The organism is Candidatus Methylobacter favarea (assembly GCF_902806695.1).
Classification (GTDB): domain Bacteria; phylum Pseudomonadota; class Gammaproteobacteria; order Methylococcales; family Methylomonadaceae; genus Methylobacter_B; species Methylobacter_B favarea.
The window spans coordinates 1-43766 of sequence record NZ_CADCXN010000059.1 but is presented as its reverse complement, the minus strand read 5'-3'; the positions used below and the strand labels follow the sequence as shown (position 1 = coordinate 43766).

Genomic DNA, 43766 nt, shown 5'->3' with positions numbered 1-43766 from the left:
ACCATATGATTGCCAAAGGCTATGGCGAATCGCAGCCAATAGCCGATAACAGCACCGAAGCAGGCCGCGCCCAAAACCGCCGGGTGGTCCTGGTCTGGCTGGATTAACTGGCAGGGCTTGACCTGCAAGCTACCATAAAATAATAAAAAACCCGCCGTTAAAGCGGGTTTTTTATGGACAGAGAGTCTATTTTTACTCAGCGTCTCAATCTATACCTCAAAAGCATCAAAACCCTGTTCATTTTAATATCCCAGGTTAATGAGTTTAAAGAGGAACCGGGATTATGAGTCAAAAACACAGGCTAATTAATGCCAGCCTTAAGTTAGCGGTTATCCAACTGATCAGGAATCAAGGCCTGAGTATCAGCAGGTTTGCCAGGATAGCCATACAAGCGCAATCGGTATTGAAGTCGTATAATAAGTCGGCGTCATTATTTGCCATATTATCAAAAACTCCCAGTCCCATCATACTTACACTCCGGTAAAAATATCCTTACCAGTGTTTAAATAATAATCGATTAATAGGAAAAAGCACCCTCCCGGTAGCTAATCGTTATGAAATAATTTTTTATCTTAATAATATTTCATCGAATTTCTTTATATTGAAAAGAAGGACTTGATAGCCTGGAGGTAAAGGATTTTTATGATAGGGCTGGCTTGTATTATTATAAAGTACAAGGGCGTCAAGAAAGTGGCTGACCTGCTTTTTTAAGCAGTAAAGTCTTTAGGATTTTCAGGCTGCTTTAATGTTTTAAAAAGAATCTGACGTTTTTTACTTAAGAAAAAGTTCTCGATAGGAGACTTAAATGGCTCTTTATTTGAAATTTTAATTAATCCAGTTCTATTATTTACCTAGTAAGAAAATATAAGAAAATCAATGTATAACTTTTGTTATTAAACCCCTGATGTCGACTAGTAAAGCAATAATGGCTTAAAGCCCAAAAGTCTCTCAAGCAACGATATATGTACAACTTTATTCTGGTCAGAAAAGAGCATGACAGGCTAATATTTTATCGTATGGCTTTTTTCAGGCTATCGTTAAAGTCATACTATGTGAATGGTCCTGACGACGACTACTAAAAAAATAATCGATAAACAGTTTTACTTTTTAACTGTTCTATGACGCTGCCTCTCATAAGCAGAGGCACTACGCCAAAGGTATAAAAATCAGTAAATAACTCCAAAATGGATTATAGTTGACTCAATTTTCGCTAAAATAGCCTGAGACTTGATTACCACAAAAATAAATGGAAAACTCCTTAAAAGTCTGATTGAGCTTAATTTTTAATTTCACAATGAAAATCATCGTCATTCTTGCTGCCTATAACGAACAAAGATTCATTCGTGCTTGCCTGGACCATTATCTCAACCAGGGTGTAGAAGTATATTTAATTGATAACGAATCGACGGATGCTACCGTCGAAATCGCTCGGGAGTATCTCAACAAAAACCTTCTTGGCATTGAAACTATTTCTCGTAACAGAATGTTTGAGTTAAGCAAGCAATTGAGATGAAAAGAAAAGTTAGCTGATGAGCTTGAAGCTGACTGGTTTATGCATGCAGACCTAGATGAAATTCGCCTGCCTCCTTCATCAAACCAAACCTTGGCCGAAGCCATCGCTCAGGTAGACAACGAAGGCTACAACGCCATCAATTTTATGGAATACACTTTTTTACCGGTGCGCGAATCGCCTAACCACGAGCACCCAGATTTTCAAAAAACCATGCACTGGTACTATCCTTTTGGCCCACGCCATCCGCACCGGCTCAATGCTTGGAAAAAACAGCCGCGCAGATGGATGGGAATGAAAGCTTTTGCCCGAGAACTTATAAAAAATCACCGCTTTGGTCCTCCTTCAATCAATCTTCATGCCAGCGGTGGACATCTAGTCGATTTTCCAGGCATTCGTCCCTATCCTATCGATTTCAAGCTTAAACATTACATCGTTTTGAGTTTGGATCACGCTATTCAGAAATACGTTAAAAAAAGTTTCGATCCCAAAGAAATTTCTGGCATGCATGGCTGGCGCGCTACAGCCACGGAATATGATTTTCTTTTGCCGTCACAATCCCAGATGCAGTTATTTACATCCGACGACGAACTTGACGCTAACAATCCTTTTTCTGAACACCTGATTGTTCAACAATCCTAAACACTCTACGCTATTTTGTGAGTATCAACCCATTGCTTACCCAAACCCAATCGATAGGCTCCAAAGTCATCCGCGGAACATTCTGGACCGTTGGCATGCGCTGGTTATCCCGGTTTATGGGGCTTGCCTCAATGGTAGTTATTGCCCGTCTGTTAACACCGGAAGATTTTGGTATTATGGCCGTAGCAACCGCGCTTGTCGGGCTATTGGATGCGTTTACCGACCTGGGAGTCGATAATGCATTAATACGCCACCCCGATCCTCAGCGTAAGCATTACGATACAGCCTGGACATTCTCAATACTCATTCATATTTTCATTGCAGCGTTGATTGCTGTAGCAGGTTTTTTCTCAGCAAAATTTTATAATGATCCTCGCTTTGAACCGGTATTGTACGCCATGAGCATAAGCATGCTTATTGATGGCTTCACTAATATCGGATTCACCCAATTTCGGCGCAATCTCGCCTTTCACAAAGACTTTCAGATTAACGTGTCCATCCAGCTAATAGGAGTTATTGCGACGATGGGCTTCGGGTTGTGGCTGCACTCTTACTGGGCTCTTGTTTTAGGAGGGGTAGCGCGCTCGGTCACCAGATTGATGTTGACTTATTTAATGCATCCCTACCGCCCCCGTCTGTCATTATCTGCCAGACGAGAAATGTTCGGATTTTCGTTTTGGATGATGGTGCGCTCAATTGCTATATTTCTTACCAATAAAGCCGACCGTTTAGTATTGGCTGCCTATTTTAGTCCCACAATAGTGGGGTTATATGCCATAGCCGGGGAACTGGCTGAGATGGCGGTATTTGAGATATTGTACCCATTGGGACGAGTTTTATTACCTGCTCTGGCGACTAAACAACACGATCAGGCATGGCTTGAAGAAAGTATAAAAAAAATATTCAACATAACTGCCACCATAGCCATGGCGGCGGGAATGGGTCTGGCTTCAATTGCAGAACCGGTATTACACCTCATTTATGGCGCGCAATACATCCAAGCCGCCTCTATGTTGAAGTTATTGGCTGTCATAAGCCTTATTGGCGGATTTAACCAACCTATCGGGGAAATTCTGTTGTTAATGAATAAAACCCGGGATTTTGCTCTCATTTTCATTGTGGAGGGTATTATTACATTGCTCGTGGTTTATACGCTTTCTGTAAATAATTTCGATTTTCAAACCATTTTATATGGCCGACTCAGTGTCACGTCTTTGACAATCTTCAGGCTTTTTTATCTTTTAAGAACATTGAAATCAATAACTCTTTTAGCGATTTTATCTGCTTGGATACGTCCTGTCATTGCTGGCATGGTTATGTACTTTGTTTTACATGCGAGCCAGCAAATGTTCCCTGGGCTTGCACCGGAATTCACGATACTTTTATCATTGCTTGTAGGAGCGTTAACGTATAGCGTTGCACTTTTAAGTCTATGGTATCTGATGAGAAAACCAATGGGCTTTGAATACGAACTTATCTCGCGTATAAAAAAATAAAAACACTTTTGCAAACTATTCAAAGGCATTTATGAATAATCAGGCAATCATTATTTTAGGCATACACCGTAGCGGTACTTCCGCTACAACTGGAATGCTTCATTGTTTAGGCGTGACGCTAGGTAAAAAACTTTATGCCGGACATGCCAATATTAATGCTAAAGGTTATTTTGAACACAGCGACCTTGCCGATACCAATGAAGAGGCTTTATTGGCCTTATATTCGGCATGGGATGATATTCTACCCAAACATACTGATTGGTGGAAATGTAAAGAACTGGACCATTACGCCCAAAAAATCAAAGGTTATTTACGAAAAGACTTTTCTCAGGCAGCTGTTTGGGCTGTTAAAGATCCGCGAGTTTGCCGTTTATTACCCTGGTGGATAAATATTATGGACGCTGAAGGCATTGAGGCTAAATATCTAATAGTTATTCGTCCCCCAAGAAGTCTATCTGTCCTTAAAAAAACGCGATGGTTTTTCCCTGGAAAAATCATATTTATTATGGGTTTTGCATTACCTCGATGCCGAATACTGGACTCGCAGCTTGATGCGTACATTCATCACATTTGATAATCTGGTGAATAATCCTGTTGAGGCATTTATGAATATTGAGAAAACCCTCGATTTACGTTTTCCTGTACCGTTAAATCAAGCCTCAGACGGTTTGTCTCAGTTCATTTCTAAAGATTTGATTCATCATCACCAACCCTTATCAGATGGGTGTGAACAGTCTGAGTTCATTGAACTAGGCATGACTCTGCATAGCCAATTAATTGCAGCGGCGAATAGCGAACTTCAAGTCAATTTTGAAAGACTCGATAACATCCGATTACAAATTAACAATATTCAGCATTCTTTTTCCTCTTTACTGGTTAATCAATTGATGGATACTTATAAAATACGCGGAGATCTGCAATTGACCATGAATAAAATTTTTCGCTCCTGGTCATGGGCGCTGGGCAAGCCAATGCGTTTTTTAGAACGTGGGTTAGGCAAGGACGTTTAGCATGCATCCTTTGGTCTCTATCATTATTCCATCCTATAACTGTGAAGCCTATATTGCTGAAACAATTGATAGTGTTTTAGCCCAAGATTATTCCTGTATTGAACTGCTAATTATTGATGATGGCTCCACTGATAAAACCCAAGAAATTATTCAGACATATGACCATCCAGTCAGATTAATTAGTCAACGGAACGCCGGTGTATGCGCGGCACGCAATAAGGGTATACAAGAAGCTAAAGGCCAATATATCTGTTTAATGGATCACGACGATTATTGGTACCCTAATAAAATTTCCAGGCAAATAAAGGCCTTTGCAGAATGTCCTGAAACAGGCGTTGTTTATAGCACTTTTACTTTGTGGCATCCTGATTCTTCAGGCATTTTTCCTAGACCTGATAGCTTTGGCAAAATAGCCGATGATGACGATATTGACCAAGAATTTTCTGGCTGGATATATCATCTTTTACTCTTGGATTGTTGGGTATTAACCAGTACCGCAATGTTTCGATCGGAGGTTTTCCAAACCTGCGGGGTTTTCGATGAAACTTTGCCATACAGCGAAGATTGGGAATTATGGTTACGTATATCCAGGCAATACCCCTTTCTAAAAATTCGACAAACTACTACTCTCTATCGCCAACATATGCACCAAGGCAATAGAAAAGTACGTCCCATAGATTACAGAACAGTTTTGTTATTAAATTCAGTAAAAAGGTGGGGCTTGTGCAGTCCGGACGGGCGATGTCTATCCAAACTGCAATTTTATCGGCAAATGGCAGAATATCATGCCTCCTTCGGATTACTTCATTTGATAGCTGGAAATAAAAAAATCGCACTCATATCCTTATTTAAAGCGTGGACTAATTTTCCTCTTAAATTAAAGTATACTGCTTATCTTCTCGCCGGCTTATTAGGATGGAAACCGGCCTGGTAACTGTCCAGCCTTTTAGCTCCGTCTTTGCTATCTTATCAGCTAATCAAGATTAGATTTTAAAGCCGAATTAACTAAAATGATTTTGGATGATTTTTAGCGAATACTTTCGTGAAGCGGAATATTAATTCTGAGGTGTTTTCTAGTGAGGTGAATGCTCTAGCAGTGTCATGGCGTATCCCAGCGCTTGAGGTTCACTCTTTCTACGATGCGCTCAGTTGTTAATGACCGGTTAGCCACCGCCAGCGGGGAGATAATAATCACTATACTAATTAAATGCCAAGGAAGATCAAAATACGATAAACTTAAAAATATCCCTCCGGTAAAATAAGCGATAAATGCGACTTGTAACATTTTTGCCAAATTATGAATTTGCTTTAACTCCTCATTTTTTGAGGTTTTTTTAATGATGTTCGTTAACTTACGCCAAGTCATAAAGTAAATTAGCAAATACAGAAATAAACCAATCCATCCATGATCACCTAGAACAGAAAAGTAAATACTATGCGCAGCATGCACATTCTTCGGGTTTGGTGCATACAGCGCAAATGTTTCTTTGGACCACGATTCAAATCCCATGCCTAACAAATTATCATTGGCTGCATTATAGGCATATATCCATGCGTTAATGCGCCCCATCGCCGAGCTATCTTGTTCATAATTATTAATAGTATCCATTCTTTGATACCAGGAGTCAGGCATAAAAGCCAACAGACTCATGGCCAATATCGCCATAACAATACCGGAGACCATTTTGCTCTGGCTTTTAATCCAATAAAAAGCGCCTACCGCAATAATTGCTATTAATGCACCTCTCGATTGACTTCCCAGTACATTAAATAAACTAAAAATAATCGCAGCTAATAAACCCCGTTTTATCCACTTCTTATCATTAATTTGATAAAGATAAATCATGAGGGGTATGACCATTAAGACAGCAACTGCCAGACTATTATTCTCTTCTATATAACTACCTGCTGGACCCCAGACACGAAATGCCCCGCCTGATAACAAGGTGAACAATCCTCCTTTCACACTGTAGTAACCTATCGATAAAACAATAATCCAGATTAATTTGTTCAGTTTATCTATATCGTTTATCAACATGAGGGTTAAAAAGACAACCAATTGAATTTTAATGACTCGATTGTAGTGTAAGGCCGCTATATCTGGAAAATAAGCGAAAAACGTCGTAATTCCCATAAAAAGAACAAATATAATCCAGAAAAAAGTAATTGGGTTAAAGGGAAATTTTTTTGGTTCACCGGATAATAACATTGAACCCAGTAACACAATGGCAGTAATCTGGGCGAAAGGCGCATTATAGGCAAAGCCGAAGCATAGGCGGTGCGGATTCATGTAGCTCAGCCACGACCAAAGCAAAATGCCGATATAAGGTCTTTTAAGAGTATAAATACAACCTACTAGAACAATAAGGGTAACCAAAATATCGCGCATTATGATTTCTTTATCGCTAACATGGATAGTCCGGGACTCGCTACATGTCCGAGCCACCGTAAAACCTGATTATTTCTTATAAACTTTATTATAATTTTTTGATAAGAAGGCTTGTTATTATAGTCGATGATATCGAAGCGATCGAAAGAGGCCATTCCCATGTCTAAAAATTCTTTTCGAAGTTGATAATAACTAAACCAATTAACAGCAGGGTATTTAGCATACCCTGCAATATCCGGACGTGTTGTCCTGGCAAGATTTTCGCAATAACGCTTCACTACTGCGGGGTACCAGCTATAAAAAGGCAAATTGAATTCCTGCTGTTTAGGGCATAATTTGTTAGATGTGCTAATAAAAAGTACGCCATTCGGTTTCAAGATTCTTGCAAACTCTGTAAGACAATTTTTCCATTCATCCACATGCTCTAAAAGTTCGGGCGCAATGCAGACATCCATAGTTTCGTTTGCCCAAGGTAATTTCGTCGCCGACCCCAGGCAGAATTCTATATCAAAACCGGCTTCATGTGCTCGCTGCCCTGCTATCGCTAACAGCGCTTCATTTACATCTAATCCGTGGACGTCATGGCCTTGTTTAGCCCACATCATGCTCATTACTCCGGCACCGCAGCCGATATCTGCAATGCTCAGTTTTTGATTAATTCTGCGCTTTTCAAGATTTCTATTGATACAATTAAAAATTCCTTGCATCCGGTTGATAGTTGAATCGCTTAAGCTTTCTTTGGCGTAATACTCTACAAATTGTTTGTGAGTACTATGATCAAAGGTATTTTGTTGATTATTGCTATTACTCTTCATAGTCAAACCTGATCGTGTTTTTGATGGAATGGTAGCGCTAAATTAAACGCAACTTAGCGTTGTTATATCTACCCTATGTGTGGTGTAGCATGTTTTACAGTATTTTAGTTATAGGTAATCTTTAAAACCATGATAATACTAACACCCTGACTCCTGAGTCACCCTCCAGCCTTTGAAATAATAGCTAAATAAATGCCGGAACTGTTGTCAGTTCGATTATGGCTATGCGGAGAAATCCGAGGTGCAATTTTTGGCTCAGTTTTAAATCATACCAATCCGGGAGGCAAGAGTCATAAAATTATTTATAAAAATCCTGACAGTATTCCTTCAGCCACCAATGTCACACTGACTTTAAGAAAGCACAATTCCCGCTTTTGCCGGGTTGAAACGATTTTAAACCTGCTGAACTGCTTCATAACTGAATAATTCAACATAGCCCAGTCGACCGTTTTGCCCATCACCCGCCGCAATACAGGCCTCTTGCCTTCTGTTGCCGGGGATGACCCATTTTCCCCAGACGATAAAAACCCATGCTTTACCTTAAAGCCTCATGCTTTACCTTAAAGCAAAGCTGTATCTATCTTGTTTTATATTGGTTGACCACGACAATTGTTAGAGAGAATACTCAAAAGCAGCAAAATGATTTCCATCATATAGTTATCCGTTCAATAGCTGTTTTAACGGTTTGCTCTCTTATTTGATGGCGATTTCCGGAAAATTTCATTTTTTCTACTTTATAATTTCCGTTTTCCCATGCCCAAGCCATGAATACTGTTCCGACCGGTTTCTCCGGGGTTCCACCTTCAGGACCCGCTATCCCTGTCACGGCAATTGCTATATCTGCTTCGCTATGAGCTAATGCTCCCGCTGCCATCTCAGCGGCAGTCTCTGCGCTAACTGCACCGTATTTTTCCAGCGTCTCCTGACTGACACCCAGCATCTGCACTTTTGCCGAATTACTGTAAGTGACAAATCCCCGGTCAAACCAGGCGGAACTGCCCGGAACTTCGGTAATAATTTGAGCGATTCCTCCGCCCGTACAGGATTCGGCCGCGGCTATTTTTTCCCCCCTTGCTTTTAATATTCGACCCAGTTTTTTGGCAAGCTCCAGTAATTCATTATCCATAAATCAGCCTCATGCGGGTTGACATTAAAAGTAGGATGAATTACAGCAAATCCGATTTTATATCACAAGTGTATATTTCCATTTATACAAATATATAAAAACGCTCCAGCTTTTTTGAAGAGTTTTCTTATGAGACTTTAGTAACTGATTCGAATACCTATTTCTGCCCCGCGCCCTGGTTCGGGAGCAAAATTGCGTAAATAAGAGGTCGAGTTGCGGATGTTTTGGTCAAGCAGATTGCTGCCTTTGGCAAACAGCATCAGCCTGGATTTCTGATAGGCCTTGAGCTGGTATTGGACACCGGCATTCAGTAGAAAGTAGCCTGCAGTCGAGGTTTCAAAGTCGCCGGCATGCGCTTGTGCGTCGGCGCGGGTAAAACGCAGATAACTGGAGAAATCATCCCTGGCATAATCCAGTTGCAGGCCGTAACGCAGCGGCGGCATCCGCGGCACATCTCTGCCGTCTTTAAATTCGCCCCGGGTATAGTCGCTGAACAGGGTTAAATCCAGCAATCCGTAATGGTTTTCCATCACCGGGAAAGTCAGTTTGGCTTCGAAGCCTTTGAATATCGCATTGCGTTGATTGCTGATCAATACCGGCACGCAGTCGGCTATGCATGGGTTGCCGTCTTCGTCGACAAATTCACCGCTGCGCTGCTGGGAAATATAATCGCTAGCCCAGTTGTGGAACAAATCAAACTCGGCGCGCAGCCAGTCGGATTTGAAACGATAGCCCAGATCCAGGTTATAGGCCGTTTCTTCTTTCAAATCTATACTGCCGCGCTCAAAGCTGCGGGTGGCGTCATGGAAACCGTTGACCAGCAGTTCCTGTACCTGCGGGGCTCGCGAAGAGCGGGTAACTGCCAGATTCAGGCTGTTGCGGTTGTCGAGTTTCCACAGTGCCGAAGCCGAGGCGCTAACCGGCGTGTAGCTGAGGTTGTTCATGCCTTCCGGTTTGATATCGGAATGCTCTACCCGTATCCCGAATTGGTAGGTCACCACGCCGAGTTCGAATGATTCCACCGCAAACACGCCGTAGCTGTTGATTTGTGAATGGGGCACAATGGCGTCGCGAGTCAGTTTCTCGATGGCGTTAAAGTCGCTGGCAATCGCCTGAAAGCCGACCATGCCGCGTAGCGGTCCGATATCCTGATGAGTCAGTTCAAGACGGCCTTCATAGGACCGATTGGTAAAAAAGGCGCCGGGTTCGCCGTTGGCGATTTCAGTGTGCTGGTAATCGGTGTAGCCGAGGCGGGTGCGCAGGCTTTTGGTAAAGCGAAACGGCTTGTTTAACTCGCTTTTAAAATCGTATTTATCCTGCCTAAGGGCGATGCGCACCCTTTCCTCGCCGGTGCCGTCGGGAGCGATACCGTAATTGTTTTCCAGGTGGTTAATAGAAGCGCCGGCGAAACCGCGCTGGCCGATCCAGGAAGCGCCGGCCGAGCCGTTGATTGCCTCGGCGCCGGTGTTGTTCAGAAAGCCGCTGGGATTGTCGACGATGTCCAGCGTCGGATCGGTGATTGAGACAGCGGCTGTATCGATGCCGCTGCCGCCGATGTCGAGATTGTTACGGTGCCGGTAGAAGCCGTCCAGGTGATAAGCAATATTACCCTGGCCGCCTTCCAGTTTCATTGTCGTGCTGGTTTCGTCGGAGGTGGAATCGAAGCGTTGTTCCAGAGCGCCGCCGAGCAGTTTGTCGGGCACTGTGCCAAGAATGCGATTGTCGATGATATTGACCACGCCGCCCATCGCGCCGCTGGCGTAGAGCAAGGTTGCAGGGCCGTGCAGCACTTCAATGCGTTCTGCCAGCAGCGGTTCGATACTGGTAGCGTGATCCGGGCTGATTGTCGAAGCGTCATTGCTGCCTATGCCGTTATTCAGCACCCGCACCCTTGGACCAGCTTGTCCGCGGATTACCGGAGTTCCGACGCCGGGGCCGAATGACTGGCTGGTGATGCCCAGTTCGTTTTTCAAGGTTTCGCCGATGCTGTGGCCGGTTTTCATCTGCAACTCATCCCCAGTCAATACAGTCATCGGATGAGCTGACTCTGACTTGGATTGATTAAGCTCAGTACTGGTGACAACGACTTCCTCCAACTCCGGAACTTTATTGTCTGCTGCATAGGCCACAGAGCTGATCGTGCGGATTAGTAGAAGAATAAAGACAAGCCTTTTATTCATAATGTACTTAACTTATTGATTAGAGAGGTAAGCATTAACAGTTCAATTTGTAAAAGGGGGCAGCTTTACCACTATGTCTTTAAGGTCGCCAGGCATGAAGTTGAATTCAATAATATTTTAGCTTTAAGATATGTTATAACATAACATATAACAACAATTTTTTCCTTCCGGACTAATCTTGATTTCATTTTATAATTAAAAAATTACAAGTATTTGAATATCATGGGCATGGGCCCATTGATTATCGATATATTAGTTTGGATTACCGGCTTGGGCCTCGCATTTTGCGCAAATACCATGGATCTCGATGGCTTTACGATGGACGATGAAGCCTGCCTGTTCGATTTCCTGCGCCAGAGCCCTCATGACTTTAGTTGCAGGCCTTTCTTCAACGTCATGGCAGCGATTACAAATCAGCAATAACTGTTCATGCTGATGAGCCGAACACCTGCAGCCGACAAAGGCATTAAGACTTTCCACCCGATGAATCAGGCCCTGTTCAATCAAAAAATCCAGGGCTCGGTAAATAGTCGCCGGTTTCGCAGCATCCATAAGGGGTTTTATGCGATCCAGCAGATCATAGGCTTTAATAGCTTTGTGACTTTCCCAGATTAACTCCAATACTTTATGACGAATTGGCGTCAATTGCACTCCACGAATTACACAGATGTGTTCGGCCGTATCAAGCGCCTCCCTGACACATTTTTTATGGTCGTGCTCTGAAAATGGGGAAGGGGTGAGGGAGGAAGTCATGGTGAATATAAGGGTCTGAAGAGAATGTTATAATATTACATATGATTGAGCTGCGCAATTTATGCAATTTCACAGGCCATGAAAAATGCCCAAGCTTTACGGCAAGTGGCACACCAGTTGGATCCCCATCTATATGGTTAAGTAGAGAATTACGGATTGACAATATCCTTGTTCAGGATCAATAAAGTTTTAATTGAGCCACAGGATACCCGGCATTTCCAATAAATTGTTAAGGAGTTGCATGAAAACACCACAAAAAAATCAATAAGAGCGAAAAATCAGCTTGAGGGTAACTCTGAGGTTTGCTCGATTTGTTGTATTATTCCGCCTTATATGATGAATCATATTATTATGCATGGGGACGACAAGATGCGCACTTATGTCTTGCAAACCTTAAGATCGTCCACGCAATTCCGCGGCGAGGGGGAAGTTATGGGAAATGTCTCGTTTGCCGTTTCTTCGGGTCAGAAAAGCCGCACAGTTTATGATGCAGCTCAAGGAGAAATCTTCCCGGTACTCTGGTGCAGTCAGAAGACGGCTTAGCCGTGAGCATTACCAGTACGCATAATATATGGGGGAAACGGATTTTCTTCTATGTTTTCGGAGCCTGCCTGGTATGCTCAGGCGCTAGCGCTTGTGCATCACAATCGGGAGTTGCAAAAACGGAGGAAAAATCAATGTACATTACCCTACCACGAAGCGGCGGCTTTAACGCTACCCCCATGATCAAAACGGTGGATGTCTCAGCCATGCTTCCCAATGAAGCAATCCAGCTTCGACGAATCATGGAAGGGGCGGACTTTTTCAATTTGCCCTCCCCGATAACCTCTCCTCCCCAGCCGGACCGCTTTACCTATCAAATCTCTGTTGAGCAAGACGGTAAACGGCATAGCGTCACAGTCGGAGAAACGGCTATGCCCCCGGTATAAAGCTTTTAGTGGACTTTTTAATGAAATCTGCAAACCAGGCTGAGCGCCTCAAGTTATGAGCAAACTTGAACAGAAACAGCATTTACCTCTTAGGAGTTAAATCAAGTGTCCCCACAAATCATATTCATCTGCTTCTTCAAGCTCGACATCAACGAATTGGCCGACTTTCAGATGTATCGCGCCATCAATAAACACTTGTCCATCGATTTCCGGCGCATCGGCTTTACTTCTTGCCACAGCCCCTTCTTCCACAACTTCATCGATCAGCACTGTTTCAATGCGTCCCACCCGGTTTTGTAAACGCTCCGCGCTGATTTCAGCCTGATGCGACATAAAACGAGCCAGACGCTCCTGTTTGATTTCTTCAGGTACCCCATCCGGTAAATCATTGGCAACCGCGCCTTTTACCGGCGAATAAGCAAAACAGCCGACCCTGTCCAGCTGCGCTGCGCTCATAAATTGCAGTAATTCTTCAAATTCCTGCTCGGTTTCTCCGGGAAAGCCGACAATAAACGTACTGCGCAAAGTTATATCAGGACAGATCGCGCGCCATGCCTTTATGCGTTCCAGATTATTTTGACTGGCTGCGGGCCGTTTCATTAACTTAAGGATGCGGCTATTTGCATGCTGGAAGGGAATATCCAGATAAGGCAGAATTTTTCCTTCGGCCATTAATAGAATAACGTCATCCACATGCGGATAAGGATAGACGTAATGCATTCTTACCCAGATACCCAGATCACCCAGTGCCTCTGCTAAATCGTAAAAGCGAGTTTTAACGGAACGGCCTTGCCAATCCCGGCTTTGATACTTTAAATCCAGGCCATAGGCACTGGTATCCTGAGAAACTATTAACAGCTCCTTTACTCCGGCATTTGCCAGACGTTCAGCTTCCAGCATGACCTCATCAATCGGCCTGCTGACCAGGTCGCCCCGCATTGACGGAATAATACAGAACGTGCAGCGATGATTACAGCCTTCAGAAATCTTTAGATAGGCATAATGCCGGGGCGTCAGCTTTATTCCCTGCGGCGGCACCAGACTGGTGAAAGGATCATGCGGCGGCGGCAAATGTTCATGCACCGATGCCACAACTTCATCTAATGCATGCGCCCCCGTTACTTTTAATACCTGGGGATGGCGAGCGCGGATTTCATTTTCCCTGGCGCCTAAACAGCCGGTAACGATTACTTTGCCGTTTTGAGACAGCGCTTCGCCAATGCTGTCCAGCGATTCCTCAACTGCCGCATCAATAAATCCACAGGTATTAACCACTACCAGGTCCGCGTCCTGATAAGTAGGCGAAATGGTATAACCTTCGGAGCGAAGTTTGGTTAGAATCCGTTCGCTGTCAACCAGCGCTTTCGGGCAACCCAAACTTATAAAACCAATATGTCGAGCAGTCATTTGTTTCTCATGAACGATTAAACGGTGTCAGTTTGTAAAAGTGATGTATTAGGCTTTTTTATGCACTATCCATGCTTAATGGACAGAGTAAGTGGATTTGAATTCACTGCGGCATTTAAGGAATGGCTGGCCGCTTTTGGCTGAGACCGCTTTTACATCTCATAAGAAAAAAGCCCATCATGAGATGGGCTTTGCAAAGCCGCCGGAATAATAGAATTAATTTTTAGTTTGATCAACGATCTGATTCGCCTTGATCCAGGGCATCATGCTGCGCAGTTTTGCTCCGACTACTTCAATAGGATGCTCGGCGTTCAAACGGCGTTTGGCTGTCATTTCGGGATAGCCGGTCACGCCTTCCATGATGAATTGCTTGGCGTATTCGCCGCTTCTTATATTTTTCAATGCTTCACGCATTGCCCAGCGGCTTTCTTCATTGATGACTCTGGGTCCGGTGACATATTCGCCATACTCGGCATTGTTGGAAATGGAGTAGTTCATGTTGGCGATACCGCCCTCATACATTAAGTCAACAATCAGCTTTAACTCATGCAGACATTCAAAATAGGCCATTTCCGGCGCGTAACCGGCTTCAACCAGGGTTTCAAATCCGGCTTTTATCAATTCGACTGCACCGCCGCACAATACCGTTTGCTCCCCAAACAAGTCAGTCTCCGCTTCATCCCGGAAGGTGGTTTCAATAATGCCTGAGCGGCCGCCGCCGATGGCCGAGGCGTAAGACAGGCAAATGTCCTTGGCTCTGCCGGAAGAATCTTGGTGTATGGCGATTAAATCAGGCACGCCGCCGCCACGCACAAATTCTGAACGTACGGTATGGCCCGGCGCTTTAGGCGCAATCATGATGACGTCCAGATCCGCCCGAGGCACGACCTGATTGTAGAGGATGGAAAAGCCATGAGCGAATGCCAACGCAGCGCCCTGTTTAATATGAGGTAAAATTTCAGCTTTATAGAGAGCAGATTGAAACTCGTCAGGCGTCAGAATCATGACGATATCCGCGCCCGCTACTGCTTCAGGCACTTCTTTAACGGTTAAGCCGCAGGCCTGGGCCTTGGCAACCGAGGGAGAACCTGCGCGTAACCCTACCACAACATCAACACCGGAGTCTTTCAAGTTGTTAGCATGGGCATGACCTTGGGAACCGTAACCGATTATCGCTACTTTTTTAGCTTTGATGATGGAAAGGTCGGCGTCTTTGTCGTAATAAACTTGCATGAATTTTCCTGTTTTTCTGATTTTAAAATAAATGGACTAAGTGCGTGGGGCTGGGGTTATAAACGTAGCCCCTTTTCGCCCCTGGAAATGCCTGTCGGCCCCGAGCGCGCAACTTCAATGATAGTATCTGAATCAATAGCTGCAACAAAAGCATCCAGCTTTTCCGAAGGCCCGGTCATCTCGACAACATAAGAAGTCGGGGTCACATCAAGAATTCTGCCGCGGAAGATATTCGCCATGCTTCTGACTTCATGACGGGTATGTTCGGTGGTCTTGATTTTAATCATCATCAGTTCCCGCTCAATATGAGCGGAATCGGCCAAATCAATCAATTTAACCACATCAATCAATTTATTCAGCTGTTTGGTGATCTGCTCGATAATGTCTTCATTGCCCCGCGTGACCAATGTCATTCTCGATAAACTGGCATCTTCAGTAGGCGCTACGGTTAATGATTCAATATTATAGCCGCGCGCGGAAAACAGGCCTGCCACACGTGACAAGGCGCCGGATTCATTTTCCATCAAAATTGAAATGATATGTCTCATTAAGCCAGTTCCCTATCGGTCGATGTACCCAACGCGACTCTTAACTTCATATCGTGATGACCTTTACCAGCCTCAATCATCGGGTAGACGTTTTCAGTTCTGTCAGTAATGATATCCAGAAATACCGTGCGGTCTTTCAAGGCGAAAGCTTCTTCCAGCGCGGACCTGACTTCTTCGGGCTTATCAATGCGCATCCCGACATGACCATAAGCTTCTGCAAGCTTGACAAATTCCGGAAGAGTATCGAGGTAGGAATGCGAGTAGCGGCTTTCGTAGGAGAACTCCTGCCATTGCCTTACCATGCCCATGTAACGATTATTCAGGTTAATGATTTTTACTGGCGTTTTGTACTGCAGCGCAGTCGATAATTCCTGGATGCACATCTGGATGCTGGCTTCGCCGGTAACGCAGGCCACATCGGCATCGGGAAACGCTAACTTAACACCGATTGCAGCGGGCAGACCGAAGCCCATTGTGCCCAGGCCTCCGGAATTGATCCAGCGGCGAGGCTTATCAAAATGATAATATTGGGCTGCCCACATCTGATGCTGACCTACATCCGAAGTAACGTAAGCATCGCCTTTAGTAACTTCATACAGTTGCTCAATGACATATTGCGGCTTAATCAGGCGACTGCCACGGTCAAACTCCAGACATTTGACTGAGCGCCATTGCTCAATTTGATTCCACCAGGCTTCCAAGGCTTTTTTGTCGGGTTTCTTTTTACTGTCCTTAATTAACTCTAGCATCTGCTCCAGTACCGGCTTAACTTCACCCACAATAGGAATATCGACTTTAACGGTTTTGGAAATGGAGGCAGGATCCACGTCAATATGAATGACCGTGGCATAGGGACAAAATTGATCCAGCTTACCGGTTACCCGATCATCAAAGCGCGCCCCGATAGCAATGATGACATCGCTCTCATGCATTGCCATATTAGCCTCATAGGTACCGTGCATACCGAGCATGCCGATGAATTGCTTGTCAGTTGCCGGGTAAGCGCCCAGCCCCATCAGGGTATTGGTAATTGGATAACCCAATGTTTGAGTAAACTCAGTCAGTTCCTTACTGGCTTCCCCCAATACTACGCCGCCGCCGGAATAAATTATCGGCTTATGGGCAGTTAGTAATAGCTCTACCGCTTTTTTTATCTGGCCTTTGTGCCCGCTAATTGAGGGATTGTAAGAACGCATAACTACATTTTTAGGGTACTTATAAGGTACTTTTATTCTTGGATCCGTCATATCTTTGGGTACATCAACAACGACAGGTCCGGGACGGCCGGTTGTGGCTACATAAAAGGCTTTTTTTATGGTCTCGGCTAATTGGGTCACATCCTTGACCAGAAAGTTATGCTTAACGCAAGGACGGCTAATACCGATCATATCGACTTCCTGGAAGGCATCGCTGCCAATTACCGGAGACGGCACTTGGCCGGAAATTACCACCATGGGAATGGAATCCATATAAGCAGTGGCAATACCTGTTACGGCATTGGTAGCGCCGGGCCCGGAAGTAACCAGCACCACACCCGGCTTGCCGGTGGCGCGCGCATAACCATCAGCTGCATGAGTTGCGCCTTGTTCATGCCGAACCAGGATATGTTTGACATCGTCCTGTTGAAAAATAGCATCATATAAATGCAATACCGCCCCGCCAGGATAGCCAAAAATATATTCTACCCCCTCGTCCTTAAGACTTTGAACCACGATTTGTGCACCGCTTAGCTCCACGCTAATACCTCTAAACTTAAAATATGATTTCGATTTTCAAGCCGATTATATTCGTATTTGAAAAATCACTGCCAAAACAATTGGCTTTATGTTAAAAATAGCAACATCCTTGTTACTTAATTTTCTTTCCCATACAGTTAAATGACGTAATTCTACTAGATTTCTTAATAAAATTGTAATTATCCTCTTTTACCTCAAGTTCGTTCCAAATCAAAGGGCATTTCAACAACTAGTACTAATAAAAAGGATTAACAGTCAGCTTTAACCTCATGGACATTAAATAAATAACAGGCTATTTGCATTTTTATTTTTTATTACATAGACTTCATTTGGAAATCATTAACCCTTATTTGCATTAATTCTTCGCGGGTTTATCTGGAACGTTAATCGCTAAATAATAACAGCCAAAAAGGCGATGGAAACAAAAAGCGTTTTTCAAATCAATAAGGATGGACTTGGTAGTTTAATCAACAGAATCCAGACGCTGTTCGTCGGTATATTGAGAATATGGTCGATTCCGATTGTGTTAATGCTCAGTGTGACGGCAGGATTTACTACCTATTACGGCTTGTCGCATTTTATTATCCCATGGATCGCACTGGCTATCACGATTGCCGTTCAGTCGGTTATTGTGATCTGTTCTCTGGAAATTGCAGCCCTGCACTGGAGGGCTAACCGCTTACGCTATTTAAGCGTATTAGTATCTTTGGTAGTGGCTATCTCTGCATCAGTCACATTTTCATATTTCAGATTTTATGAAATTTCTCAAAGCGAAAATATTCATATTAGCCGATTAAATAAGGTTCGCCAGGAGGTGAATGATTACCTGACTGCAATTGTTTTCGCCCGGAGCGGTATTTTAAAGCAGCAAAACAGCGAATTGGAGAAAGCGACGGCGGAGGCTTCTCAAGCTTATTTCGGAACGCTTCCCCATGTGCCGGCAGCCTATAAAAATCTGGTAGGGGAAGGGCATTTCTGGAAGCATTATAACCAGCTCTATCAGACCAAAAAGGATAAGTTCGACCAGCTTGACCGGGGATTTCACTTGCTGGATGAAGATATACGAAAATTGCAAACCAGTCTGAATCATCTTGAAACAGATCTTAAAAATAATTATCCTTTAGTGGTAGCCGGATTGCAGGAGGTACAGCTCAGGTTCAATCAATTGGCGACCAGTGTCGGAAATACTATTCCCCAAGCGCCGGTGCTCATGACCTACGGCCAGTTTATCCAGGGCCTGACTCCCTCCTTTTCCATGTGGACAGGATTTTCTCCGTTTGCTTTCGCCTGCGCCGCATTGGTTGATTTTTTTACTGTTTTGCTTTCTTATCGTCTGGAATTTACAGCGCCTGGCCCCTTATCCGAGCATGAGCAGGAATTAGTCCTTGAATGTCTGCGGCAATTTTCGGAATTTAGAATTAATGAAAACGATGAACTGGAAATGGTGATTGAGAAATCCGAGATTGAACGTGCCAGGCGTTATTCCGACTGGTCTCGAATGTTCGCCGTCGGTTTTCTTTTGAGCCGCGGATTCCTGCGCAAAATCGATAAAAGATCAGTGGAGTTTGCTCCGAATCTATATCCCCTTATTGCAGATCGGATGGGAGCGAAGCTTAGAGCCATTAAAACACGATCCCAATCAGCTTCATCTTCTGAAAACAATCCACTGGCCCATGAGCAGCAGTGAATCGTCTCTGGATGCTTGGTTAGCGGACTTTAATTCTGACTTGACCGATTCCCGGCAAGCTGTTTGGGATCCGGGGTTTGACGGGGAAAGAAAAGTGGTCATTTCCAGCTTGGGCCCTTATCGCAGACTTTTCCTCCGCCCTGCAAAATTCATTCCGCGCTTTTTCCATAGCGTTTACTCATTACCCATAGAAGAATGGAACTTAAGCTTTAAAATTATGCTGTATGGCGGATTTTGTACCATGCGGGCCGAATTGAATATTCATTTTCAGGCGACTTTTAATTATGTCCAAAGAAACTGGGAGGAATTACCGGAAATTAATAGTCATATCAAATCAAATTATAACCGCTTGATAAAGAATATTGTTGATGCTGAACTGCACAATCTTAAAGATAGCGCCTGGCTTCAAACAGGACTCACGGATGTGGAGAGGGGAATTGAAACTATTATCAATGAAACGTTGATATTAAAGCATATCCAATGCCGGACTATCTGCTCATTGAATCCAGGTTTTGAAGAGCTTTCCGAAAATTCAAAACTTGACAGTCGATTCATTCGGGAATCAGTTTATCTCAACGTTTTACAAAAGAATTTTGATTTTCGTGAAAAACAGGCTCAGGAACTTTTCCGCCAGAAGGAAGAACTGGATTTGCAGCGTTTGAAAGATGTTAATCAGGAGAATGAAATACAGCAGCACAAACAAGCGCTGGCCGCTGAAAATACCAGGCGATTGCTGGAAGACCAGCAGCAACAGCTGATTGCACAATATGCTGTGGAAAAACGTTTATATGCGGAAAAAATCAAACATGAAAAACATTTAAAAGCCATAGAGCAGGACGCAGAAATTCAATTCAACAAGGATCAGCAGCCCAAACAACAGCAAATTGAACAGGATATGCACAACCGCAAGCTTGAGCATGAGGCAATTTTGAAAGAAAGGGATCTGAATGCAGAAATCCGCGCTTATGAAAACCAACAGCTTAAATGGCACGAGGCAAAAAAACAGGAACTACGGTTAAAACAACTTGAGCTTGAAGCTGAAATTAAAGAACGGGAAGCTTATCAACAAGATCATCAAAAGCTACTGGAAAAATTGGAAGCGGAAAAAATAAGACATCAAATGCGCTTGAAAGAAATGCAGCTGGAAGCAGAGCAGAAAGAACTGGAACTGCGTGCTGAAGCAACCAAAAATAAAGATGATTATTTGCGCCGCGAAATCGAATGGCTGGTACTGGATAAGCAGCGGGCCGAATTGGCGCGGGCTATCAGAGAGGCGAGCGGGGATATGGATAATCCGGAACGTTTACAAGATAAACCAAATTAATGAACGTTCTATGAGATTTCAAGCCGACATATAGTCAACATTTAAATATAACGCTGACCGCCTGTATCAGAAGAATAATAGTCATGCTGAAAGGGATGCTGACAGGCGGCCAGAGGTCAACTGTAATCTTTTACTGTAATCTATTAAAGATCAGTTTTATAGCTTGGAAATCCGGTAATTTATTTTAACTTAGCTTTCCTTAGTCCACAAGGCGCTTAATTTTGCTGAATAAAGTCCAAAATAGGCGCCTATCACGAGGGAGAGGGATATCACAATCAGAGGATTGCTCAGGCCAACGCTCAGTAAGACTTCTTTATTTAATTTGTCAGGGGTTTGCAACAGATAGGCAAATGTTGCTGAATAACCCAGTACGCTAGCCGGTATGGACGAAAGCTGCGGAATATTTGCAGCAAAGCATAAAACTACCACTGAAACCGTTACCGCGACAGCCGCCCAGAACGGAAAGCCAAGAAATATTGTTGAGGGAATATTGGTAATCTGAATCGCTGTTAACCAGGCCATGAAAACTCCGAAAATTCCGCAGATAATTGTGTTTTTTAAAGCTTCGTTATTACCGCCCAGAGCAAAAAAAGCCGCCCAGGCAATGGTAGCCGCCCATATAAAAAAAATACCGCTAGCAGGACCTACTGCTAAAAATGTTGCCAATCCGGCCAGAACACCAATACTTAAAGAGAGCGCGGTTAGACTATTCATAGATCATATCTCCAAAAATTACACCTCAGTTTATTGTTTATTTGATTCCGCATTGAGGAGCTCTACGAAACCTGTTTTTATGATTACTCTCGCTTCATGAGCGAACCTAAAGCTTACGTGGGTTAGCCATCAGAAGCAACTCAAAAAGAACCAGAAATTAAAAGCAAGTATCCAGGATGGGGTAAAAAACGCCCCTGCTGAATTTGCAGAGCATACTGGGGTTAAAACCAGCAACCTAGCAGTTTACCTATCAGATAAATGAGGAGGCTAAACGGGTGTCTTACTGGATTGAATCACTCCAGTAAGAACTCTTCAGAGCTCTGCAAATAAAGAAGCGTTAGGTGGCACGTCTGCCTGAAGGCTTGGAAATGCCGAGACCAAGCCGGTAAATCCATCGACTGGCGCTTGTCCACGAATAATGCTGGTATTAAATTGAAGCGCTTTTACCCATAATTATTCAGCTTGATAAGCTAATAGTTGGGATAAGAAGAAAATAAATCGTTCTGGAGAAGTTTTACAGCTTGTGGCATTGTAAGTGCCCAACCGTGTCATTTAACAAATATTCCCCCTGCTGCATCTGTCCTTGGCCTTGGGCGGGCTCTGCATTCAGGTTGGGCAACCCTAAGCTGCTGCGGGGAAGGGCTGCGCTTGGGCTGATTCAAGGTCAGTAATACAGGGTTTGCGCTCAGTCAGACGCAGCGGCAATTGGCTGCCGATGTCGACTGGCTACAGCGCTCCGCTAGGCCTTCAGCTGAAAGACAGGCTTGAAAAACTCCCGCCTGGGCCAATAGAAGCAGTGATGAACTGCTCTATGGGCTCAGCCGATTAAACTCCAGCGTTCACACCCCCGGTTATATAGCACGGTGGGGCGCTTACGCTGCATTAAGGCCCATCGGTTATGGCTACCGTTCGTCGCACGTGCCACAGCCGCAATATAGTGATAGAGGATTTCTAAATTTCGTACTGATACGACGAGTCTCGCTCGGCTCGAACTCTTCCAGTTTTTTGCAAACACAGAGCAGTTCCAAAAGCCGCGAGGGTGCGTTTATTTACGATTAAACTGCACGAGCCGCCGCTTGTTTGCTTACCGTGGCCAGAATTCATAAAGCCGGGCCAAATCAGACTGCGTTTTGCTAGTCCACTTCAACTGCATTAGCGCGAAATCGGCAGCGGTTTATCGGTATCCAGGCTTTTGGCCCACGCTTGCACCGTTTGGTGATCAATGACATGACCTGCATCAACATCTGCAAGTGCTTCCACCGTCAGCCGCCGCGCTCTTTTTTGTTGTCTGAGCCAAGCAGCCAGCGCCTGTTTTACAATGCAGCCAAGCAAGCGGCTACTAAATTAACCCTTTCGGCAAGTTCCCTTGGAACATGGGCGGTAATCACTTTAGGGTTCATAGTTAAGTCCTTTAAAATAAAATCAAATTTGACATATAAAGTAAAGTTGATTATTTCAATGCTGGAAATGGCATTTATTATATGAATTCACGTTGAATCCATTTTTTAATCATGGCTTTTTAAACTTGACAACTTTATTCAAAGGGCTCAGGTTGATTTCATCTATCATCATTTTTGAGCGTGAATTGAGTACATAGGACACCGCCTCTGCCACATCCTCAGGCAAAATGTAATTGCTTTCCTCGTCCCCCGGCTCAAAGGACAAGTGCTCAAAAAATGCGGTCTTGACCATGCCGGGATTAATCAGACAAACCCGCATATTGCTGTTGCTGCATTCTTCGCGCAAGGCCTGGGTAAAACCGCGCAAGGCAAATTTGCTAGCGCAATAGACCGCGCCTTTGCGGCTGCCTTTTAAAGCGGCTTCGGAACCGATAAAAATCAGGTCGCTGTGGGCTTTGCGTTTTAAGTATGGCAGCAGCGCCTTGGCCAGAAAGGCCTGACTGGTAAAATTTATTGACATCAGGGCTTCAATCTGGGCGTAGGAAAACTCCTCCAGTGAAGCAAACCGGCCCATGCCGGCTGAAAAAACCACCGCATCAATTTCCGGGAAGCTTTGTACCAGTTCGCGGAGTTTTTGCGGTAATTCCTGTAACCGGCTCAAATCCATCTGCACCGTCTTGAAGGTGTCGAGCTGCCGTATAAACTTGCGGCAATCCCGGGATGCCCCGATAACATAATGCCCTTGCTGCAATAACTGTACGGCAATGGCGCGCCCTATGCCGGAACTGGCGCCTGTGACCAGCACTGTTCGCTTTAAGGCGCGCATGGGAAAAATTTGGCTTCAGGAATATAGGATAATAATTGTTCAGTGCAATAATGCATCATCTCCTGCTCCAGTTCCTGCTTGTAGGAAATCATTCCCTGCTGATTGGCTAAAGGGCCGGCAAAAAGTTTTTCATCGGGGTAAAGCTTATGGACTTTTTTAAAGTAGCTCTCGGGCAGTCTGAAGACGCCAAGACTCACCGAGTGCAGCTGTTTTAAATTAATCATGGAAAAGACCTGTTCAAATAAACGCTGATACTGCTCCTGGCAGCCCGTCTGATAAATCACTGGATCAAAACGCAGGCCCAGCAGCCAGCCGTGTTCCTGTAATTTAGCCATTGCTTCAAGACGGCGTGGTATAGACGGCGCTTTAGCCTCGGTTTTTGTCGCTATTTCATCCGGGTTCAGGCTAAACGCCACAATGCAGCGGGGCAGTGGTTCTCGATTCAGCAAGCTTCTGACCTGCGTGCTTTTGGTTCTTAGCTCCAGCCAGGCATTGGCAAGCTGTTCAAAAAACGGTAAAAACTGTTCGGCAAATCCGCTTACCGGCTCCAGTGCCAGGCTGTCGCAATCATAGCCGGAGAAAAAATGGATGTCCTCAGCCGGCGATTTGGCACAGAGTTGCCCTATATCATCCTGAAAATCTTCGTAATTGACAAACAGCACATAATTGGCCGATTGGTACATGCCCTGTAAAAAGCAATACCGGCAATCGTACAAACAGTTGAGCATGTGGGAAAAATAATAATTTCTTGTGGCGCCGATGCCGTAACCTGAAGGCGCAGGCAGGGCAAAGTTTTTATATTTTTCCGCCAGTATTAACGCCGGCTTTTGCTTTTGCAGCCGGAAATTTTGTGCTTTGGGATTAAAAACTTCACCGTACCGGCTGCAGGTGATTATTCGAGCCTGCGGAAAACGGGCGGTAATAGTGTCAACACGAGGGTGCTGCAGGATAGCTTCTTCAATATAAATGGTTTCGATCATTGGCATTTTACCGGTTTGAAGACCTACTTTAGCACAGCTTGTCATGCCAAAAGTCTTGTGATTTATTGAACAGGCCTCATATAGGGTAAAATATTTCCAACCATCACAAACACATCCAGCCATGAAAACAACTAAAATAGGTTTTATCGGCGGCGGCAACATGGCCACCAGCCTGATCAGCGGATTGATAGCCAGCGGCCATTCACCCGGACAGCTTTGGGTAGCGGATATCAACCCGGACATACTCGAAACCCTGGCAGCCACTTTAAACATTAATACTTCGGCCAGTAATGATGCGGTTATTGACCAGGTTGACGTTATTGTCCTGGCCGTTAAGCCGCAGGCGCTCAGGGACGTAGCCATAAATGCGGCGGCCTCGATTCAGCAAAGAAAACTGCTGGTCGTATCCATCGCCGCTGGCATTACTCAAAACAGCCTGGATCACTGGCTAGGCCGCGAGACTGCCATTGTTCGCTGCATGCCCAATACCCCGGCTCTGGTATTAACCGGGGCGACGGCCATGTTCGCCAATAACCGGGTAACGGCTGAGCAGCGTACGCTGGCGGAAAATATTTTGCGCTCGGTCGGCATTGCCCTCTGGGTTGAAAAAGAAAGCGAACTGGATGCGGTCACGGCCGTTTCCGGCAGCGGCCCTGCGTATTACTTTCTGCTCATGGAAGCGATGGAGAAAGCCGCTCTGGAATTGGGCTTAAGCGAAGTTACAGCGCGCTTACTGGTTCAACAAACAGCCTTGGGCGCTGCTAAAATAGCCCTGGAATCGCCGGAGTCGCCTGGACAGTTGCGCCGCCGCGTTACCTCTCCAGGCGGCACCACTCAAGCAGCCATTGAAAATTTTGAGCAAGGCGGCTTTACCGAACTGGTTTCAAAAGCAATTCATGCAGCACATAACCGCTCTATTGAAATATCCAAGCAAACGGAAAATAATTTATGACTTCTACCTATATGACTGACCCGGCCATTTTTTTAATCGATACCCTGTTTTCTCTGTATATACTGGCAGTAGTACTGCGCTTTTTACTGCAATGGTGCAGTGCGGAATTTTACAATCCCATCTCGCAATTTCTCGTTAAAGTCACGCATCCGCCGTTACGGATTTTGCGCCGCTATGTGCCGTCCATGGGCAAGATAGACACCTCTTCGCTGGTTCTTGTGCTCGCCCTGCAAATGCTTGCCGACTTTTCGGTATTGCTGCTGAAAGGCGTTTCTATCGGCATAGGCGCATTGACGATTTTATCGATCACCCAATTGATAACCTTGCTGATCAATATATTTATTTTCGCCGTATTCGCCAGAGCCATACTCAGCTGGCTAAATCCCGGCGCTTTTCAGCCTGCCTCCTCCATTTTATTCAGCCTGACCGAGCCGCTGCTGAATATCTGCCGTAAATTCATTCCCGACCTGGGCGGCATAGACTTGTCGCCTTTAATTGCCCTGCTGCTTTTGCAATTGGCAAAAATGGTCATTCTGCCGCCGCTGCATGAATTAGCCAGCCTGATCAGTTGAGCGGGTATACCGGTAAACAGGGCGTTTTGACCTTAAATCTCCCTGTTCAACCTAAAGCCCGCAAAAATGAAGAGTCCGGGCTTTACGGCGACCGCTTAAAACTTGGAATTAAAGCCCCGGCCGTAGACGGCAAGGCAAACCGGCAACTGCTCAAGTTTATAGCCGATGAATTTGTGTCAGCAAAGCCGCATCCACTCTTGTAGCAGGCGAATCAGGCCGGAAAAAACGCGTGCTTATTGTCTTGCCGCAACGCCTTCCATCTCTGCCCGAACCTCTCCGGTTTGATATTTCCCTATAACATGGCATTTACTTAGGACAGCTTGATCGGCTTTAATTAAAACCCGAGTCAGCAAGCAATAGGATTAAATCTTTACTATCTTTATTCTGTAACTCAAGCCAGTAAATCTTATTGAATACCTATACCTATGCCAGCACGCATTTATGTTGCAACTGCTTTTGCAAAAAAAATGTACCGGTGAATAGATGAACAGGCAATACTTTTTTCTCGGATCAGATACCGCCTGATCATTCCCGATACCGCCGGGATTGCCTGAGCAAAACGGGCCGGGTTCTTGAAGTCACTGAACAGGCAAAAACCAAAGAACAAATGGAGCTGGAAAAGCGGCTGGCGAAATTACGCAGCGATCAGGAAAAATCATTGTCAATCAAAAAATCCCTGATAAAGCTTTATTAAGTACCTTTCATTCCAAAGAAGATTTACTGGCGGCTATTTAAGTCAAGCTGCAAGCGGTGGATGCCCAGAAAAACGTCATGGAGCATGACCGGGAGCGCCTGAAAATCAGCTTGAAGAACAACAAAAGAAGGCGGCGAACCTGGAACGCAACGGCCAAAAGATGCCGGGAAACTGCTGGCTAACATACAGTCAACGCAAGCACAGGTTCAACAGGCACGCAATGCCATCAGCGCAAGTCATGACAAACAGAAGCAAATCAAAGAGGAATACAATGCTGATATTGAACGGTTTGCATTTCTGACTCAATCCGGAATCAAATCTCAGCCGCAATCCAGAATAGCCAGTATTAAGGAAGCCAATAAGCTAGGCCTGTTTTACTGCGAAAATGATCGCCAGTGCAGCAAAGCGTGGGAAATTGCCCGCGTTTTCGTCAACGCCAATTCCACCACAACGGTCATATTTATAACGGCAAGCTGATTATGAACCGCCCGCCGGCCAGGGATACGGATCTTAGCTTATCGCTATCCCAAATCGCCGTTAACGAGGATGACTACCAGCTTTTTCTCGATATCCGCTGCCGTGATTCAGCGCAGGGCAAGGAATTATGCGCCAGCCAGAAAGTGAAGGATATAAGGTCAGCTTTCCGACCTTATATTAATGATGCCTTAGCGAGAGCGGCTCAGCAGTAAAGTGCCCACGCCCTGATCGGTAAACAGTTCAAGCAGCACGGCATGCTCGACGCGGCCGTCTATAATATGGACGCTGGCCACCCCGCCTTTCAAGGCATCCGTAGCGCAGCGCGTTTTCGGGATCATGCCGTCGGATATGGTGCCGTCTTCGATCAGGTCGTCAATATCCCTGAGCGACAGACCGGTCAGCAGATTTTTCTGTTTATCCAGAATACCGGCCGTATTGGTCAATAAAATCAATTTTTCGGCTTTTAGCACTTCAGCAATTTTCCCGGCCACGAGATCCGCATTAATGTTATAGGAAAATCCGTCGTCGCCGATGCCAATCGGCGCGATCACCGGAATAAAATCGCTGCGTCCCAGCATATCCACGACTGCCGGGTCGATACTGCTGACCTCCCCGACATGACCCAGGTCTATAATTTCCTGAGCATCCGCATCGGGCGTTGACTTCTTCAGGCTGATTTTTTTAGCCCGGATAAAATCGCCGTCTTTTCCGGTCAGGCCTACCGCCTTGCCGCCGTGCCTATTGATTAAAGACACAATCTCCTTATTCACGAGACCGCCCAGCACCATTTCGACCACATCCATAGTCTCGCTATCGGTAATCCGCATGCCATCAACAAAACCGGTTGTTTTACCCAGCTTGTCCAGCAATTGACCGATTTGAGGCCCGCCGCCATGAACCACAACCGGATGTAGTCCCACCAGCTTCATCAGGACAATATCGCGCGCAAAGCTGTGTTTAAGCTTTTCATCAACCATTGCGTTGCCGCCGAATTTAACCACTACAGTCTTATTTTTAAAGCGCTTGATATACGGCAAAGCTTCAATCAGTACATCCGCTATTTGATAAGCGGTTCTTTTTTGAATCATTTTCGGGCTTTCCTGTGCTAAAGCTACAATTGTCTTTTATTTCATGGCATTGGCAGGTAAATTGTTCGCATTCACCCGCAACCTGTTTATTAAAAAGGCAGCCTGATATCGGCTTTGATTTTCTTCATCAGGCTTCTGAATTGTGCCTGAATATCACTCAAGGCGTCTTTTGAATCGGCCTCAAATCGAATGGCCAGCTCCGGTGCTGTATTGGATGCGCGCACCAAACCCCAGCCCTGCGGGAAGTCAACCCGCAGCCCGTCAAGAGTGGTAATTTTGCCTTCTTTAAAATCCGCCGCGGCAAACAGTCTTTCCATGAAAGTAAAGTTTTCACCTTCTGCCAGCGCAACATTCAATTCGGGCGTATTGATACTGTCGGGGAAGTCAGCAAAAACTTCCGCGCTGCTACGGGTATCTCTCGAAAGTATTTCAATCAGGCGTGCGGCTGAATACAAAGCGTCATCGAAACCAAACCAGCGATCATTAAAGAAAATATGCCCGCTCATTTCACCCGCCAGCCTGGCTCCGGTTTCTTTAAGTTTTGCCTTCATAAAGGAATGCCCGGTTTTCCACATCAAAGGCCTGCCGCCGTATTTTTTTATCTGCTCGGCCAGATGCCGGCTGCATTTCATATCATAAATAATCTCTGCGCCGGGCCTGTTTGCCAGCACGTCTTTTGCAAACAACATCATTTGCCGGTCGGGCCAGATAATTTTGCCGTTTGAATCGATAACCCCCAGGCGGTCGCCATCCCCATCAAAAGCTATGCCCAGGTCTGCCTGGTAATGTTTAACCGCCGCGGTCAATTCGACCAGATTTTCTGGCTTGCTTGGATCGGGATGGTGATTAGGGAAGGTACCATCAATATCACAGAATAACTCTACAACTTCACCACCTAATGTTTTCAGCAAAACCGGCCCCAGTTCGCCGGCTACGCCGTTGCCGCAATCCAGCACTACCAGCATCGGCCTGGCAATGCGAATATCTTCGGAAATGGTGCCTATATATTCATTAATGAACCGGCCATTCTGTTCGATAGACCCGGTTTCGCCGGTAGCGAAAGCCTGTTTATCAATGCATTGCCTAAGCTGCTGAATTCTTTCTCCGGCCAGGGTTTCTCCGTTGATCACCATTTTCAGCCCATTATATTCAGCAGGATTATGGCTGCCGGTAATCATTATTCCGGAGCGGCCTTCGGTATGCTGGGCCACAAAATAAAGCACAGGTGTAGGCGCCATGCCGATATCCACTACGTTTTGTCCCGTAGAAACCAGGCCTTTAGCCAAGGCATCCGCCAGAGCAGGACTGGAGATTCTGCCGTCCCGACCGATCGCGACTGTTTTACAGCCATGCTCTTTAGCGCTGGTCCCCAGTGCGCGCCCGATATCATAAACCACGTCCGCAGTCAGCGTTTTACCGGCTATACCACGTATATCATAGGCCCTGAAAATGGCGGCTTTTTCATCGGCGGCCTTTACGCTGCCTTTTATTTCAGGAATTTCTGGCACAGCCTTGTCTATTATCTCAGGCTCAATAAGGTTATTTTTTGCAGGATTTGCCACTTTACCAGACTGCTTTTTCATAATCCGCAGACCCGTCAAAAAAACCGTCCAGTTCAAAATTGTCATTATCGCTCACTATATAGTTTCATTACCCACATTATTCAAAACCCGTATAATTTGCATCAGGGGGTAAATAACCCCGTTCATTTCATTTATATTGACGCGATGATTGCCTTGCAGCTTATGAAGCAGCATGTCTGTAAAGGCTTTCATGCTACTGCTCAAATGCTGTGTCAGAAACTCTGAAAGCCTACGGTAGCCAACAAAAAACGCCAGCACGGTAATCAGCGGCGAAACAATAATAAGACCTGGACTCAGTAAAAAGTCCCCGCAATCGGGGCCAGCAGCATATTGGTAGTCCAGCTCCCGGTCGATCTGGGGCCCGATAACTTGTAAGTTGCCTCTCTGCTTCATATCAAGTTTTCCGCCTGAAATTCCTAATAATACCCGTTGTTCCTGACTTAACTCCAGATAGCCGTCTTTTACAGCCGCGGCCTGTATCATTTTGCAAAGCTCTGCCGGTCAATGTTTTCAAGATTTGCGGCGGCTGTTAACAAAACCGGGTCTGTACCGGTAACGGCCGTTAACACTTATGGATCTTGCGCCATTTTATCCAGCAGCCGGCTGAGCAGGTATACTTGTTCCGACAGCGTTAGAGCAACACATATGCAATAGCGGGGGCTGAATCCTGCTTCGCTTGTGTGACCAGAGCCTGAGACACTAAGTAGACCCACACCGGCAGTCAGGTTCATCAAAATAGCGACCGCTGACAGCAAGGAGAAAAGTTGTCCCATCTTTTATATCTTCTCAGCAAGCCTATTACAGCGGCTTGAAAGAAGCAGACACCGGTGCGCTTTCCGCATACACTTCACTCTGTTCAAGCGTCCCTGATAGCGCCAGCGGCACTAAAACCATTGAGCAATTTGCTCATCGATATTAATAAAGGCCGTATTTCCGCGGCGCCGGTTTACGCCAAGAACCTGTTCCTCATAGCCCAAATTAATGGGCGGCTTCGGTTCGCTCTTATTACATTGTATTAAAGTGATGTGATAGGGATTGCGAATTGATGAATCAGCAGGCGAAGCAAAATTGAAACTATCAACCCCTCTAATTAGCAGTAAATTTTTATGCCTGATAACAACAGGTGAAAATAAACTTAGTGTTAGGATTTGCCGGTAGATCCAAATCCATCGTTGCCCCGGTCCGTAACCGTAGTAAAATCGGAAACCCGTTTGAACTCTACTTGAACTACCGGCATAAACAATAACTGGGCAACTCTTTCTCCTGGCTGAACGATATAGTCATTCGCTCCGTCATTATGTAAAATAACCCCTATTTCACCGTGATAGTCGGAATCGACAATACCCATGCCCTGCCCTACCCGAATTTGACTGTTCAGGCACAGACCGCTGCGGCTTGCCACCACTGCTACGAGGCCGGGATCCTGAATATCCAGCGCCAGCCCAGTGCCAATAAGGGTATTTTCGCCCCCCCGAATGACTACTGCTTCTTCAATACAGGCAACCAGATCGACTCCTGCCGATCCTTTCGTCTTGTATTCAGGCATGCCGTATTTTTCGAGTAAAGGATTGATTACTTTAGTTTCGATTAATCTTTTCATATGCCAAATTAATTTTCATATGCCAGTTTAAATTTAAAAATATATTATATCTTATTCTTCTTATTATCATCGCTACGCGATAGCCTCTAAAACGGGAAAGATAAATAAAATCAAAGGCTAGAAATTAAGTTTTAAGCTGCCTTTTTTCATACAATCTTTCTGCAATCAAACTGATTAGCTGCGCCGACAGCTGATTTTTGTCTGTCATCGCCAATGTGCTCCGGCCGTTTTCCCAGAAAACCTGCAATGCATTTTGGTCGCTCTCAAAGCCGCCCAGATCACGGCCAACCCAGTTGGCAGCGATCATATCCAGGTTTTTTCTCGCCAGTTTATCTTGCGCATACTGCTCCAGGTTATGGGTTTCGGCGGCGAATCCGACCGTAAACGGCCGATGTTCCAATTGCGCGACCTCCGCCAGAATATCCCTGGTTTTTTGCAAGGTAAGGGCAATCTGTTCTGCCTGTTTTTTTATTTTCTCCGATTGCGCGGCTGCAGGGCTGTAATCCGCAACTGCCGCCGCGCCAATGTATATGTCATATTCCGGGGCTTTGGAAATAACGGCCGCATACATTTGCGCCGCGGTTTCCACCCCGATAACTTCAATATTAAGGGGCGCTGCAAGCTGCACCGGCCCGCTCACCAGCGTTACCTGCGCACCTGCATTCAATGCCGCGCCGGCAAGCGCGTAACCCATTTTTCCGGAACTGCGATTAGTGAGGTACCGTACCGGATCTAAAGGCTCGCGGGTCGGCCCGGCGCTGATTAAAACTTTCAGACCTTGCAGGCACTGTGCTATGGGTTTGCCTAATAATCTCTGACTAATCTCCACAGGCTCCGACATTCTGCCAAATCCGGTTTCACCGCAGGCCTGATCGCCCTGTCCGGGGCCTATAACAGTAACGCCGTAGCTTTTGAGTTTCTGAATATTTTCCTGGGTTACCGCCTTATTCCACATGGCCTGATTCATGGCAGGCGCTATGTAAACGGGACAGGTAGCGGCCAGGTAAAGGGTGGTCAACAGATCATCCGTCAAGCCGTGGCTGCATTTTGCAATAATATTAGCCGTTGCCGGAGCGATAATCATTAGATCGGCCCAGCGCGCCAGAGTGATATGGCCCATGGCATTTTCTTCATCCGCATCCAGCAATTCGCTGTGCACGGGATTGCCGGACAACGCCTGAAAAGTCAGCGGCCTGACAAATTCCATGGCAGACCGGGTCATCACCACTCGCACGGCAGCGCCTTGTTTTCGCAATAGTCTTACTAATTCTGCCGACTTGTACGCGGCAATGCCGCCGCTGACAGCCAATAAAACGTTCATTATTAGTGATAATGTCCAGGTGAAAATTATGTAAAGACAATATTATGGCAAGTTTGAAACAACTCTTCTATGCTTAAATTTTAATCGATTTCAGGTCATGAATATGGCTATTAAAGATTGGCCTGCCGAAGACCGGCCCAGGGAAAAGCTGCTGCAACGAGGCTCAACCGCTTTAACCGATGCGGAGCTTTTGGCCATTTTCCTCCGAACCGGTACGCCAGGGAAATCGGCGGTGGATCTGGCCCGCGATTTATTGACGGATTTCGGCTCACTGAAGGCTTTGCTGGACGCCGACCAGCAGCGTTTTTGCCGGGGCAATGGCCTGGGCGAGGCCAAATATGCACAGCTTCAGGCCGTGCTGGAAATGGCCCGCCGCCATTTTAAGGAAGTGCTTAAGCGCGGCGATGCGCTGACCAGCCCGGATGCAACCCGGGCCTATCTCAGCGCCCAACTGCGGGGTTACAGCTATGAAGTATTCGCCTGTTTATTTTTGGATAATCAACACCGGGTCATCCAGCTTGATGAATTATTCAGGGGCACCATAGACGGCGCCAGTGTTTATCCCAGGGAAGTCGTTAAACAGGCTCTCTATCAGAATGCGGCGGCGGTAATCTTCGCCCACAACCATCCATCCGGCATTGCTGAACCCAGCCAGGCCGACAAGCAAATCACCGAAAAACTCAAACAGGCCTTGGCCTTATTCGATATCCGCGTTCTGGATCATTTTATTATCGGCGACGGCCAGCCGTATTCGTTTGCCGAGCACGGGTTAATTTAATAAATTATTGACTACAATAGCTAGTATTTTTAAAGCCGTTTTGACTAGTTTATAGGGGATGCAAAACAGCTGCTTAAACAGAACGACTCATTACTCATAGGGGTTTGTAACTTAAGCCTTATGCCATTTTTCTCGTAGATTAAAAAATAATTAGCTGTACTTCAGTTATAAGTGGAACTGCGGTGATGCTGAAAACAGCATTAAAGTACCAAAATCCCGTTACGATAGTACACTAGAATCATCCCGCCGATTCTTATCGGATCGGGATAAATGAGCGTAGTAACGCAGATCAAAACCGGACGCGCGTTTGTGCGTTAATGTCTGGATTCATTTTTCCATTAACTGCCTCAATGTCTTAGTCCCGTCATCCTTGAGCGTATCGGGCAAGAAACCGAAAAAATTGTAGTGATAATGCTTTCATTCGGAAAGCCGCTCGTTCACCAGATTGAGCATGTCAACACTATCTCGCAATTGCCTGAAACGTTTAATTTAACCCTTACTCTGTTCCAGCCAGATTGGATTCTAGGGTAAATCAACATTCATCAAAGCGCCCAAGGTTTACAAGTTCAAACCCTTACAAGCTGCATCGGTTGCCTCTATAATATGACTTTCAGGTTCAGTCACCCTGACATTCAGCGTTTCTCGCTCAATGCCGACACTAGTGCCTTTTTGTTATAATCTGCTGCGTCCCGCTCCCGTGTATAAACCGATAGCTTCCGGGAAAACGTGTCGCCAGCGCCCGGCAAGCCAATGTGCAGTGCCGTAATACTGGCTGAAAACAAGACACCCATTTTCAAGCCAGCCTTCGTTGGCCCGATAATGCAAAACGGCCTCGTATTTTGGATCAGTCTCAATTTGCTTCAGCCGATGCAGCAACTATTGCAAAACGGCGCGCTCTTCATCGCTTTGCAAAGCGATATCTTCTTCCAGGGCACCACTTTGCCCGTCCAAAGTGCGGCCTTCAAGCAATCCCGTAGGGGTATTGAGGCCGGCAGCTAGCCTGGAATAAATCTGCCGCTTATTAGATTTTTCATAAATCCTCCGCCTTTGCCCAAGCACCTTGCCAAAGGCAATGGCCCCCTTGCAGGCTGCCCGAAAATGCTCATCGGTACCACCGCCAAGCCTTCAAACAAGGCAGTGAGGCCGTGAATAATTTTAACCCGATGCGCAACGGACAGACGGCGATATCCCCGGTGCCCGCTGGAGAAATAGGGCATTGTCGCTATCCAGCCATACACTTTTAGTGGCCTGCTACGGCGCCGCCGCAATAACCAGCTTATCCAGCAGTTCGGTTAGCCATTGCCTGCATAAAATCGCCGCGACAAAATTAATGACCGGCTAGCGGGGCATTTTTTCTTTTCATTCAGCAAACACAAGGCCAGCGCCGCTGTTCCAACGATAAGGTTTTACCCAAACCCACTTCATTGGCCAGCAATAACCTGACGAATTTATAATCACGAAAATGCTTTAAACACTTCGCCGCCAAGCCTAGTTGCCAAGATTGCAGTGAAAAACCTTCCCGATACTGCGGGGGCTCGATTAAAGGCGCCAGAGCGATGCTGTCATCATCCGCAACATCATCCAGACTTAATTCACGGCGGCAACTGCGGCGGCGAATTTACTTGCAAACGGCTTCCGTAAGGGCTTAGCCGTATTCCACAGATAATCGAATTCGGCTCAATCCAGGCCGCGCCTTACGGGGTATCGTCTCCCGAAAGAATGTCCTAATGATGTTTCCAATTGAGGCGGGTTTCGTTCATCGAGCCGATAAAACCGATTTTACGGCCATCGGCGCTGAATAAGGCCTGCCTTGCCATGCACAAAACCACAAATATTGTCCGGCGCTACCCGAGTAGCTTGGCCGCACTGCCATAAAAAGGCGTCGTTACGCCGGTAGCGGTCACGATTCAGCAATGCCTCCGCCTCCATTGCATAGGCGTTCCACCGCCGATCATCTTCGCATCGCGGCACTTCGACACTTTTAAATCACGGGGATAAATATCGACATTACAGATGATTTTGATACCAGAAGTTAACTCCATCCCGGCTTATTCAGCGAGCTGGTGAAATAACCGCAATGCGGCAGAAACTCTTTGCATCTTTGAGTCACGCCGCTATAAAGCTTTGGCCTAAACGGTGGATGCCGAATGAAAAACCACGAAGATCATAAGAACGAGCTATAAATGTTAATGATCACCATGCCGTATTTTTTGAATTCGGGCGATAGTTTTATGATCTTTATAGTTATTAAAGAAGCTGCTTTCTTTGTGCATTCGCAAGCCCGAAATCCGGTCTCAGCTTCGTTTTACTTAAATCTGAAAAAGGGAAAGTTACAAAAACAACAGCGCTTACTGAAATTTCTCACATGCCTCTCCCTCTTCGGGACGACTCCAAGCTTTTGCCAAAGCCTGCCCACTTACTAAAGTTGTTTCAGCCTACTGCCTTTGTTTAAAATTATCAAATTCAACAAAATCCAAAACTTCTTGTTGCAGATTTTCAGGTAAAACCGCTACTTTTGCAGCAATTTCTTCCACTAGACAATGCATAAAAGGCCTCTTGTTTTTAAACAAGCACTCTATTTGAAATTAAATCTATAGCGAAAAACAATTCTTTACACCAATCGCTGATTACTCATCCTGGCGGACAAAATTTCCGCCGCCTCGCGGAACTTTATTCGCTTTAGTTTTAGATGAGCTTGCCCAAATAGGTGGGATCGATTTCATAGATTATCCGAGATAAATTCTTCTGCGCTTTTCAGCCCCGCGCCTTGTGGGGCGCCATGCTGGCCGTGACTTTAGTGTGAACCTCGATATGAATGGCCTTGAGGAAATTTTATTACGTATGCGGTCTCGAAACGGCGGGGGTATCAATATCGAGCATGCGCCGATAAAATGCTTGGATGATGTGTCAACCTTTTACCGGACAGATGGTTAAGCAGCTGCTTGCGGCAATTCATAGTCTACCGGCGGCACATAGCCGTCGGCCGAATGAAGTCGCTCGCGGTTGCAGAACACTTCGAGCTATTCGAACACGGCCTGTTTAGCCTCCGCTCGGGTTTAATAGGTTTGATTAGCTATCAGTTTGGTTTTCAAGCTACGGAAGAAGCTTTCTGAAACGGCGTTATCCCAACAATTGCCCTTACGGCTCATGCTCTGCCGGATGCCATGTTGCGTTAACAGGGCCCGATGACTTTCCGGCGCCTGTTGACTGCCCCGCTCGGTAGGCCGCCTCAGTCCCTTCTCCGGCTTTCGCTTGCAAATGGTCATCAATAAGGCGTCGTTCACCCGTTTAGCCCGCCTATGCTCGGCCATTGACCCGCCCGCTACGGGCCGGGAATAAAGATCAATCACTACGGCTGAATACAGCCAGCCTTCTGGGGCAGGAAGACAGGTGATAGCGCCGGGGCCTGGACATGCAGGCAAGGAATGCATGCGAGTCTATTTTTTAAGTGAATTTCGATGTCAACGTTTTTTACAATTTTTAAATTCCTTAATGATTCAAATATTCTCCTCCTATCATTGGAGTACTTAACTTTTTGTTATTAAATGATTTATTTAAACTCCGTAGAAATGGTATGTTTCATGCTTTAAGTTATATATGAATTTTTAATACCTATTTCTTTCTTATGTATAAAACCAAAAAGTAACCTCGGCGGCATTATTCTTAACGGTACTTTTTCAGCGCTTGACTTATATTGGGTCATCTAGGTCTGCACATAAGCGATGCCTGGGAGTTAAAGCAAGAAGAAATAAATTAAAGAAGGTTGAGTATTTTAAACTTTTAAATGCAGTTGATTAGGTAGTCCCCTTCAGGGCGGTTTAGTAAATAATGAGTGCTTAATAAATATACTTAGAAAAGGTAATACACAGCATTTTAATTCAGGGTCGACAACCATCCTTTACTATATTTTAACCATCACTTTAGGAAGTTTCTAGCTATATAACAACATAAATAATAAATCCATAAATCGGGAATAAAGCCCATTTCATAACCTGACTACTAATGCGGCCAATCATTTTGTTCAGAAGAGTAATGCATCAGCTTGGCACTTATCACGAGTATTTATTTAATCTAATTACAATTTAAATTAAAGAATTAAATTCTAGCTTTCTTATAAATGACAGATCAATGAACAATGCCGCTATAAAAATAAATTCTTATGCTTTTACGACTGCTGTTAAAGTGATTCATAAAGCAATAATTCTAGCTCTAATTCTTGGAATTTCATTAATTTCCAAAGCAGCTTCTGTCACGGATTTTTCTATGGAAAACAGTGACAAGCACAATGAATTCAATTCTATTGAAGCTAAAAGCAAACCGTCATCAATGGCAAAATTGAATGACAGCTACATTAGAAATAGCTATTGGATAAATCTTGAATCTGAACAAAATATACAATTCAAATCCATACCGGCAAAAAATAAACTAGCAGCGAAACCAGATCAATTAGATTTTCCGGAACTTTACCTGAGCTCGCCAAATGAGTCCGGTTTTTTTGGCTTTATATTGCAATATGAAGGAAGTAGTAATGCAGAGTTAAATGAGAATGCTGTAGCCTGGGGCAATATGAAAATGGCTTTTAAAAATATTAATACGGTCTGGAATAAGGTCGATGTATGGACTACTATTTCGATAAGTAAATATTTAGACGACGACACTTTATCGCTTATTAATTTTCTTGAAATTGATCCGTACGCAATAAATGGGAATTTGAAACAATTAGCCCATCCGATGTCAAAAAATTTGTCTTTAACCGCCAGCAGGGATAATTTAGTCAAGGACGAACTGGCCGATAAAGAACCGTCAAATCTAGTATATACAATAGTGAGTTTTCATTATCTGTGGAAGTTACTTTTAGACAATGCAGTTCCCCTAGTAATTATAACGATACTATGGATTTCGATAAAAGTACTGGTAATAATTTTAAAACCTAAAGCTTCCCCGGGCAAAAAAAGTCAAAGAAATCGAAGTATTGATGGATTTATCGATTTTTAAGGCATTAAAACGATATTTCAAAATCTACTCTGCTGTCCAAAAAGAAGGTATTAGTTTTTAAGCGGATACCTAAAAAAGGCTTTATTTTCTTTATCCTACCACCCTCCTGAGATAACCTAGTCGCCAAATTCTGCAACTATACGCAAGCCTTAGTATTTTGCATTTAAAGCCGGCTTACTTATTAACTGTCCGCTTTAGCCATAAACTTATACCTACTTTGCCATTACTATTCAGCTAGGGATAATTAGGACTTTCGCTGCCCTAAAAAAATAATGTATGTTATGCAGATATGATGACGAAGCAAAGGTATATAGAATACCTGATCAGGCCACACCAGGTTTAATTATTAGTCCAAGGCCTGCTCAAAATTACTGAAGCTTTTTTACCGATTAACGATAATAGCGTTCAAAATAAGCAGTACTCGAATTCGGATAAACTGGTCAAGAAGCAATACGGGGGTGCAGAAGGCTGCTGGGTGCGTGGAGTTGGCCTTGTGATCCGGCTGCCCAGTGAAGGTTCGGAACATCATCCACTGGACTACCGGCTTTATGAGAACACCGCCGACGGCAAGACTAAAACGACCATTTCAGCGAGATTCTGGTTAATGCCGGCACGGACAAAGGCATTCGTGCAAGGACAGTGCTGTTCTACAACCGGTATGAGGCTTGGGAAAACTTGAAGTTAGTCAATTCCTCAAGCTAGCCTTTTATAATTTCTAAAAAGAAACCGCTTGGTGAGCCTTAGCAAGGAAGAAGGCTATCTCTATGTGGAAGTCATCAACTGGGTGCCTAAAGGGCTCCAACACGGCGCGGTTGTCAAACTGAAGAAAGTGCCGTTCAAAATCAAACTGTTCAAACTATGAACTTAATGACAGTTTGACCCTGCAGGTCGCTCAAAAAGCGAATGACGTGCGCTGTGGCAAGCCGAGCAGTTCCATCGCGAAATCAAACAGCTAACAGGATCTGAAAAGCGCCAATTCCGGAAAGCGGGGCCACAGCGTAACCGTCTTGCCTGTTGCTACCATGCTTGGGTTTCCTTGAAAGTAAAGGCCAAAATATTAAAAACTACCCTTTACCAAATCAGGAAGAATTTGTTTTCCAACTATTTAAAAGCTGAATTGGATAACCCAGAATTACGGCTTATTCTGGCGAATAGCGAAAGTTTTAATAATATAACTCTTCTATTTTTCATCCTTCATGGGCTTATAATGAATTATTTACTCAACTGCGTGTGGTTTAAGATTCAATTTAGTCTGTTAAAATTAGATCCTGCTTATTTTCGACAGTTAAGTTTTATCATTTAACCTGGATATGGAGAGAATATGAAACTTCCGGTTAGTGGTGGATGTCTGTGTGGTTCAGTCAGATATGAAATTTCAGCCGAACCCGTAGCCAGCGTCAACTGCCATTGCAGAACCTGCCAAAAGGCGACTGGAGCACCCTACCTGGCAATAATGTTCGTACCTGCTTCAGCTCTTGCAATAAGCGGTAACTATAAGGAGTTTGCGACCCTTGCGGCAAGCGGCAACACTCTTTATCGGGCTTTTTGTCCTGAGTGCGGAACAGCTTTATTTGGTAGAAATAATACCTTTACCAATATAAGACCCGTGGCGGCGGCAACCCTTGATGACCCCAGCATATTTAAGCCGCAAAAAGACATGTGGGTTATTGATGCTCAACCATGGGATATAATGGATCCGGAATTGCCAAAATATAATGGCAATTTTTGGTCCTAAGCAATAAGGAAACATGCCTTTGGGAATGAGGGACGAGGTCTGCTTAAAGGCGTTCCCTGGCCTTTTGGCCGAGGCCTGAAACCGGCAAGGCGATTTGATTAACACTAAATGTCCTGGAAGATACCTATGCATTCCGAACTCAGTACATACGAAATAAAGCCTACCTCAACTCACCAGTATTCTATTATCTGGTTGCATGGCTTGGGTGCGGATGGGCACGATTTTGAAGACATTGTTCCCAAACTGCATTTAATAACAGAACCGAATATCCATTTTATTTTTCCCAATGCTCCCATTCAGCCCATAACCATAAATGGGGGAAAGAAAATGCGCGCCTGGTTCGATATCCTGGAACTGGGAACCGAACACAAAGTCGATATTGCAGGGATTTACCAGTCGACAGGATTGATTGATCAACTTATTCAACAAGAAATTGATCACGGCATTCCGCCTGAAAATATTTTACTCGCCGGCTTCTCTCAAGGTGGAACTGTAGCCCTACATGCAGGCTTAAGATATCCGTATAAATTGGCCGGCATCATTGCTTTGTCCACTTATTTACCTACACTGGAGCAATTAAAAATCCAACGCCCCACCGCCAATTATGCCACACCCATTTTTATGGCCAATGGCATCCTGGATTCAATAGTAGCCATTGAATACGGTAAAAAAACATCTGATACCTTGGCAGCTATGGGATATAGCGTAGAATGGCACGATTATCTTATGGAGCATACTGTTTGTATTGAGGAAATAGAGCATATTTCAGCTTTTATTAATTCAATATTAAAATAATTAGGACTCGCTCATATCTGCAATGAACATTCCATAAATTTTACTCTTTAGAAAAGCATATCAAATACACAGGTGTTGCCAGCCTTCTACTCAGCGCACCAGAATATCATGTCCGAACCAGTCAACAAGAACGTGCCGATAATGCTCGGATTTTCTGACCTGCAAATATTCCAGAGGATTAAAATTATCAGTCAGAATAACGCCGTGAGCATTATCTAAGGTTAATACCCGGTTTTGCAGCCATGCAGCCTGATCCGCCTGAAGCGGCTTGGCTTTGAGATCAATAGGCCGACTGCCGGCAAGAAAGACAAAATCATTAAAATCCTCCCCCGGTTCGGAAATAAATAAGGAATGGTACTTAAAAACCTGCTCTAGGGTTCGGGAGACGGAGGCCAGCGCGGCATTTTTCCCGCCTTGCGAGAACGCCACAAAATTGAGAGCAAGCAGGCCTTGAGCCGATAGCAGTTTCTGCAACTGGGCCAAGGCCTCAACAGTTAATAAGTGCGTCGGCTCGGTGCCGCCGGTAAAGCAATCATGGATGATCAGATCATAATTGCCTTTTAAGCGGCGGATCTCATAGCGCGCGTCGCCGATTATATCTTTTCCTGCGGATCTAAAGCCAAAATAATCGGAGGCGGCCTTCGCTACGGCCGGGTCAATCTCCAACGTATCCACTTCAAGCCCATAACGATCGCGCAGCACCTTTGCCATATGTCCCGCTCCCAAGCCAATGATTAAGGCGCGCGTCATTTTCGGAGTCAAGGCGGGAAGTAAATTTACGATCTCCTGATAACTAAGCCGGCTTTTACCCGTGGAAATACTGGCCGCGCCAATCATGGAAGCATCCGAAGCGAGAAAACGCAGGTCGCGTGACGGTTGATCAATTACTCGCACCCAGCCATACAGACTTTCCTGTTCTGACTGGATTTGAAATGTTTTACCGCCCGTATAAGCATGGCCGGCGCTGACAATTTTAGGCAATAGCCCTGCTCCAATTATTATCAAAAGGATATTGGGCAGCAGGGCCGCAGGCATCCCCAGCCGCCTTTTCTCATAGACGGCAATAACCAGCGCCAGCAAAAAAAGCAAACCGGCGAGACTGATTAAAATCTCCCTTGAGCCCGCGGCGGGAAACAGAAAAAACCCCAACAGCAAGGTCCCCACTACGCTCCCGACCGTGCTGACGGCATAAATTGAGCCTGCTCCGGCGCCAATGCCGTCCAGCCGTGAAGTTGACAGTTTAATGGCGAAAGGCCCCACCATGCCCAGCATAGTCAGACTGGGCATGAATAAAACAAACGCGCTTGCAAAGGCGCCCAGGCGCAAGCCCAGCGGGTCGGTCGCCAGCAATACGGTTCTTGTCAAGCCCGGAATCAGCAGCGTCAATAAGGCGGCAAGCGCAATAATGAGAGAAAGACCCGTGCGCTGGGCGCGATCGGCCCAGCGGCCGCCGACAAAATAGCCAATGGCAAGCGCAATCATGGTTACGGAAATCAGGGATGACCAGACATAAAGACTGGTTCCATAGAAAGGCGCAATCATCCGGGTGCCCAGCAGTTCTATCAGCATGACTGACGCGCCCGTCAGAAAAACAGTCAGGTAAAGTCCGGCACGCTCGAAGACGTTCAGAGGATTAGTCATTTTTATTGTTATAAAGTAGTCTTACGGGTTCAGGTAATAAATGTTTCTGGCTTGATACAAAAGATATGTTTATGAAATCTTTTCGCCGGCCGGGCGGGAAACCAGAGAGCCGCCGGCTTCGCCTCTTGAATTCACCCATAAATGAGGCAGATTCATTTCTTTTAACCAGGCCTCCCCGCCCTCTTCCTTGAGCATGGCGATAGTGGAGGCGCTGCCCGCCACCACGCAAAAATCGCCGACCACGCTGACGGCGGCCAAATGGCGCACCGGCCAGCCGGTTTTAGGGCTTAGCACATGCCCGTAGCGAACCCCGTCCCGCATAATGCAGCGTTCATAATCGCCGCTGCTGGCAAGCGCCCCTTCGCGCAGTAAAATGGTCTCCAGCACAGCCTCTTTATCGCGCGGATGGCGTATGCCTATCCGCCAGGGACTGCCGTCAGCGCGAGGCCCGATTACCTTGATATCGCCGCCTAAATTTATGACGCCATGCCGGATGCCGGCGTTCCAGCATAACGCCGCCGCCCGGTCGACAGCATATTCCTTGACCACGCCGCCAAAATCAATTTCCATACCCGGACAGGGAAATTCAAGCAGCGGGGGCTTCCAGCGCACTTTATCCCACCCGACTTTATCCAGGAGATCCCGCACCTGGCCTTCGGAGGGCAAGACGCCCCGCTTAAAATCCCAGACCCGCCGCAGAATACCGGAAGTAATATCAAACAAGCCGCCGCTTTGCTCATAGCAGGCAGCCGCATAATTCAGCAAGCCCGCCGTCTCATCATCCACCGGAATACGGCCGCCAATGGCTGCGGCCCGGTTGATAGCCGACA

Annotated in this window: 43 protein-coding genes and 1 pseudogene; 20 read left to right on the top strand and 24 right to left on the bottom strand. The window is 45.5% G+C overall.

Annotated elements, in window-relative coordinates; translation table 11 throughout:
* Window positions 1-1294: 1294 nt before the first annotated feature.
* The 6 genes from HUX64_RS08860 (at window position 1295) to HUX64_RS08835 (ending at window position 5592) form a co-directional block, all read left to right on the top strand.
* A complete protein-coding gene (locus tag HUX64_RS08860) occupies window positions 1295-1513 on the top strand; it encodes a glycosyltransferase (protein ID WP_174625872.1) in 219 nt (72 codons plus the stop codon).
* 90 nt (window positions 1514-1603) lie between these two features.
* A complete protein-coding gene (locus HUX64_RS08855) occupies window positions 1604-2152 on the top strand; it encodes a hypothetical protein (protein ID WP_174625871.1) in 549 nt (182 codons plus the stop codon).
* A gap of 17 nt (window positions 2153-2169) precedes the next feature.
* Entirely contained in the window at window positions 2170-3648 is a 1479-nt protein-coding gene (locus tag HUX64_RS08850; RefSeq protein WP_281355264.1) for a lipopolysaccharide biosynthesis protein, read from the top strand.
* A 31-nt stretch (window positions 3649-3679) separates the two neighbouring features.
* On the top strand, window positions 3680-4222 hold the full coding sequence (locus HUX64_RS08845; RefSeq protein ID WP_174625869.1) for a hypothetical protein: 543 nt from the start codon (window positions 3680-3682) through the stop codon (window positions 4220-4222).
* A gap of 7 nt (window positions 4223-4229) precedes the next feature.
* The gene (locus HUX64_RS08840; RefSeq protein ID WP_174625868.1) at window positions 4230-4658 is read left to right on the top strand and encodes a hypothetical protein; all 429 of its coding nucleotides are present in this window, start codon (window positions 4230-4232) and stop codon (window positions 4656-4658) included.
* Between the two features lies 1 nt (window position 4659).
* Window positions 4660-5592, top strand: a complete 933-nt coding sequence (locus HUX64_RS08835; protein ID WP_174625867.1) for a glycosyltransferase — start codon at window positions 4660-4662, stop codon at window positions 5590-5592.
* 165 nt (window positions 5593-5757) lie between these two features.
* Here HUX64_RS08835 and HUX64_RS08830 read toward each other — a convergent pair whose 3' ends face one another.
* The 5 genes from HUX64_RS08830 to HUX64_RS08810 form a co-directional block, all read right to left on the bottom strand.
* Window positions 5758-7047, bottom strand: coding sequence for a putative O-glycosylation ligase, exosortase A system-associated (locus tag HUX64_RS08830; protein WP_174625866.1), 1290 nt, complete (start codon window positions 7045-7047; stop codon window positions 5758-5760).
* A complete protein-coding gene (locus HUX64_RS08825) occupies window positions 7047-7862 on the bottom strand; it encodes a class I SAM-dependent methyltransferase (protein ID WP_174625865.1) in 816 nt (271 codons plus the stop codon). Before HUX64_RS08825 ends, HUX64_RS08830 begins: the two co-directional genes overlap by 1 nt.
* 649 nt (window positions 7863-8511) lie before the next feature.
* Window positions 8512-8988: a CinA family protein gene (locus HUX64_RS08820; protein ID WP_174625864.1), complete on the bottom strand. Its 477-nt coding sequence runs from the start codon at window positions 8986-8988 to the stop codon at window positions 8512-8514.
* Between the two features lie 137 nt (window positions 8989-9125).
* A complete protein-coding gene (locus HUX64_RS08815) occupies window positions 9126-11168 on the bottom strand; it encodes a TonB-dependent receptor (RefSeq protein WP_174625863.1) in 2043 nt (680 codons plus the stop codon).
* A 252-nt stretch (window positions 11169-11420) separates the two neighbouring features.
* On the bottom strand, window positions 11421-11921 hold the full coding sequence (locus HUX64_RS08810) for a transcriptional repressor (RefSeq protein WP_174625862.1): 501 nt from the start codon (window positions 11919-11921) through the stop codon (window positions 11421-11423).
* Between the two features lie 237 nt (window positions 11922-12158).
* Between HUX64_RS08810 and HUX64_RS08805 the strand changes: the two genes are divergently transcribed.
* Both HUX64_RS08805 and HUX64_RS08800 read left to right on the top strand, forming a co-directional pair.
* Window positions 12159-12464: a protealysin propeptide domain-containing protein gene (locus HUX64_RS08805; protein WP_281355263.1), complete on the top strand. Its 306-nt coding sequence runs from the start codon at window positions 12159-12161 to the stop codon at window positions 12462-12464.
* A 134-nt stretch (window positions 12465-12598) separates the two neighbouring features.
* A complete protein-coding gene (locus HUX64_RS08800) occupies window positions 12599-12850 on the top strand; it encodes a protealysin inhibitor emfourin (RefSeq protein WP_174625860.1) in 252 nt (83 codons plus the stop codon).
* A gap of 96 nt (window positions 12851-12946) precedes the next feature.
* Here HUX64_RS08800 and rimO read toward each other — a convergent pair whose 3' ends face one another.
* From rimO to HUX64_RS08780, 4 genes are all read right to left on the bottom strand, one after another.
* Complete coding sequence (gene rimO, locus HUX64_RS08795; protein WP_174625859.1) at window positions 12947-14257, bottom strand: 30S ribosomal protein S12 methylthiotransferase RimO; 1311 nt, start codon at window positions 14255-14257, stop codon at window positions 12947-12949.
* Between the two features lie 216 nt (window positions 14258-14473).
* Window positions 14474-15490, bottom strand: coding sequence for a ketol-acid reductoisomerase (ilvC, locus tag HUX64_RS08790; RefSeq protein ID WP_174625858.1), 1017 nt, complete (start codon window positions 15488-15490; stop codon window positions 14474-14476).
* Between the two features lie 56 nt (window positions 15491-15546).
* The gene (gene ilvN, locus HUX64_RS08785) at window positions 15547-16038 is read right to left on the bottom strand and encodes an acetolactate synthase small subunit (RefSeq protein ID WP_174625857.1); all 492 of its coding nucleotides are present in this window, start codon (window positions 16036-16038) and stop codon (window positions 15547-15549) included.
* Entirely contained in the window at window positions 16038-17774 is a 1737-nt protein-coding gene (locus tag HUX64_RS08780) for an acetolactate synthase 3 large subunit (RefSeq protein WP_174625856.1), read from the bottom strand. The genes ilvN and HUX64_RS08780 overlap by 1 nt, the downstream gene beginning before the upstream one ends.
* A gap of 415 nt (window positions 17775-18189) precedes the next feature.
* Between HUX64_RS08780 and HUX64_RS08775 the strand changes: the two genes are divergently transcribed.
* Both HUX64_RS08775 and HUX64_RS08770 read left to right on the top strand, forming a co-directional pair.
* Window positions 18190-19461: a hypothetical protein gene (locus HUX64_RS08775; protein ID WP_174625855.1), complete on the top strand. Its 1272-nt coding sequence runs from the start codon at window positions 18190-18192 to the stop codon at window positions 19459-19461.
* A complete protein-coding gene (locus tag HUX64_RS08770; RefSeq protein WP_174625854.1) occupies window positions 19448-20785 on the top strand; it encodes a coiled-coil domain-containing protein in 1338 nt (445 codons plus the stop codon). The genes HUX64_RS08775 and HUX64_RS08770 overlap by 14 nt, the downstream gene beginning before the upstream one ends.
* Before the next feature lie 189 nt (window positions 20786-20974).
* On the opposite strand, the gene HUX64_RS08765 is transcribed toward HUX64_RS08770, so the two are convergent.
* From HUX64_RS08765 to HUX64_RS08750, 4 genes are all read right to left on the bottom strand, one after another.
* Entirely contained in the window at window positions 20975-21499 is a 525-nt protein-coding gene (locus tag HUX64_RS08765) for a DUF1097 domain-containing protein (protein ID WP_174625853.1), read from the bottom strand.
* A gap of 1152 nt (window positions 21500-22651) precedes the next feature.
* A complete protein-coding gene (locus tag HUX64_RS08760) occupies window positions 22652-22831 on the bottom strand; it encodes a CopG family ribbon-helix-helix protein (RefSeq protein ID WP_246246969.1) in 180 nt (59 codons plus the stop codon).
* 177 nt (window positions 22832-23008) lie between these two features.
* A complete protein-coding gene (locus HUX64_RS08755) occupies window positions 23009-23725 on the bottom strand; it encodes an SDR family oxidoreductase (RefSeq protein WP_174625852.1) in 717 nt (238 codons plus the stop codon).
* The gene (locus HUX64_RS08750) at window positions 23713-24705 is read right to left on the bottom strand and encodes an SPL family radical SAM protein (RefSeq protein ID WP_174625851.1); all 993 of its coding nucleotides are present in this window, start codon (window positions 24703-24705) and stop codon (window positions 23713-23715) included. The genes HUX64_RS08755 and HUX64_RS08750 overlap by 13 nt, the downstream gene beginning before the upstream one ends.
* A gap of 121 nt (window positions 24706-24826) precedes the next feature.
* Between HUX64_RS08750 and proC the strand changes: the two genes are divergently transcribed.
* The 4 genes from proC (at window position 24827) to HUX64_RS19665 (ending at window position 27612) form a co-directional block, all read left to right on the top strand.
* Window positions 24827-25657: a pyrroline-5-carboxylate reductase gene (gene proC / locus HUX64_RS08745; protein ID WP_174625850.1), complete on the top strand. Its 831-nt coding sequence runs from the start codon at window positions 24827-24829 to the stop codon at window positions 25655-25657.
* Window positions 25654-26229 carry a YggT family protein gene (locus HUX64_RS08740; protein ID WP_174625849.1) on the top strand — a complete coding sequence of 192 codons (576 nt, stop codon included), beginning with the start codon at window positions 25654-25656 and terminating at the stop codon, window positions 26227-26229. Before proC ends, HUX64_RS08740 begins: the two co-directional genes overlap by 4 nt.
* Window positions 26226-26432, top strand: a complete 207-nt coding sequence (locus HUX64_RS08735; protein WP_246246968.1) for a DUF167 family protein — start codon at window positions 26226-26228, stop codon at window positions 26430-26432. The genes HUX64_RS08740 and HUX64_RS08735 overlap by 4 nt, the downstream gene beginning before the upstream one ends.
* Before the next feature lie 898 nt (window positions 26433-27330).
* Window positions 27331-27612: a hypothetical protein gene (locus HUX64_RS19665; RefSeq protein ID WP_246246967.1), complete on the top strand. Its 282-nt coding sequence runs from the start codon at window positions 27331-27333 to the stop codon at window positions 27610-27612.
* On the opposite strand, the gene argB is transcribed toward HUX64_RS19665, so the two are convergent.
* The 5 genes from argB to coaBC all read right to left on the bottom strand — a co-directional run bounded on the left by argB (window position 27589) and on the right by coaBC (window position 32992).
* A complete protein-coding gene (gene argB / locus HUX64_RS08725) occupies window positions 27589-28488 on the bottom strand; it encodes an acetylglutamate kinase (RefSeq protein ID WP_174625848.1) in 900 nt (299 codons plus the stop codon). The two genes, HUX64_RS19665 and argB, sit on opposite strands and share 24 nt — an antisense overlap.
* Window positions 28489-28577: 89 nt before the next feature.
* Window positions 28578-30116, bottom strand: a complete 1539-nt coding sequence (locus HUX64_RS08720; protein WP_174625847.1) for a phosphomannomutase/phosphoglucomutase — start codon at window positions 30114-30116, stop codon at window positions 28578-28580.
* Between the two features lie 9 nt (window positions 30117-30125).
* On the bottom strand, window positions 30126-30554 hold the full coding sequence (locus HUX64_RS08715; RefSeq protein WP_174625846.1) for a hypothetical protein: 429 nt from the start codon (window positions 30552-30554) through the stop codon (window positions 30126-30128).
* 658 nt (window positions 30555-31212) lie between these two features.
* Window positions 31213-31671 (bottom strand): dUTP diphosphatase, encoded by a 459-nt coding sequence (dut, locus tag HUX64_RS08710; protein WP_174625845.1) that lies wholly within the window; start codon window positions 31669-31671, stop codon window positions 31213-31215.
* A gap of 124 nt (window positions 31672-31795) precedes the next feature.
* Window positions 31796-32992, bottom strand: coding sequence for a bifunctional phosphopantothenoylcysteine decarboxylase/phosphopantothenate--cysteine ligase CoaBC (gene coaBC, locus HUX64_RS08705; RefSeq protein WP_174625844.1), 1197 nt, complete (start codon window positions 32990-32992; stop codon window positions 31796-31798).
* Window positions 32993-33095: 103 nt separating this feature from the next.
* On the opposite strand from coaBC, the gene radC reads away from it, so the two are divergent.
* Both radC and HUX64_RS19220 read left to right on the top strand, forming a co-directional pair.
* Window positions 33096-33770, top strand: a complete 675-nt coding sequence (gene radC / locus HUX64_RS08700; RefSeq protein ID WP_174625843.1) for a RadC family protein — start codon at window positions 33096-33098, stop codon at window positions 33768-33770.
* An 819-nt stretch (window positions 33771-34589) separates the two neighbouring features.
* Window positions 34590-34769, top strand: a complete 180-nt coding sequence (locus HUX64_RS19220; protein WP_217426479.1) for a hypothetical protein — start codon at window positions 34590-34592, stop codon at window positions 34767-34769.
* Here the strand turns inward: HUX64_RS19220 and HUX64_RS19215 are convergent.
* The 4 genes and pseudogenes from HUX64_RS19215 to HUX64_RS08685 form a co-directional block, all read right to left on the bottom strand.
* The gene (locus HUX64_RS19215) at window positions 34766-34987 is read right to left on the bottom strand and encodes a hypothetical protein (RefSeq protein ID WP_217426478.1); all 222 of its coding nucleotides are present in this window, start codon (window positions 34985-34987) and stop codon (window positions 34766-34768) included. The genes HUX64_RS19220 and HUX64_RS19215 overlap by 4 nt on opposite strands.
* 562 nt (window positions 34988-35549) lie before the next feature.
* On the bottom strand, window positions 35550-35741 hold the full coding sequence (locus tag HUX64_RS19210) for a hypothetical protein (RefSeq protein ID WP_217426477.1): 192 nt from the start codon (window positions 35739-35741) through the stop codon (window positions 35550-35552).
* 464 nt (window positions 35742-36205) lie between these two features.
* Window positions 36206-36304, bottom strand: coding sequence for a DUF2281 domain-containing protein (locus HUX64_RS08690; RefSeq protein WP_174625842.1), 99 nt, complete (start codon window positions 36302-36304; stop codon window positions 36206-36208).
* 396 nt (window positions 36305-36700) lie between these two features.
* A pseudogene (locus HUX64_RS08685) lies at window positions 36701-37192 on the bottom strand (DDE-type integrase/transposase/recombinase).
* Between the two features lie 706 nt (window positions 37193-37898).
* On the opposite strand from HUX64_RS08685, the gene HUX64_RS08680 reads away from it, so the two are divergent.
* The 4 genes from HUX64_RS08680 (at window position 37899) to HUX64_RS08665 (ending at window position 41295) form a co-directional block, all read left to right on the top strand.
* Window positions 37899-38765, top strand: a complete 867-nt coding sequence (locus tag HUX64_RS08680) for a hypothetical protein (protein WP_174625840.1) — start codon at window positions 37899-37901, stop codon at window positions 38763-38765.
* 733 nt (window positions 38766-39498) lie between these two features.
* Window positions 39499-39627, top strand: a complete 129-nt coding sequence (locus HUX64_RS20110) for a hypothetical protein (protein ID WP_281355262.1) — start codon at window positions 39499-39501, stop codon at window positions 39625-39627.
* 459 nt (window positions 39628-40086) lie between these two features.
* Window positions 40087-40500: a GFA family protein gene (locus tag HUX64_RS08670; RefSeq protein ID WP_174625838.1), complete on the top strand. Its 414-nt coding sequence runs from the start codon at window positions 40087-40089 to the stop codon at window positions 40498-40500.
* A 126-nt stretch (window positions 40501-40626) separates the two neighbouring features.
* Window positions 40627-41295 (top strand): alpha/beta hydrolase, encoded by a 669-nt coding sequence (locus HUX64_RS08665; RefSeq protein WP_174625837.1) that lies wholly within the window; start codon window positions 40627-40629, stop codon window positions 41293-41295.
* A gap of 90 nt (window positions 41296-41385) precedes the next feature.
* Here the strand turns inward: HUX64_RS08665 and HUX64_RS08660 are convergent, their stop codons facing one another.
* Window positions 41386-42936 carry a fused MFS/spermidine synthase gene (locus HUX64_RS08660; protein ID WP_174625836.1) on the bottom strand — a complete coding sequence of 517 codons (1551 nt, stop codon included), beginning with the start codon at window positions 42934-42936 and terminating at the stop codon, window positions 41386-41388.
* A gap of 69 nt (window positions 42937-43005) precedes the next feature.
* Window positions 43006-43766: FAD:protein FMN transferase (locus HUX64_RS08655; protein WP_174625835.1), on the bottom strand; the 761-nt coding region annotated here is incomplete at its 5' end.

Excerpts from the sequence above, each read along its gene's own strand:
- HUX64_RS08815 (WP_174625863.1), bottom strand. The coding sequence starts at position 11,168 with ATGAATAAAAGGCTTGTCTTTATTCTTCTACTAATCCGCACGATCAGC.
- ilvC (WP_174625858.1), bottom strand. The coding sequence starts at position 15,490 with ATGCAAGTTTATTACGACAAAGACGCCGACCTTTCCATCATCAAAGCT.
- HUX64_RS08670 (WP_174625838.1), top strand. The coding sequence starts at position 40,087 with ATGAAACTTCCGGTTAGTGGTGGATGTCTGTGTGGTTCAGTCAGATAT.
- HUX64_RS08660 (WP_174625836.1), bottom strand. The coding sequence starts at position 42,936 with ATGACTAATCCTCTGAACGTCTTCGAGCGTGCCGGACTTTACCTGACT.
- proC (WP_174625850.1), top strand. The coding sequence starts at position 24,827 with ATGAAAACAACTAAAATAGGTTTTATCGGCGGCGGCAACATGGCCACC.
- HUX64_RS08720 (WP_174625847.1), bottom strand. The coding sequence starts at position 30,116 with ATGACAATTTTGAACTGGACGGTTTTTTTGACGGGTCTGCGGATTATG.
- HUX64_RS08775 (WP_174625855.1), top strand. The coding sequence starts at position 18,190 with ATGGAAACAAAAAGCGTTTTTCAAATCAATAAGGATGGACTTGGTAGT.
- HUX64_RS08810 (WP_174625862.1), bottom strand. The coding sequence starts at position 11,921 with ATGACTTCCTCCCTCACCCCTTCCCCATTTTCAGAGCACGACCATAAA.
- HUX64_RS08860 (WP_174625872.1), top strand. The coding sequence starts at position 1,295 with ATGAAAATCATCGTCATTCTTGCTGCCTATAACGAACAAAGATTCATT.
- HUX64_RS08835 (WP_174625867.1), top strand. The coding sequence starts at position 4,660 with ATGCATCCTTTGGTCTCTATCATTATTCCATCCTATAACTGTGAAGCC.
- HUX64_RS08825 (WP_174625865.1), bottom strand. The coding sequence starts at position 7,862 with ATGAAGAGTAATAGCAATAATCAACAAAATACCTTTGATCATAGTACT.
- HUX64_RS19215 (WP_217426478.1), bottom strand. The coding sequence starts at position 34,987 with ATGCCCTATTTCTCCAGCGGGCACCGGGGATATCGCCGTCTGTCCGTT.
- HUX64_RS08740 (WP_174625849.1), top strand. The coding sequence starts at position 25,654 with ATGACTTCTACCTATATGACTGACCCGGCCATTTTTTTAATCGATACC.
- rimO (WP_174625859.1), bottom strand. The coding sequence starts at position 14,257 with ATGACTGCTCGACATATTGGTTTTATAAGTTTGGGTTGCCCGAAAGCG.
- HUX64_RS08715 (WP_174625846.1), bottom strand. The coding sequence starts at position 30,554 with ATGATACAGGCCGCGGCTGTAAAAGACGGCTATCTGGAGTTAAGTCAG.
- argB (WP_174625848.1), bottom strand. The coding sequence starts at position 28,488 with ATGATTCAAAAAAGAACCGCTTATCAAATAGCGGATGTACTGATTGAA.
- HUX64_RS08830 (WP_174625866.1), bottom strand. The coding sequence starts at position 7,047 with ATGCGCGATATTTTGGTTACCCTTATTGTTCTAGTAGGTTGTATTTAT.
- radC (WP_174625843.1), top strand. The coding sequence starts at position 33,096 with ATGGCTATTAAAGATTGGCCTGCCGAAGACCGGCCCAGGGAAAAGCTG.
- HUX64_RS08820 (WP_174625864.1), bottom strand. The coding sequence starts at position 8,988 with ATGGATAATGAATTACTGGAGCTTGCCAAAAAACTGGGTCGAATATTA.
- HUX64_RS08750 (WP_174625851.1), bottom strand. The coding sequence starts at position 24,705 with ATGATCGAAACCATTTATATTGAAGAAGCTATCCTGCAGCACCCTCGT.
- HUX64_RS08765 (WP_174625853.1), bottom strand. The coding sequence starts at position 21,499 with ATGAATAGTCTAACCGCGCTCTCTTTAAGTATTGGTGTTCTGGCCGGA.
- coaBC (WP_174625844.1), bottom strand. The coding sequence starts at position 32,992 with ATGAACGTTTTATTGGCTGTCAGCGGCGGCATTGCCGCGTACAAGTCG.
- HUX64_RS19220 (WP_217426479.1), top strand. The coding sequence starts at position 34,590 with ATGCAAAACGGCCTCGTATTTTGGATCAGTCTCAATTTGCTTCAGCCG.
- ilvN (WP_174625857.1), bottom strand. The coding sequence starts at position 16,038 with ATGAGACATATCATTTCAATTTTGATGGAAAATGAATCCGGCGCCTTG.
- HUX64_RS08800 (WP_174625860.1), top strand. The coding sequence starts at position 12,599 with ATGTACATTACCCTACCACGAAGCGGCGGCTTTAACGCTACCCCCATG.
- HUX64_RS08680 (WP_174625840.1), top strand. The coding sequence starts at position 37,899 with ATGAACAATGCCGCTATAAAAATAAATTCTTATGCTTTTACGACTGCT.
- dut (WP_174625845.1), bottom strand. The coding sequence starts at position 31,671 with ATGAAAAGATTAATCGAAACTAAAGTAATCAATCCTTTACTCGAAAAA.
- HUX64_RS08845 (WP_174625869.1), top strand. The coding sequence starts at position 3,680 with ATGAATAATCAGGCAATCATTATTTTAGGCATACACCGTAGCGGTACT.
- HUX64_RS08755 (WP_174625852.1), bottom strand. The coding sequence starts at position 23,725 with ATGCGCGCCTTAAAGCGAACAGTGCTGGTCACAGGCGCCAGTTCCGGC.
- HUX64_RS08665 (WP_174625837.1), top strand. The coding sequence starts at position 40,627 with ATGCATTCCGAACTCAGTACATACGAAATAAAGCCTACCTCAACTCAC.
- HUX64_RS08770 (WP_174625854.1), top strand. The coding sequence starts at position 19,448 with ATGAGCAGCAGTGAATCGTCTCTGGATGCTTGGTTAGCGGACTTTAAT.